This is a genomic window from Oceanobacillus longus (genome assembly GCF_042650085.1).
Lineage (GTDB): Bacteria > Bacillota > Bacilli > Bacillales > Amphibacillaceae > Oceanobacillus > Oceanobacillus longus.
Genome location: NZ_JBHSAO010000010.1, coordinates 1 through 57,671, shown reverse-complemented (window position 1 = coordinate 57,671; position 57,671 = coordinate 1). Strand labels below are relative to the sequence as shown.

Annotated in this window: 56 protein-coding genes, 1 tRNA gene, 2 riboswitches and 2 other annotated features; of the genes, 28 read left to right on the top strand and 29 right to left on the bottom strand. The window is 37.6% G+C overall.

The window, feature by feature from the left end:
* The first annotated feature begins 103 nt into the window (after positions 1–103).
* Positions 104–1,585 (top strand): MDR family MFS transporter, encoded by a 1,482-nt coding sequence (locus ACFOUV_RS13575; protein WP_379497327.1) that lies wholly within the window; start codon positions 104–106, stop codon positions 1,583–1,585.
* Between the two features lie 66 nt (positions 1,586–1,651).
* Here the strand turns inward: ACFOUV_RS13575 and ACFOUV_RS13570 are convergent, their stop codons facing one another.
* The 5 genes from ACFOUV_RS13570 to ACFOUV_RS13550 form a co-directional block, all read right to left on the bottom strand.
* Positions 1,652–2,419, bottom strand: coding sequence for a MerR family transcriptional regulator (locus tag ACFOUV_RS13570; RefSeq protein ID WP_379497326.1), 768 nt, complete (start codon positions 2,417–2,419; stop codon positions 1,652–1,654).
* Between the two features lie 213 nt (positions 2,420–2,632).
* Entirely contained in the window at positions 2,633–3,256 is a 624-nt protein-coding gene (thiE, locus tag ACFOUV_RS13565) for a thiamine phosphate synthase (protein ID WP_379497325.1), read from the bottom strand.
* Positions 3,257–3,280: 24 nt separating this feature from the next.
* Positions 3,281–4,087 carry a bifunctional hydroxymethylpyrimidine kinase/phosphomethylpyrimidine kinase gene (thiD, locus tag ACFOUV_RS13560; RefSeq protein WP_379497324.1) on the bottom strand — a complete coding sequence of 269 codons (807 nt, stop codon included), beginning with the start codon at positions 4,085–4,087 and terminating at the stop codon, positions 3,281–3,283.
* 142 nt (positions 4,088–4,229) lie between these two features.
* Entirely contained in the window at positions 4,230–4,718 is a 489-nt protein-coding gene (gene thiW, locus ACFOUV_RS13555; RefSeq protein WP_379497323.1) for an energy coupling factor transporter S component ThiW, read from the bottom strand.
* A gap of 95 nt (positions 4,719–4,813) precedes the next feature.
* Positions 4,814–4,928: riboswitch (TPP riboswitch) on the bottom strand.
* A 483-nt stretch (positions 4,929–5,411) separates the two neighbouring features.
* Positions 5,412–5,484: transfer RNA gene (locus ACFOUV_RS13550), tRNA-Ala, on the bottom strand.
* Positions 5,485–5,797: 313 nt separating this feature from the next.
* Between ACFOUV_RS13550 and ACFOUV_RS13545 the strand changes: the two genes are divergently transcribed.
* The 3 genes from ACFOUV_RS13545 to panF all read left to right on the top strand — a co-directional run bounded on the left by ACFOUV_RS13545 (position 5,798) and on the right by panF (position 11,409).
* A complete protein-coding gene (locus ACFOUV_RS13545) occupies positions 5,798–9,508 on the top strand; it encodes a 5'-nucleotidase C-terminal domain-containing protein (RefSeq protein WP_379497322.1) in 3,711 nt (1,236 codons plus the stop codon).
* Between the two features lie 177 nt (positions 9,509–9,685).
* Positions 9,686–9,964 (top strand): YhdT family protein, encoded by a 279-nt coding sequence (locus ACFOUV_RS13540; RefSeq protein ID WP_379497321.1) that lies wholly within the window; start codon positions 9,686–9,688, stop codon positions 9,962–9,964.
* 5 nt (positions 9,965–9,969) lie between these two features.
* Positions 9,970–11,409, top strand: coding sequence for a sodium/pantothenate symporter (gene panF, locus ACFOUV_RS13535; protein WP_379497320.1), 1,440 nt, complete (start codon positions 9,970–9,972; stop codon positions 11,407–11,409).
* A 273-nt stretch (positions 11,410–11,682) separates the two neighbouring features.
* Here panF and ACFOUV_RS13530 read toward each other — a convergent pair whose 3' ends face one another.
* From ACFOUV_RS13530 to ACFOUV_RS13500, 7 genes are all read right to left on the bottom strand, one after another.
* Positions 11,683–12,825: a conserved virulence factor C family protein gene (locus ACFOUV_RS13530; protein ID WP_379497319.1), complete on the bottom strand. Its 1,143-nt coding sequence runs from the start codon at positions 12,823–12,825 to the stop codon at positions 11,683–11,685.
* Positions 12,826–12,848: 23 nt separating this feature from the next.
* Complete coding sequence (locus ACFOUV_RS13525; RefSeq protein WP_379497318.1) at positions 12,849–13,373, bottom strand: type 1 glutamine amidotransferase domain-containing protein; 525 nt, start codon at positions 13,371–13,373, stop codon at positions 12,849–12,851.
* A 121-nt stretch (positions 13,374–13,494) separates the two neighbouring features.
* Entirely contained in the window at positions 13,495–13,740 is a 246-nt protein-coding gene (locus tag ACFOUV_RS13520) for a DNA alkylation repair protein (RefSeq protein ID WP_379497317.1), read from the bottom strand.
* Positions 13,741–13,872: 132 nt separating this feature from the next.
* Positions 13,873–14,328, bottom strand: coding sequence for a YueI family protein (locus ACFOUV_RS13515; RefSeq protein ID WP_379497316.1), 456 nt, complete (start codon positions 14,326–14,328; stop codon positions 13,873–13,875).
* Positions 14,329–14,444: 116 nt separating this feature from the next.
* Positions 14,445–14,615 (bottom strand): YfhD family protein, encoded by a 171-nt coding sequence (locus ACFOUV_RS13510; protein WP_379497315.1) that lies wholly within the window; start codon positions 14,613–14,615, stop codon positions 14,445–14,447.
* Positions 14,616–14,698: 83 nt separating this feature from the next.
* Positions 14,699–15,493 (bottom strand): TIGR00266 family protein, encoded by a 795-nt coding sequence (locus ACFOUV_RS13505; protein WP_379497314.1) that lies wholly within the window; start codon positions 15,491–15,493, stop codon positions 14,699–14,701.
* 128 nt (positions 15,494–15,621) lie between these two features.
* Positions 15,622–16,236, bottom strand: coding sequence for a spore coat protein (locus ACFOUV_RS13500; protein ID WP_379497313.1), 615 nt, complete (start codon positions 16,234–16,236; stop codon positions 15,622–15,624).
* A 155-nt stretch (positions 16,237–16,391) separates the two neighbouring features.
* Between ACFOUV_RS13500 and ACFOUV_RS13495 the strand changes: the two genes are divergently transcribed.
* From ACFOUV_RS13495 to ACFOUV_RS13485, 3 genes are all read left to right on the top strand, one after another.
* Complete coding sequence (locus ACFOUV_RS13495) at positions 16,392–16,658, top strand: hypothetical protein (protein WP_379497312.1); 267 nt, start codon at positions 16,392–16,394, stop codon at positions 16,656–16,658.
* A 3-nt stretch (positions 16,659–16,661) separates the two neighbouring features.
* Entirely contained in the window at positions 16,662–18,017 is a 1,356-nt protein-coding gene (locus ACFOUV_RS13490) for a tripartite tricarboxylate transporter permease (protein WP_379497311.1), read from the top strand.
* Positions 18,018–18,673: 656 nt separating this feature from the next.
* A complete protein-coding gene (locus tag ACFOUV_RS13485) occupies positions 18,674–19,621 on the top strand; it encodes an MBL fold metallo-hydrolase (protein ID WP_379497310.1) in 948 nt (315 codons plus the stop codon).
* A gap of 129 nt (positions 19,622–19,750) precedes the next feature.
* Here the strand turns inward: ACFOUV_RS13485 and ACFOUV_RS13480 are convergent, their stop codons facing one another.
* A complete protein-coding gene (locus ACFOUV_RS13480; protein ID WP_379497309.1) occupies positions 19,751–20,512 on the bottom strand; it encodes an exodeoxyribonuclease III in 762 nt (253 codons plus the stop codon).
* Positions 20,513–20,841: 329 nt separating this feature from the next.
* On the opposite strand from ACFOUV_RS13480, the gene ACFOUV_RS13475 reads away from it, so the two are divergent.
* From ACFOUV_RS13475 to ACFOUV_RS13460, 4 genes are read left to right on the top strand one after another with little or no spacing between them, the layout of a single operon-like run.
* Positions 20,842–21,216 (top strand): GntR family transcriptional regulator, encoded by a 375-nt coding sequence (locus ACFOUV_RS13475; protein WP_379497308.1) that lies wholly within the window; start codon positions 20,842–20,844, stop codon positions 21,214–21,216.
* A 12-nt stretch (positions 21,217–21,228) separates the two neighbouring features.
* Entirely contained in the window at positions 21,229–21,918 is a 690-nt protein-coding gene (locus ACFOUV_RS13470; protein WP_379497307.1) for an ABC transporter ATP-binding protein, read from the top strand.
* Positions 21,915–22,748 (top strand): hypothetical protein, encoded by an 834-nt coding sequence (locus ACFOUV_RS13465; RefSeq protein WP_379497306.1) that lies wholly within the window; start codon positions 21,915–21,917, stop codon positions 22,746–22,748. Before ACFOUV_RS13470 ends, ACFOUV_RS13465 begins: the two co-directional genes overlap by 4 nt.
* 14 nt (positions 22,749–22,762) lie before the next feature.
* Positions 22,763–23,989 carry a hypothetical protein gene (locus ACFOUV_RS13460; RefSeq protein WP_379497305.1) on the top strand — a complete coding sequence of 409 codons (1,227 nt, stop codon included), beginning with the start codon at positions 22,763–22,765 and terminating at the stop codon, positions 23,987–23,989.
* A 15-nt stretch (positions 23,990–24,004) separates the two neighbouring features.
* Here the strand turns inward: ACFOUV_RS13460 and ACFOUV_RS13455 are convergent, their stop codons facing one another.
* Positions 24,005–24,340, bottom strand: coding sequence for a thioredoxin family protein (locus ACFOUV_RS13455; RefSeq protein WP_379497304.1), 336 nt, complete (start codon positions 24,338–24,340; stop codon positions 24,005–24,007).
* A gap of 127 nt (positions 24,341–24,467) precedes the next feature.
* Between ACFOUV_RS13455 and ACFOUV_RS13450 the strand changes: the two genes are divergently transcribed.
* Positions 24,468–24,683, top strand: a complete 216-nt coding sequence (locus ACFOUV_RS13450) for a hypothetical protein (RefSeq protein WP_379497303.1) — start codon at positions 24,468–24,470, stop codon at positions 24,681–24,683.
* Positions 24,684–25,000: 317 nt separating this feature from the next.
* On the opposite strand, the gene lipA is transcribed toward ACFOUV_RS13450, so the two are convergent.
* The 9 genes from lipA to trpE form a co-directional block, all read right to left on the bottom strand.
* Entirely contained in the window at positions 25,001–25,945 is a 945-nt protein-coding gene (gene lipA / locus ACFOUV_RS13445; protein ID WP_379497302.1) for a lipoyl synthase, read from the bottom strand.
* Positions 25,917–26,780: a lipoate--protein ligase family protein gene (locus ACFOUV_RS13440; RefSeq protein ID WP_379497301.1), complete on the bottom strand. Its 864-nt coding sequence runs from the start codon at positions 26,778–26,780 to the stop codon at positions 25,917–25,919. The genes lipA and ACFOUV_RS13440 overlap by 29 nt, the downstream gene beginning before the upstream one ends.
* Before the next feature lie 93 nt (positions 26,781–26,873).
* Positions 26,874–26,984, bottom strand: a riboswitch (TPP riboswitch).
* 1,029 nt (positions 26,985–28,013) lie between these two features.
* Positions 28,014–28,805, bottom strand: a complete 792-nt coding sequence (gene trpA, locus ACFOUV_RS13435; protein ID WP_379497300.1) for a tryptophan synthase subunit alpha — start codon at positions 28,803–28,805, stop codon at positions 28,014–28,016.
* The gene (gene trpB / locus ACFOUV_RS13430; protein WP_379497414.1) at positions 28,805–29,989 is read right to left on the bottom strand and encodes a tryptophan synthase subunit beta; all 1,185 of its coding nucleotides are present in this window, start codon (positions 29,987–29,989) and stop codon (positions 28,805–28,807) included. Before trpB ends, trpA begins: the two co-directional genes overlap by 1 nt.
* Positions 29,990–29,997: 8 nt before the next feature.
* Complete coding sequence (locus ACFOUV_RS13425) at positions 29,998–30,618, bottom strand: phosphoribosylanthranilate isomerase (protein ID WP_379497299.1); 621 nt, start codon at positions 30,616–30,618, stop codon at positions 29,998–30,000.
* A complete protein-coding gene (gene trpC / locus ACFOUV_RS13420; RefSeq protein ID WP_379497298.1) occupies positions 30,608–31,405 on the bottom strand; it encodes an indole-3-glycerol phosphate synthase TrpC in 798 nt (265 codons plus the stop codon). Before trpC ends, ACFOUV_RS13425 begins: the two co-directional genes overlap by 11 nt.
* Positions 31,406–32,431 carry an anthranilate phosphoribosyltransferase gene (gene trpD / locus ACFOUV_RS13415; RefSeq protein ID WP_379497297.1) on the bottom strand — a complete coding sequence of 342 codons (1,026 nt, stop codon included), beginning with the start codon at positions 32,429–32,431 and terminating at the stop codon, positions 31,406–31,408.
* Positions 32,415–33,023, bottom strand: a complete 609-nt coding sequence (locus ACFOUV_RS13410; protein ID WP_379497296.1) for an anthranilate synthase component II — start codon at positions 33,021–33,023, stop codon at positions 32,415–32,417. The genes trpD and ACFOUV_RS13410 overlap by 17 nt, the downstream gene beginning before the upstream one ends.
* Complete coding sequence (trpE, locus tag ACFOUV_RS13405) at positions 33,007–34,413, bottom strand: anthranilate synthase component I (RefSeq protein WP_379497295.1); 1,407 nt, start codon at positions 34,411–34,413, stop codon at positions 33,007–33,009. The genes ACFOUV_RS13410 and trpE overlap by 17 nt, the downstream gene beginning before the upstream one ends.
* Positions 34,414–34,483: 70 nt before the next feature.
* Positions 34,484–34,755, bottom strand: a binding site (T-box leader).
* Between the two features lie 307 nt (positions 34,756–35,062).
* Positions 35,063–35,316, bottom strand: a binding site (T-box leader).
* 162 nt (positions 35,317–35,478) lie between these two features.
* Between trpE and ACFOUV_RS13400 the strand changes: the two genes are divergently transcribed.
* Entirely contained in the window at positions 35,479–35,676 is a 198-nt protein-coding gene (locus tag ACFOUV_RS13400; RefSeq protein ID WP_379497294.1) for an SHOCT domain-containing protein, read from the top strand.
* 44 nt (positions 35,677–35,720) lie between these two features.
* On the opposite strand, the gene ACFOUV_RS13395 is transcribed toward ACFOUV_RS13400, so the two are convergent.
* Complete coding sequence (locus tag ACFOUV_RS13395; protein ID WP_379497293.1) at positions 35,721–36,269, bottom strand: nitroreductase family protein; 549 nt, start codon at positions 36,267–36,269, stop codon at positions 35,721–35,723.
* 948 nt (positions 36,270–37,217) lie between these two features.
* Between ACFOUV_RS13395 and ACFOUV_RS13390 the strand changes: the two genes are divergently transcribed.
* From ACFOUV_RS13390 to ACFOUV_RS13380, 3 genes are all read left to right on the top strand, one after another.
* Positions 37,218–37,754, top strand: coding sequence for a metallophosphoesterase (locus ACFOUV_RS13390; protein WP_379497292.1), 537 nt, complete (start codon positions 37,218–37,220; stop codon positions 37,752–37,754).
* A gap of 335 nt (positions 37,755–38,089) precedes the next feature.
* Entirely contained in the window at positions 38,090–38,542 is a 453-nt protein-coding gene (locus tag ACFOUV_RS13385; RefSeq protein WP_379497291.1) for a DUF2269 family protein, read from the top strand.
* Between the two features lie 199 nt (positions 38,543–38,741).
* Positions 38,742–39,281 (top strand): HD domain-containing protein, encoded by a 540-nt coding sequence (locus ACFOUV_RS13380; RefSeq protein ID WP_379497290.1) that lies wholly within the window; start codon positions 38,742–38,744, stop codon positions 39,279–39,281.
* 50 nt (positions 39,282–39,331) lie between these two features.
* On the opposite strand, the gene ACFOUV_RS13375 is transcribed toward ACFOUV_RS13380, so the two are convergent.
* Both ACFOUV_RS13375 and ACFOUV_RS13370 read right to left on the bottom strand, forming a co-directional pair.
* The gene (locus ACFOUV_RS13375; RefSeq protein ID WP_379497289.1) at positions 39,332–39,859 is read right to left on the bottom strand and encodes a hypothetical protein; all 528 of its coding nucleotides are present in this window, start codon (positions 39,857–39,859) and stop codon (positions 39,332–39,334) included.
* Positions 39,860–39,994: 135 nt separating this feature from the next.
* Positions 39,995–41,062: a D-alanyl-D-alanine carboxypeptidase family protein gene (locus ACFOUV_RS13370; RefSeq protein WP_379497288.1), complete on the bottom strand. Its 1,068-nt coding sequence runs from the start codon at positions 41,060–41,062 to the stop codon at positions 39,995–39,997.
* Positions 41,063–41,291: 229 nt separating this feature from the next.
* Between ACFOUV_RS13370 and ACFOUV_RS13365 the strand changes: the two genes are divergently transcribed.
* On the top strand, positions 41,292–42,488 hold the full coding sequence (locus ACFOUV_RS13365) for an MFS transporter (protein WP_379497287.1): 1,197 nt from the start codon (positions 41,292–41,294) through the stop codon (positions 42,486–42,488).
* A 20-nt stretch (positions 42,489–42,508) separates the two neighbouring features.
* Here the strand turns inward: ACFOUV_RS13365 and pepT are convergent, their stop codons facing one another.
* Positions 42,509–43,738, bottom strand: coding sequence for a peptidase T (pepT, locus tag ACFOUV_RS13360; RefSeq protein WP_379497286.1), 1,230 nt, complete (start codon positions 43,736–43,738; stop codon positions 42,509–42,511).
* 683 nt (positions 43,739–44,421) lie between these two features.
* Here pepT and ACFOUV_RS13355 point away from each other — a divergent pair.
* From ACFOUV_RS13355 to ACFOUV_RS13345, 3 genes are read left to right on the top strand one after another with little or no spacing between them, the layout of a single operon-like run.
* Positions 44,422–44,922: a GNAT family N-acetyltransferase gene (locus ACFOUV_RS13355; protein WP_379497285.1), complete on the top strand. Its 501-nt coding sequence runs from the start codon at positions 44,422–44,424 to the stop codon at positions 44,920–44,922.
* A 1-nt stretch (position 44,923) separates the two neighbouring features.
* Positions 44,924–45,766 (top strand): sulfurtransferase, encoded by an 843-nt coding sequence (locus tag ACFOUV_RS13350; protein WP_379497284.1) that lies wholly within the window; start codon positions 44,924–44,926, stop codon positions 45,764–45,766.
* 1 nt (position 45,767) lies between these two features.
* The gene (locus tag ACFOUV_RS13345; protein ID WP_379497283.1) at positions 45,768–46,331 is read left to right on the top strand and encodes a DNA-3-methyladenine glycosylase I; all 564 of its coding nucleotides are present in this window, start codon (positions 45,768–45,770) and stop codon (positions 46,329–46,331) included.
* Positions 46,332–46,387: 56 nt separating this feature from the next.
* On the opposite strand, the gene ACFOUV_RS13340 is transcribed toward ACFOUV_RS13345, so the two are convergent.
* Both ACFOUV_RS13340 and ACFOUV_RS13335 read right to left on the bottom strand, forming a co-directional pair.
* Positions 46,388–48,136 carry a methyl-accepting chemotaxis protein gene (locus tag ACFOUV_RS13340; RefSeq protein WP_379497282.1) on the bottom strand — a complete coding sequence of 583 codons (1,749 nt, stop codon included), beginning with the start codon at positions 48,134–48,136 and terminating at the stop codon, positions 46,388–46,390.
* 206 nt (positions 48,137–48,342) lie between these two features.
* Positions 48,343–48,882, bottom strand: coding sequence for an HD domain-containing protein (locus ACFOUV_RS13335; RefSeq protein ID WP_379497281.1), 540 nt, complete (start codon positions 48,880–48,882; stop codon positions 48,343–48,345).
* A 137-nt stretch (positions 48,883–49,019) separates the two neighbouring features.
* Between ACFOUV_RS13335 and fni the strand changes: the two genes are divergently transcribed.
* From fni to ACFOUV_RS13295, 8 genes are all read left to right on the top strand, one after another.
* Complete coding sequence (gene fni / locus ACFOUV_RS13330) at positions 49,020–50,075, top strand: type 2 isopentenyl-diphosphate Delta-isomerase (RefSeq protein ID WP_379497280.1); 1,056 nt, start codon at positions 49,020–49,022, stop codon at positions 50,073–50,075.
* A 591-nt stretch (positions 50,076–50,666) separates the two neighbouring features.
* Entirely contained in the window at positions 50,667–51,122 is a 456-nt protein-coding gene (locus tag ACFOUV_RS13325; RefSeq protein WP_379497279.1) for a DUF2188 domain-containing protein, read from the top strand.
* A 147-nt stretch (positions 51,123–51,269) separates the two neighbouring features.
* Complete coding sequence (locus tag ACFOUV_RS13320; protein ID WP_379497278.1) at positions 51,270–51,992, top strand: DsbA family oxidoreductase; 723 nt, start codon at positions 51,270–51,272, stop codon at positions 51,990–51,992.
* Positions 51,993–52,282: 290 nt separating this feature from the next.
* On the top strand, positions 52,283–53,236 hold the full coding sequence (locus ACFOUV_RS13315; protein WP_379497277.1) for an ABC transporter permease: 954 nt from the start codon (positions 52,283–52,285) through the stop codon (positions 53,234–53,236).
* The gene (locus ACFOUV_RS13310) at positions 53,226–54,176 is read left to right on the top strand and encodes an iron chelate uptake ABC transporter family permease subunit (RefSeq protein ID WP_379497276.1); all 951 of its coding nucleotides are present in this window, start codon (positions 53,226–53,228) and stop codon (positions 54,174–54,176) included. The genes ACFOUV_RS13315 and ACFOUV_RS13310 overlap by 11 nt, the downstream gene beginning before the upstream one ends.
* On the top strand, positions 54,170–54,925 hold the full coding sequence (locus ACFOUV_RS13305) for an iron ABC transporter ATP-binding protein (RefSeq protein WP_379497275.1): 756 nt from the start codon (positions 54,170–54,172) through the stop codon (positions 54,923–54,925). Before ACFOUV_RS13310 ends, ACFOUV_RS13305 begins: the two co-directional genes overlap by 7 nt.
* Before the next feature lie 355 nt (positions 54,926–55,280).
* The gene (locus tag ACFOUV_RS13300; protein ID WP_379497274.1) at positions 55,281–56,228 is read left to right on the top strand and encodes a siderophore ABC transporter substrate-binding protein; all 948 of its coding nucleotides are present in this window, start codon (positions 55,281–55,283) and stop codon (positions 56,226–56,228) included.
* A 238-nt stretch (positions 56,229–56,466) separates the two neighbouring features.
* Complete coding sequence (locus ACFOUV_RS13295; protein WP_379497273.1) at positions 56,467–57,174, top strand: SurA N-terminal domain-containing protein; 708 nt, start codon at positions 56,467–56,469, stop codon at positions 57,172–57,174.
* Positions 57,175–57,671: the final 497 nt, after the last annotated feature.

The following is a 57,671-nucleotide window of genomic DNA, read 5'->3' as shown; positions in this document are numbered from 1 at the left end:
ACTAACAACATTATAATATAGGATCTATACAATTAACTCTTTGCCTTTTATGAGATGTTGGTATAATTATTTTTTTATCGGTATAGAGAAAGGGGTTTTTTGTATGGATGATAATAATCACCAAAAAAAGTATGAATATCTGATTGATGATCCAAGTGTAAAAGTAATGCCAATTATGCTCTCTCTTATAATTGGTGCTTTTTTTGCCATTTTAAATGAAACTTTACTAAATATTGCTCTAACTACGCTCATGCATGAGTTTAATGTATCGCTTACCACTGTACAATGGATGGCTACAGGATTTATGTTAGTGATGGGAATTGTTATTCCTGCTTCAGCTCTTATACTACAATGGTTCACAACACGACAGCTATTTTTGAGTACAATGGTCATTTTTACCATTGGAACTACGATATGTGCACTTGCACCAACTTTCCCTATTTTATTAACAGGTAGGTTGATACAGGCGATTGGTACAGGGCTTTTAATGCCAATTTTGTTTAATGTATTTTTATTAATATATCCACCACACAGACGTGGGAAAATCATGGGGATAATTGGACTCGTCATTATGTTTGCTCCGGCGATTGGGCCAACTTTATCTGGAGTCATTGTTGAATATTTAGGATGGCGATATTTATTTATAATTGTTATCCCATTTGCATTATTTTCCATCGCATTTGCTTATAACTATTTAGTCAATGTTTCTGAAGTTACGAAGCCAAAAATAGATGTCCTTTCGCTTATTTTATCAACAATCGGGTTTGGTGCCATTGTATATGGCTTTAGTTCGGCAGGAGAAAGTGAAGCAGGGTTCTTGGATCCTAAAGTTTATTCCGTTATTTTGGTAGGATTTATTGCTGTGCTGTTCTTTGCATTAAGGCAGTTGAAGCTTAAAGAACCCCTTATTGATTTAAGGGTATTTCGATACCCAATGTATACGCATGGGGTGATCCTGTTTTTGATTATCATTATGGCGATGTTTGCTTCGGAGATTATTTTACCGATTTATATGCAAGGACCTTTAGCTTTAACGGCTGCTACAGCAGGCTTAGTCCTATTACCGGGTAGTATTTTAAATGGTGCCTTGTCACCGATAATGGGGAGCCTATTTGATAAGTTCGGACCTCGTGTATTAATGGTACCTGCAACCCTTGTATTATGTGCAACTATGTTTATGCTAAGTAGGTTAGACTTAAATACACCGCTATGGGTAATTATTGTTGGGTATATATTATTAATGATCTCTGTTTCTGCAACGATGATGCCTGCGGAGACAAATGGATTAAATCAGCTTCCAAAAGAACTTTATCCACATGGAACGGCAGTTATGACGACATTACAGCCAGTTGCAGGGGCAATAGGTGTTTCGGTCTTTATTAGTATCATGAATGCAAGGCAAAGTAATTTCTTGCAAAATTCAACTGATCCAACAGACATGATGGTAGTAAATGAAGGAATGGTGGCAGGTGTTGAGCTGGTTTACTTTATTGCTTTTGCGATGTCAATTGTTGCTGTAATTATGGCTTTCTTTGTTTATCGTGCTGCACCGATTGAAGCAGAGGAACTGTTAAAGAAAGAATAAAAAAGTAGAATGCAAAATGAACCCCTTTTAGATGTTTGACCTGAAAGGGGGTTCTTTTTTCCTGCTTTATATTTGCTTCCTATCTAAATATATTAATAACGCATCTTGTAAGAATTCTGTGCCACCCTTGATAGCCTTGTCATAGTAAGCAGTGAAACGTTCATCGGAAACATACATTTCTGCGAGACTTGCATGTGCTTCTTTTGAATAATTAGGCCAAGAATACATGAGCCACTGTTTATGTTTTGCAGCAACCTCTTGTGCCAAGTCCGAGGCTGGATTTCCCGTTTTATATGCCTTTTCAAGCAGTAGCATTATTTCTTCCCCTAAGTCATTCATCGCTTTGAAATCTTCTTCAGATAAACCTCTTAACTTTGCATTACTGGTATTAACCGTCTCATCGCCATACGCTTTACGAATTTCTTCTCCGTATTTTTGTTCATTTTCATCGATCAAATTATCTTTGAAACCTGCAAATTTATCTTTATCCTGCATGGGTGTTCCTCCTTTTTTACTTGCAATCGTCCTTTCGACCGTTGCTATTAGTTTGTCAAGGTGGGCGCGTTTTTGCATCAGCTTTTTATAATGATTTTTGAGTGCTTTAGTTTGGTCATAGGTTGGCTCATTCAAAATGTCAGCAATTTCTTCCAAACTTACTTCTAATTCACGGTAGAATAAGATTTGTTGAAGCAGGTCAACTTCTTTCTGTCCGTAAATACGATAACCCGAAGAATTTATCCTTGCTGGCTTAAGTAGTCCGATTTGGTCGTAATACCTGAGTGTGCGGCCGCTCACGCCTGAAATTTTAGCTAATTTATTTACCGTGTATTCCATATGTGCCCCTCCTGACATTTGTTATCATAAACCCTTACGTTGCGTAAAGGTCAATAGGAAATATGAATTCATTTGTGGTGAAATCAAAAAAATTCTTCCTTACACAACTATAATCGAAATAAATAATCAAAAAGGGGGTGAAAGAAATAAAGTTATTTCCACCCCCTATTGAACTTTCATTTCGATTATAATCATAAAGAAAGAAGTTAATGTTTATAAACGTTGTACGGCAAGATTAATATCGTTAGCAGTTGTAATTGCTGTTATAAAGGAAACACCATCTGCACCTGCTTCAATTACAGACAATGCATTTTCAGTATTGATGCCCCCAATCCCGACAATAGGTTGGTCTGGAAACTGCTTTCTTAATGTTGTAATCCATTCAACCCCAACAGGTGCTTTAGCATCCGATTTTGTGTTTGTAGCAAAAATTGGCCCTGCACCGACGTAGTCAACTACCTGTAGAGGACTATTTTCAACTTCGTAGGAATTTGATACAGAAAGCCCAATTATCTTAGTAGGAAACATTTTACGTAATTCTTCTACTGATTGATCTTCTTGTCCAACATGAATTCCGTCTGCATCTAGAGGGGTTACCAAATCAATATCATCATTAACGATAAACGGAATATGATGTTTTCGGCATATATCTCTTAATTGCTTTCCTAATTCTAACTTTGCATTGCCAGTAAGTGATTTGGGTCCCTTTTCGCGAAATTGAAATGCTGTAATTCCAGCTTCAGCTGCTGATTCTAAAATCTCTGTAGGATCATGGGAACAGTTTTGGCTGCCCATAATAAAATATTTACGCAAGCTTTGTTTTATATAGTGTGACATTCATTATCTCCCTTTTAGAAAATTTTAATCGAGTGAAGGTGCACCTCGTGTTGCCCAGTGGTTTGTTGGGCCGCTTCCAGATCCAAGTGAAAAGGAATATTGAATTGCCTTCGTAACGAAATGTTTCGCTTTTTTAACGGCTTCATTTAACGGTAAACCTTGACTCAAATAGGCTGTAATAGCTGCAGAATATGTACAACCTGTTCCGTGTGTATTTTTAGTATTAATTCGTTTAGCGGAAAAGGTATGAAGACTTGAACCATCATATAGGAAATCAATGGCTTCACCTTTCAGATGGCCACCTTTCACAAGTGCAGCTCCGGCACCAAAGTTCTCAACAATATGCTCTGCAGCTTGTTTCATATCGTCAACCGTTTCAATATTTTTACCGGTCAAATATTCAGCTTCCGGGATATTCGGTGTTACTAAAGTAGTTAATGGCAAAAGCTCTCTTCTTAGAAAATCACGTGCTTCCTCTTCAATTAATGGATCTCCACTTGTTGCAACCATAACAGGATCCATAACATATGGAGCGTTTAACTTTGAAATCTTACTAACCACCATTTTCATCATATCTTTATTGGCAATCATACCAGTCTTAAATGCATGAACAGGCATATCCGTTATAACGGAATCCAGTTGCTGTTCAATCATATTAAGTGGCACATGATGGATGTCCTGGACACCAGTAGTATTCTGGGCAACTACGGAAGTTATAACAGACATACCATAGCTTTTTAATTCCTGGAAAGTTTTTAAGTCAGCGTGAATTCCTGCCCCACCACTAGGATCTGTCCCAGCAATGGTAAGGGAACAAGGTATTTGTTTCATCGAGATGACACCACCTTTTTTGATGGCAACTCCTCACATATAAATGCCATTTCCCAAAATCTTAGTTCAAGTTTACAGCTTTTTCGTTCTACATCTGAAGCACCTTTTCTTAAAACATCAGTAAAAGTCATCATATAGCCTCCTAATTAATACGTGCTAAATTTTTGGTTTTAACCCTTGATACGATAAACCAGCCAATGAAAGCACCGGTAATGCTGCTGACAAGAAATCCTGGTAAAAAGGCAAATGCACCAACGGAGGTACCCATTAGAATGCGGGCAAAAGGTACCGCGAAAAGAGATCCGATTACTCCTGAACCGATCGTTTCTCCAATTACTGCCCATCCCTTTTTACCAACTTTTTTATAAATATAACCAGCTAGAAATGCTCCAACCATGCCTCCAGGAAAGGCCAATAAAGTACCTAAACCAAGCATATTCCGAAGTAAACCAATCATAAATGCGATGGCAACTGCAGGACCTGGTCCAAGCATGATAGCTGCCATGACATTGACTGCATGCTGAACAGGATATGCGCGTGCGATTCCTGTTGGAAACCACAATAACTGAGCACCTATCGTTCCAATTGCTACAAAAACTGCCATTGTTGTTAACAAAAGCGTTCGACTCATATTATTCCCCCTCCATTTTTCGTAAAAAACTAAACAAAAAAGCCAGATCCTTTATGGACCTGGCTTGGTAGGCTGAAAATAGATTAGACGATATAACAAACGTCCGACTACTTCCCTCCGCTAGTATTAACCAGATCAGGTCCATAAGAGTCGGAAAGTGTATGCTTTCCTCTCAGCCCACATATTATTTGGGCACCCCTAGTAGTTTCATGCTATATAATTGTGTATACAACTCTAAGCTTACCAAATTATTTAACTTTTGTCATTATTAACTTTAAAACATGGTATAACTCTACCAGGTGGAGTGGAAGGCGAATGATACGATATAGAATATAAGAGTGACTAAATATAGTCTACAATTTGAAATGTTTTCTGGTATAATATATTGGCAATCAATCAAGCCAAGATGGAAAAAATCAAAATCGCTTCGAATTAAAACTAGATGATTTTATTGTTGAAACACGAAGTAACTTTAAACATACACAGAATCAACTGGACACACATGCAAATATTATCAAAAAGGTAAAATAAAAGCGACCACTAGGTTATTCTTCAAATCGTGTGTTCAGCCCCATTTCTTAATCAAGTTTCTGCCACGCAGTCATAACTTCTCAGTAAAAATGTTTTTATTATACTTAAAAAGGTTAGATAGGATGTTTTTACAAGTCCTATCTAACCTTTTTAATTTTAGGATGGAGCATAGGGGGCTCGAACCCCTGACCTCTTGCATGCCATGCAAGCACTCTCCCAGCTGAGCTAATGCCCCGTACACATAATTATGATTATAGCCACTTTTTATCAATTTTTCAAGAAAAATTTTAAAGTAATGTCTCCTTTCTGGTTCTCTCATTTTGTTTTTCTCTTTCGATGGAACTGAAACCAAAAAAATAACTAAGGACTTATTAACCCTTTTTATAAATACATAGTACTAATGGTCTGAATTTACAATATATTTACAAATGTTTACGAATATTTCATAGTAACCCTCTTACTTTTATGCAATATTTAAGAAGGACAGGTGCGGATTTTGTCTTAAAATCTCGCATCTGGAACAAATATTCTAAAAATGGAGGGTATCAATGAAGAGTATAACTTTTAAAAAGACCGTTAGTATGTTTCTTATTTTAGCGCTGGCATTTATGAATTTCACACCTGTATTTTCTATGTCTGCAGCTGCTGAAAGTAATGAAGCGACAGCAGAGGATTTATTTATTTCGGAGTATATTGAAGGTAGTTCTTATAACAAGGCAATAGAAATTTATAATGGTACGGGTAGTGAGGTGGATTTATCAGACTATGGATTAGAGTTATATAGCAATGGTGCGTCTACTGCAAACGAGACAATGGAACTTTCCGGTACACTTGCACATGGTGATGTTCTGACTCTTGCCCATACAAGTGCTACCCAGAAAATTCTTGATCAAGCAGATATCGTAAATGGCTCCGTCATAAATTTTAATGGTGATGATGCACTTGCTTTAACAAATAATGGAGAACCTACGGATATACTAGGTACCATTGGTGAAGATAATGATTATGCTAAAAATGTGACTCTGATAAGAAATTCATCAGTCACAGTACCAACTGAAACGTATGATGAAGGACAGTGGATGGATTATGCTAGTGATACATTTGCATACCTTGGCAGTCATACAATGGATGGCGTGGAACCAACAGATCCACCAGAGGAACCTGGTGAGCCTGGTGAACCAGGAGATGAATATTCCATTGAAGAAGCTCGTAACTTAAGTGATGGAACAGTGGTAACTGTCGAAGGAATCGTAACAGCAGATCATGCTGCAATCAGTAATGGCTCCCAGTTCACAACTTACATACAGGATGATACTGGCGGCATTAATCTATTTGCTTACGAACAAGGTGGGTTACCTGACCTGCAAAAAGGGGATCGGGTTCAAGTTATTGGGGAACTAGATTCCTATAATGGATTAAAAGAGGTTATTCCAACTGAGATTGATGTCCTGGAAACAGGACAAACATTACCAGAAGCACAGCAAATTACCCTTGAAGATCTTCAAAATCCAGAGATTGCAGAGTCCTATGAGGGAGAATTAGTACAGATTAATGGCTATATTAACAATATCCCAGGCAGCCCAGCTGGTGGTGGATATAATGTATCCTTGGTAGATGTAGATTTTAATGGAACGATTTTACGAGTAATGGAGAATGCACTGGATATCTCACAAGTAGAATCTGATATGTGGTATGACATTACCGCTATCGTTAGTCAATATAATGATTATCAGATTATCCCAACAGAACAGGCTGATCTGCAAGTAGCAGAAGAACAACCGGAACCGCCAACCGCCGCAGGACTCTATGAAACTACAGTTGATAGAATAACAGATGGAGACACAATCCGTGTAGAAACGCCTGTTTTCGGTGAGACGAGAGTTCGCTTCCTGAATATGGATACAGCAGAAACGTATGCTGCACATAATGATGACCCAGCTCGAGATGATATAAATGAAAATCAAAAATACTATGGTGATTTGGCAACAAATTATATTGGAGAGCTTCTTCAACCAGGAGATGAAATTTATCTAAAAATCGGAGAAGAGCCAACAGATGATTATGGAAGAATTTTAGCAGAAGTTATTCGTAAAGAAGATGGGCTAAACATCAATCTAGAAATGGTAGAGGAAGGTTATGCATCAACATACTTTCTTGCACCAATTGATGAAGAAGCATATCCTACTTACCAGCAAGCAGTGAAAGAAGCTCAAGATGCTGGATTAGGAATTTGGAATCCGGAAGATCCGTTATTGGAATTGCCGTTTGCATTCCGTGCAAATGATGATCAAAAAGGATTCCTACGTTATGTTGGAAATTCAAACACCATGGAATATGTAGAACCAAATGATTGGGCAGATGTGTCGGTTGAGAAACGAATCTTCTTCTCAAGTGCTGACGAGGCTGAATCGTATGGATATACTCCAGTAGGGGATGAAGGAACTCCAGATGAAAATATACTGGAATTACAGCTACTGAGCATGAATGATTTACATGGGAAAATTGATCAAGAGTATATGCTTGATCCTGATGGAGATGGCATTTCTGATATGTATGGACGCATGGATTATACAGCGAGCGCTATTAAAGAACGTGAACAGGAAAACGAAAATACATTAATCATTCATGCTGGTGACATGATTGGAGGAAGTTCTCCAGTCTCTGGACTTTTGCAGGATGAGCCAACAGTAGAAATTATGGAAGAAATCGGTTTTGATGTAGGAACAGTAGGTAATCATGAATTTGATGAAGGCTTACCAGAATTGTTACGTATGGTAAATGGTGGAGAGCATCCAGAAGGTTTAGGAACAGACGATTATGATGGAATGAACTTCCCGGTAATTTGTGCGAATTGTGTATATGAAGATACTGGTGAAACATTCTTACCACCATATGTTATCGAAGAAGTAGATGGCGTGAATATTGGCTTTATCGGTGTCAATACGATGGAAACAGTCAATATGGTAATGCCTGCTTCCTTGGAGAATGTTGCGTTTACAGATGAAGCAGAAGCAGTCAACGATGCAACTACTGAACTTACAGAGCAAGGTGTGGAAGCAATTATCGTTCTTGCCCATATGCCAGCTTATCAATCTGGCGATGCGGCGACTGGTGCCGCGGCTAATCTTGCCAATAGTGTTGATGATGCAGTAGACGTTATCTTTGCAGCACATAATCATGCAGTAAATGATGCTGTTGTAGATAATAAATTAATTGTTCAAGCTTCTGAATACGGAAAAGCTTTTGCAGATGTGGACCTAGAAATTGATCGAAATACAGGAGACATTTTAAATAAAGAAGCTGAAATCGTATTTGTGAAACAAAGTGATTATACTGCTGATGAAGCAGTTTCTGAAACGTTAAACGATTATTCAGAACAAATTGCACCTATTATAAACAAAGTAGTAGGATATAATGCACAAGATCTGATTGGTGATTATACGAACGATGGTGATCACGGTTTGGGTAACTTAATTGCAGATGGAATGAAAGCAAATATGGATAGTGATTTTGCAATGCAGAATGGAGGGGGAATTAGAGACCACTTACTGGCAGGTGAAGTCACTTGGGGAGAATTGTATAACATTCTCCCGTTTGGAAATACCTTAATGAAGGTTGAAGTAACAGGTGCTGAACTATACCCAATTATTAATGAACAATTATCACCAACTTATGGACCGGATTACAGTATTAGTGGATTGTATTATACGTGGAACCCTGAGTTAAGTGAAGTTGTAGATATTACTTTCCCAGATGGTTCACCAATTGATGATGATGAAACATATACTTTAACCGTTAATAATTATATGGGAACATCCGATGGACCAATTAAAGACCTTGGCCAAAATCCAGTTATGGGACCGGTTGATGTTGATGCAATGGTTGAATTTGTAGAAAGCCTAAACAGTTCAGAATCCAATCCGATTGTTTATGGTTCTGAAGGAAGAATCACAGAAACAGATGAACTACCTGGTGAGCCGGGAGAAGAAGATCCACCAGTAGTAGAAATTGAACCGAAGAAAAATAATGGTACTGCAACAGTTCACACGAAGGTTCTGGAAGATGTTGACCATGGTTCTCACGTATTGATCAATATTTACAATGAGAAAAAACCTAGAAATCTGCTGCTTAATAAAAAACAGGTAGATTTGCTGAAAGAAAAAGAAGTGACCTTAACGGTTACGAATGGAACTAGTTCAGAGACATTTGAAATGATTGATGTTCAAAGTAAAGTGCTGAAGGTTAGTATCGATCAGTAACAAGTAAGGAAATCGAGTTATATAATATTTACTCTAAAGGAAAGAAGGATGCAACCATTGTGGTTGTATCCTTCTTTTTCATATACTTGTTTACATATCTATCTAACTTACATTATATTGGAACTATGTAAAAAATAAATGATTATAATGACAATTGTAGTTTTAGGAGGTATCTAAATGAATAAACCTGTTATCAACCAGGACGATTATCGATTTAAAATAGCAAATAAAGAGGCACTAATTGGTATAGGATTAGTACTTTTTAACTTTGTTTGGTGGTATGCTTTTGCATATGGATTAGGAAGTAAGGACCCTTCAGAATATTCCTATGTTTTCGGTCTCCCGGCATGGTTTTTTTACAGCTGTGTGCTTGGATTTGTTGTAATGGTTATACTCGTATGGATTGTTTTAAAGTTATTTTTTAAAGACTTACCATTAGATGATGAGGAGATTTAGGACTTATGAATTGGCAGGCTATTTTACCGTTATTATTATTTATCATAATAATTTTTGTGGTTGGAATTTGGGCAGGGAAATATGTTAAATCTACAAATTCATTTTTACAGGAATACTTCCTCGGTGGGCGAAGTCTAGGTGGATTTGTCTTGGCAATGACGATGGTAACCACTTATGGGAGTGCCAGTAGTTTCTTAAGTGGTCCTGGTACGGCATATAACCAGGGACTTGCTTGGGTATTACTATCAATGACTCAGCTGTCTACAGGTTATTTTGTGTTAATGATATTAGGAAAAAAATTTGCTATCGTAACTCGCAAGTATAAAGCGGTTACAATCGTAGATTTTTTAAAAGAACGCTATCAATCGAAATGGGTTGTCATTTTATCGGCCATTAGTATTTTAATATTTTTATTCTCAGCTATGTCAGCGCAATGGATTGGTGGAGGGCGTTTAATTCAATCATTAACAGGCTTTCCTTATATTGCGGCATTATTTATTTTTTCGATATCGGTGCTTGTATATGTTGTAATAGGTGGATTCCGTGCGGTAGCATTAACAGATGCACTACAAGGTATCGTTATGTTTTTCGGTACGCTAGTCTTATTAATTGCTGTCATTATCGCTGGTGGTGGCATACCTAACATTATCTCGGATCTTGCGGCCGAGAATCCCAATCTAATCACCCCTTTTGGAGCAAATGGTGATTTGACGCCAAGATATGTTTCATCTTTTTGGGTATTGGTAGGTGTTGGTGTGGTGGCATTACCGCAAATTGCAGTACGTGCCATGTCCTATAAAAATACCAAATCTATGCACCGGGGAATTTTGATAAGTACCATTGTAGTGGGCTTCATTATGCTTAATATGCATTTAATAGGAGTATTTGCAAGACCCGTTATGCCGGGAGTGGAAATAGGTGATACAGTCATGCCACTCGTCGCGCAACAGGTATTGCCGAACTGGCTTGCGGGGATCATATTGGCTGCACCAATGGCAGCAATCATGACCACAGTGAATTCTTTATTATTATTGGTAAGTTCAACAATAGTAAAAGATATTTATTTAAATTACATGGAACCTGATGCAAGGGAAAGCAAAGTAAAGGGAATGAGTATGTGGGTTACAGCAGTAATTGGAATCATCGTCATTGTAATGTCCTTGAACCCTCCAGACTTAATTATTTGGTTAAATCTATTTTCGATGGGTGGACTTGAAGCGGCATTTATTTGGCCGATAGTTATGGGTCTCTATTGGAAAAAGGGTAATAAGTATGGAGCAATTGCATCGATGGTTACAGGTGTTGGAAGCTATATTTTATTCGAATCATTTTACCCACAGCCATTCGGTATGCATTCCGTTGTCACCGCAATTGTATTAGCATTTTTCGCATATGTCGGTTTAAGTCTCGCTACTCGGAAAAATACAGTCGCATTGGTAAAGTAATAACAGATTATCAACTAAATTTAAAAACCTCTTTTTGCATGAAAGAGGTTTTTTAAATAGGCGATTTTGTAATGTATGTTGCTTTATAATTCTCGCAATTGAGATAAACTGCGAAGTAACTGCTTTTCCCGGTCTTTGGAAAACAGCCTTTGAATCAGATGTTACATTAGATTATTTTTGAATTTCTTGTCTGGATGTTTAGACATATATACTATGATTATGTAAAGAAGTGCCAATTTAAAAAAAGAAAGCTGATATGAGTATATACTCAAGTCAGCTCTCGTTCGTAGCCTGTGTCATTTGATGCCAGACAGAACCTTTTGCTTCCTCTCCGCCCTTAATACGTTCCATGGCCAATTTTATTTGCATGCGTACTTCAAATTCAGGATCATCAGCAGCTGCTTCCAGTGATGGAATTGCTGTTTCATCTCCAAGTTCAAATAAAAACATAGCTGCTCGCCAACGTACAATTCGGTTAGAGTCAGCAAGTGATTCAATCATTTCAGGCATCGCCTCTTTAAATCCTAGATCGGAAATACAGTCACCAGCTGTTCGCCTGACGTTTACAGCTTTATCTTTTAATGCCTTATATAGGTAGGGGAGCACTTCCGGTTCTTCAATCATCCCTAAATATGCAGTTGCCAACCTTCTAATTGATGATTTTTCATCTTCTAATGCTTTATCGAGCAAAGGTAGGTCCTCGAAAGTAGGATTAAGACGATCCAGTGCTGCATAACGTACTTTCCAATCAGGATGATCCAACGTTTCCAGATTGAGACTTTTTTTCGTGCTGTTTTTGTTCATTTCGTTTGAATCATTTTCGTCAAAAGCCATTCGAACTAAAGTATCCAGTCGATCTTTATCGAAACTTGCTGAAAGTTCCTCAACTACATCGTTACCGATTTCCTCCAACGTGCCATATCGTGGATGTTGTTCTACCCATTTTCTATCCATAATCACGTTGGGAGAAGAAGGGGAAACTTCCATAACTGCCTCTGTGAATATGTCAGGTAGTCCCAACCGTTTCTCTTCGTTACCGTCTTCTAGTTTGACTTGCATAGGGATTCCACGAAACATTTGTATAAAAACGTTAACTTCTCCAAAGGCATCTTCGGGTAACCGTTTAGTTGCATGGTTAGGTTGTTCTAGTTCTTCTTCTGTACCAATGACATCCCGCACTTTTGGTAAAAGTTCTTCCCACGGTGTCTTTGGGTTTCGCGCCAGAGCAATAAAATCAACAACCCGATATATATTTTTAACGCCTTCAATTTCAAAAAGTTGTTTGACATAGTACGGAGCATTTTCTAAATTATCTTTTTCATTAAAATTGTAGTTCTCACCTGAAGATAATTCTTCATTTACATTTATTTTCATGGAGTGAGGGCTTGGTGTTGGTTCAATGGAAATAATTTTCATCGTGCATGCCTCCTTAGCCTCATTTATTCACTTGCCAACTTGTCAGCAAAAGCTTTCATATAAGGTGGGAGGTCTGGTGGGCGTCTACTAGAAATAATATGCCCATCAACTACAACCGCTTCATCGCTCCATGTAGCACCAGCATTGGTCATATCATCTTTTATGCCAGGTGTGCTGGTTACTTTCTTTCCTTGTAGTATATTTGCAGATATCAGTACCCAGCCTGCATGACAAATTTGTCCGATTGGTTTTTTTGCTTCATCCATGGAACGAATAAATTCAATTACTTCCGGATAACGTCTTAGTTTGTCTGGTGCCCATCCACCGGGTACAAGTATCGCATCATAATCATCTGCCTGTATATCGGTAAAAGCATATGCTGATTCTGCGGGGACACCATATTTCCCAATGTATGTCTTATTTGCTTCTTTACCAATCAAATCGACCTGTGCACCTTCTTCTTGAAGACGTAAAATTGGATACCAAAGCTCCAGATCTTCAAAGTCATTTTCCACTAGCGCGATAACCTTTTTATTTTGCAGGCGCATGCATATCCCTCCATATATTTATAATATATCCAGTGTAACAGAGCAACGAAGAGATTTCGATTATGATGCTGTACATAGTGAGATAATGCATATTCAACTATTGGCGAGAAATTAAATGATGTTATCCATTGTATTCAGCGTACTTAACAAAAGTATTTTCATTTTCAACAAGTCCACAGGAAGCACATTGTATTTTGTACTTGGGCCCTTTATAAGTATGATGGAAAACTTCTACACTTTCGTCTGTATATTCATTCAACATTTCCCCGGTTTGGGCATTCAGCTTCACTGGTTTTGCAACTTGCTCAATAATATTAAACCTGGAACGATTTGTTTTGCAATTCGGACATCGATACGGTTGATTCATTATAAAACACCTCCAAAGCTTATTATTCCAATGAAGATATTTTTTTATTAATTTTAGGCATTAGAAGGGAAAAAAATAACCCATTGCCTTTTTGGGCTCTGGGTAAGGATATTTAATATGTAAATAGGTAAATTAGACACCGAACCATTTTTTAACTTTGCTAAAGATTGACTTTTGGTCATCTGGTTCGGAAACAGCTTCACTTTCTTCGTTTTGTTGCTCTTCTTCGAAAAATATATTCTCCTTCTCAATTGCATAGTCGTAGGTTAGAACAGCCCCAATATCAGTATCTTTTTCGTTATTTGTAATGGTTGTATAATGAATTTTATATTTATTGGCCAACGCTTTTTCTGCTTTTAAAAAACGATAGGGTACATGTCCGTTAATAAGTAATTGTGCCTTCGGGTTCTCCTTAATCGCTTCTTCGAGTTTGTTAATACCAGAATCAGTCATTACTTGACCGATTGTAAGTGCAAGAACAATTCGTTCTCTAAGCGTGCCAAGAAACTTAATTCGTTCATTTTCTTTTGGTAGGCGTGTTCCATATAGTCCATCTGTAAGATAATCATCAACGCTCTTCTTGCTCATGAATATCACCCTTCTTATAGTTAGGTTATTCCTAATGTACAACATTCTATAATTTTATACAATAAACGAATAATGAAAGCGACTCATTCATTGAATGAATCGCATTTCAAGAGAAATTATTTTTTATGCGCTCGTTTATCTGCAGCACGACTTCTAGCTTGAGCTTCTTTGTCATCTGAGTCAGCAAATTCATTGGAAAACTCAACATCGATTCCATCCGACTTTAAATTCTTAGGTGTTTGTGCCAAATAATTATTTTTGTTATTCTTATGGTCGTCTCTTCCCATGTCAATCACCTCGTTTTAGAAAGTGTTACATAGGATAGTATGTGCAACTATCTTCCATTATTGCATGGTAAGTATTACTTTAATTATTTCCTGTCGCCACCCAATATATCGAATAAACCACCGGCCACGCTTCCTTCTCCTTTAGATCCTCCACGCTCGGGTGCCGCTGCAAAAATTCTGCTTGCCAGTCTACTGAATGGGAGTGATTGAATCCATACTGTACCTGGGCCGCGTAATGTGGCGAAGAACAACCCTTCACCGCCAAATAGTGCAGTTTTAATGCCACCGATATATTCAATATTATAATCCACCGTTCCTGTCATTGCTACAAGACAGCCTGTATCCACTTTTAGTGTCTCACCAGGACCTAATACTTTTTTATGGATTGTACCTCCAGCATGTACAAAGGCCATACCGTCGCCTTCTAACTTTTGCATAATGAATCCCTCACCACCAAAGAAACCTGCGCCAACTTTTCTTTGAAATTCAACTCCTACAGCTACACCTTTAGCTGCTGCGAGAAATGCATCTTTTTGACAAATTAGTTTCCCGTCGATTTCACTTAAGTCCATTGGAATTATTTTCCCTGGATATGGAGAAGCAAATGAAACATGTTTTTTGCCCACGCCTTCGTTCGTAAATGTTGTCATAAATAGACTCTCACCAGTAATCACTCTTTTTCCAGCTCCGATTAATTTCCCCATGATCCCACCTTGGCTCTGTGTACCATCTCCAAAAATTGTTTCCATCTGAATTTGGTCGTCCATCATCATTAAGCTTCCAGCCTCAGCGATGACTGTTTCATTTGGGTCAAGTTCAACCTCTACGAATTGCATATCATCACCATGTAGCTTGTAGTCAATCTCATGATTATTCATATTTTTACTTCCCTTCGTCGTTATTAACTAATAGTACGTTATAAGTTCGGTAAAGATTCAAAATTCATAGCGATAACGTGTATAAAAAAGAGCTCTCAAAAAATCTGAGAGCTCTTCTGTGTATTAGGTTAATGTTTCATTGTATTTTGAATTGGTGAGAAGCTATTCATATAAGTTTGCATATCTTCAGGTTTCAATTGAGGTACTTGGTAATACTGATGTTTATTTTGGTATAAAAAGATCTCGTAAGCCATTTCAATGATATGTGGCACGCTATCTGCAAACACTCTTCTTAATACCGGGTTAGTTGCTTCCAAAGCGGTCATCGTAAAGGCTGAAGCACATGACTTTAAATTCCCCATCATAAAACTGGAGATACATTGATCATTTAATTCCGTTGCGGATTGGGCAGGTGATTTTGGCTGTGTTGGCTTCATTCCATAAAGCACATCATTACTTTGTGCCATATTATAGGTTTGTGTTTTTACACTCGGTTCTTGGCCGGTTTTTAATGTCTCGATAATCGTATTATACGTTTGGGACATATATGTTTTGTGTTTTTGAAGCATTGTTTTTAATTCCGGATCCTGGATATGCTGTTCATAAAGCAATGATTGTTCCATGCTACCGATAAGTCCTGAAATTGCTTCATGTGCATCAAACATTTCATGTCCTCCATGACTTTCCATTGCGGACATCTGTGAAGTACCTTGCAGATTTTGGCTTTGTGGTTGGTTATGCAAAATAAAAACCTCCTTTAATTAGTCAAAGATATTTTTTACTAAAGGAGATAAGTTATTCATTATAAAATGATTACCTATTTGTACATTTTGCTCTTCGTATGAAAAAACGGTATAATTTTACCGTTGACAATCAGGCATTTTAAAGGAGACCAGTCATGATGGATGAAAAGGCTGAAAAAGAGAGACGAGATAGGAAGCAAGCTAATAATATTGAAGTTTGGGAAGATGTTGTCGATATAAAGGACTTACTGTTAAGTATTTTCCTTTGTGCAGCGACTGCGATGGGCGGTTATTTAATTGCCCCAGACGACCCACCTAAACCTCTTTTATATGGATTGGTTGGGGTTGTTATTGGTTTTGTAATCAGCAGTCTTATTATTAAGCCAAAACGAACACTTAGATTTGAGGATGAGGAGAAATAGACAATGGACATATCACTAATCATGGAGTTAATAGCAGTATCTATTTTTGGTGCAGTATTATACACCATAATTGGTATAGCACCTGGAACAGATGAAACTGCAGTATTAATGCCTGTTACACTGATTTTAGTATTATCTGGAATGCAGCCTATTTCCGTTTTGGCCTTCTTTATATCGGCCATTGTAGCAAAAAAGCTCACTGATTCCATTCCAGTTGCGATTGCAGGGATTCCAGGAGGCGTTTTATCGGCTCCGATGGTAGAGCATGCAATGGTATTAAAAAATAAAGGCATGCCTGATGTAAGTATTCGTAAGATGGCATCGGGATCTGTAATAGGCACCATTATTGCTGTTCCGCTAAGTTTAATTCTTGCTAATTTACTTATTCCTTTTGGAGATACTATTGCAGGTTATTCCAATCAAATATTTTTCGGTGGTGCAGTATTTCTTGCCCTTATGACAAAGAACAGATGGTTGGCATTACTTTCCATTATACCGTTTGCTTTACTGATTCAAGGACTGCGGCATTTATATTGGGGAGTAGGGGCGGTTCCGGAAGATACGACAGTGTTCACCTCGTTTTTCCTCGGAATTACTGTAGGGCCAATTATTTTGAAACTGCTTGAATTACTAAATAATGAAATCCGCAGTAATTTACCGCGAAAAGAATCAAATGATATTGTATTAAAGAAGCAAAAAAAGGTGAAGGGATTTCCAAATCCTTTTAAAATTTTAGATAAAAAGGAGGCAATCTCTTCTGCATTTGCATCGGTGCTTGGAGTATTCACATTTTTTATGAGTCCGGCGGGTATGACAATATTCCTTGGAGAGGTTTTATCGAGTAGAATTAAGGATCCTATAAAAAGAGCAACAAGAGCAATTTCCAGTATGGATGGTGTTACTAATGCTGCCTATATTTCAGGTATACTAATTCCTTTAATTGCTATTGGTGTCCCATTATCACCAACAGCATTAGGGCCGGGTATGGCTTTATTTAATGCTCCTCCAGTATTTACGGAAGATCATAACCTCCATCATATTTTATCAATGAGCGATTTTGTTATTGCTACAGTTATTGGAGCTGTCATAGCAATTAGCTTGACGTACTTTGTTACCGTTAAATATTCGCAGCAGATTTGTACTTTTGTATTTAAATATATCCCACACGAAGCTTTACTTGGTGTATTTTTAGCTCTTGTTATTATGTTAGCTTATATGGATGCAGGGTTAATCAATATCGGCGGTGTGCTATTAATTGGTTTGGTTGCAGGGGTATTACATAGATGGGGCATTAATTATGGAGTACAATTCATGGTGCTGTATGCAGCGCCATGGATCGTGAGCAATCTTGTTTTTTAACACTAATCCTTTTTAAATTTTGTTGCTTTTAATCATCGCATTTTCTATAAACTCTGAAGTAACTTTATGTGTATTTCCAGGATTTGTGCTTATTCCGCCGTCCGGGTTCGCTCTGGGCGGATGCTTTCCGCGGGCACGGCCTCAGCCCCGAAGAGAAAACCACTCTTCTGGTCTTCGGACACGTGCTGTTCCCGCAGGAGTCACCGCCCGCCTCTCACCCGGACTGGTGAAGTTGTATGATGCTATTTTAGCTACGCTAGTATAGTAATTATTAGCAATCTTCTAACCAGCTCTGGGATATACACGGAGACTTCTGCGGGAGGAAAGGCATAGGTGAGACTCTGAAATGCTTCAGCATGAAGAGGCTCACCAGCCGCCCGCGAAAAGCGCAGTGTATTTCCCAGAGCGATCGCCGAAGTTCCCAATTCTAGTTCGCATTTTATCTCAACTCTACGATGCTTAAAAAGCAATAAACATTACGAAAATATTTTTACTTTTACAAAATTCAGCAAGGAGTTTAGTAGTGACATTCTAAGTTTACCCCAGTTACCTATTTGAACTTATTTTTTTGTGCGAAAGTGGAAGTTGAGTTATTAGAAATTTTCAAATATGATATGATGAACATAATACTATATCAATAACTAGGAGGATGAACAATGCGTGAAAAAGACCCGATTCGATTAGATAATCGAATTTATTTAATCGATGGTTTTGACTTGGATGTATCCAATCGAACCGGTACTTATGTGATAAACGAGGAACATCTAACACTGGTAGAGACCGGTCCCAGTCCCTCTATAAAATATATTAAAGCTGGACTATCAGATCTAGGACATTCATTGGATGAGGTTAGGTATATAATAGTAACTCATATTCATCTGGATCACGCTGGTGGAGCAGGATTGCTAATTAGGGAATGTCCGAACGCAAAAATTATTGTTCATCCAAGAGGAGCAAGGCACTTGGCAGACCCTAAGAATCTAGCAGCAGGTGCCAGAGCCGTATACGGAGAAAGTTTTTCCGAATTATTTGATCCGATTATTCCAGTTTCTGAGGATCGGTTGCTCATAAAAGGGGAAGGGGATACGTTAGAAATAGGACCTGAATGTATATTGGAGTTTTGGGATACACCGGGACATGCGAAGCATCATTTAAGTATCTATGATCCTGTAAGTAATGGAATGTTTACCGGTGATACAGTTGGGGTCCGGTATGAACAATTGCTGCTTGATGGGGTTCAACTATTTTTACCTTCAACATCTCCGAACCATTTTAATCCGAATGATATGGAAGCGTCGATCAATCGGATTCGCGATAAAAAGCTAAACAGGATATATTTTGGTCATTTTAGCATGACAGAAGAAGTGGATGAAGCTTTGAATCAGGTCTCCGGATGGTTGGAAACCTACATGGAAGTGGGAGAACAGGCAGCTATAGAAGGTAGAGGGTACGATACCATTTCGCAGCGACTACTAGAAAAAGTTAGAATACATCTTAGGGAAAAAGGGATAGAAGATGAGCATGAAGTCTATATTCTCATTAACCTTGACTTGCAAGTAGGCGCATTAGGGATTATTGATTATTTTAAAAAATTGAAACAGTAGCTTGAATTACAGTTCGAAAAGAAGCCAGGAGCATCCCTGGCTTCTTGTGTATTAATATTTACTTTGTAAAATTAAGTTCCTAGGAAATCCCGTTTTTATCTTTGACACTTGCATGTTTGATTATTTTTGTTAATTAAGTTGATTCATCTCAAGAACAACTGGACAATGATCACTACCCATAACAAGTGAATGAACTTGTGCTTCTTTTAAGAAAGGTACCAGTCTCTCTGATGCAATAAAATAATCGATTCTCCAACCGACGTTTCTCTCTCGGATTGTTTTCATATAAGACCACCAGGAATAAATATCTTCTTCATCAGGATGAAAATGTCGGAGGGTGTCTACAAATCCTGATTCAAGTAAACGAGTCATTTTCCCCCGTTCCTCTTTAGTAAATCCAGAATTTCCATGATTCGTTTTATCGTTTTTTAAATCGATTTCCTGATGAGCAACATTCAAGTCTCCGCAGTAGATAACAGGCTTAATTTCATCTAATTTTTTTAAATAGCGATACAATTCATCTTCCCAATCAAGTCGGTAATCCAATCGACTTAAGTCTCTTTTTGAGTTAGGAGTATAAACATTAACCAAATAGAATTCTTCATATTCCAGTGTAATAATTCGTCCTTCTTCTTGAAAATCATCCGGTCCTAACCCGTATTTAACCCGAATTGGCTTTTTCTTTGTGAAAACAGCTGTGCCAGAATATCCTTTTCTGACTGCATAATTCCAGTACTGGAGATAACCATCAAGTTCTAAATCTATTTGCCCTTCCTGTAACTTCGATTCCTGTATACAAAAAATATCAGCGTTAACCTCATTAAAATAATCAAGAAATCCTTTTTTTACACATGCTCGAATTCCATTTACATTCCAAGATACCAACTTCATAGATTAATTATTTCCCCTTTTTTCATTTTATTTGTCAATTTTACCACATGAATAGACAAAGTTGCTGATGGCAAGTCCAATCATGCTTGTAACTACAGGAATTAATCTATATCGTATCCGGCCGAGTCGATTTTTGGTGAATATTAATTTCCCGGGAAATATATTGTCGAACAACGATTTAAAAATGTTATTGCATTTTAAGTGTATTAAACGTATAATACATTTGAAGGCGTATTATACGTTTAATACACATTTATATGTGAATAGCGTATTAAGTACATAATACGATAGAATTATACAGCTAAGAATAAATAATAGGAGCGTGTGTCATGAATGTCAGTTTTAATAAGCGGGAGCCTGTTTATGTTCAGGTAGTGAGACATTTCAAAGAACAAATCGCTACTGGGAATGTTGAGCCTGGTCAAGAAATTCCGTCACGTCGTGAATTAGCAAATCAGTTGAAAATTAATCCAAATACTGCACAACGAGCGTACAAAGAAATGGAGGAAGAAGGTTTGATCTATACCGAGGGAAATAGCCCAAGTAAAATCACAAGGGATGAAAAAGTTATAGGCACGGTACGGGAAGAACTTATTATTCAAGCTGTTGATTCGTTTATTACATCCATTCGCCCAATTAATGTACCAATGGATGAACTGGTAGGATTAATCAAAGAAAAATATAAAGAAGATTTTAATGAATAGGGGGTTATAAACATGATAGAAGTAAATAATTTAACGAAAAAATTTGGACGAAAAATAGTGTTGAATGGTGTTAGCTTTACAGCGGAAAAGGGCGAAATCACTTGTCTAATCGGTGTTAATGGAGTTGGGAAAACAACGATTCTAAATGCGATTATGAATCTAACACCTGTAAATAGTGGGAAGATTCTAATTGACGGAGACAAAATTAAAAAAGAAAGCTATGAAAAAATCACTTTTATCCCAGATGCAATAACGATGCCTCCACAAATGACAATTGCACAAGCGATGCAGTTTATGCAGGATTTCTATAACAGTTGGAACCAGCAACGGGCGACCGAATTACTTGGGTTCTTTAAATTAAAGGAAGAGGAAAGGATTTCCAACCTTTCAAAAGGAAACACAGCAAAAGTCAATTTACTTCTTGGATTAGCGCTCGACGTCGACTATCTTCTAATGGATGAGCCGTTCTCCGGAATTGATATTTTTAGTCGGGAACAGATAGCTGATGTATTTACAAGTCATTTAGTAGAAGATCGTGGTGTTATCATTACCACACATGAAATTAATGATATCGAGCACATCATTGATAAAGTAGTTTTACTGGATAATGGAGTTGTTTCGAAGGAGTTTAACGCAGAAGAAGTGCGTGAAAATGAAGGAAAGTCTGTCATTGATGTAATGCGGGAGGTTTATAGAGGATGAAGAGCTATTTCAAACTGGTCAACTTTGAATTGGGCCGTTTTATGAAAGTCTACCTTGTACTTATTGGAATAACGATTATTTCACAAATTGCAGGGGTGATTGTAAAATCAAGAAGCTATCTGGCTGAAGCAAACCAGGCTATTAATATAGATTCCATACCTAAAGAACAATTTCTACAGCAAAGTGGTCAGATGAGTATGGTACCTATCACACAAAGTTTATGGTTTATGGGACCAATCGCACTGTGTATTGCAGCATTAATTTTCTGTAGTTTCTTTATATGGTACCGTGAATGGTTCGGCAAAAATACGTTTATCTATCGTTTGCTAATGCTGCCAAATGCAAGACTTCATGTGTACCTAGCAAAAGCTTCGTCAATATTCCTGATGGTACTCGGGTTGGTTTCAATTCAACTGATTTTATTACCTATAGAAAGTACGATTCTTAAATTTATCGTTCCATTTGATTTCAGAATGGATATGGAAATTAGTGATATCGTTAATAACTTTTCATATTTATTTATTTTAATACCAGATTCTTTTATGCAATTTATTATAAATTATGGAATTGGCTTTATGGCTATATTTATTCTATTTACTGCCATTTTATTTGAAAGAAGTTTTCGTTTAAAGGGAATTTTATTAGGATTTGGATATAGTTTATTGGCTACAGTAGTATTTCTTTTTCCTTTAATATTAGAAATTTTCTTTGGTGTCAATTACTTGTACCCAACTGAATTATTTTTTGTAGAACTTATTTTAGCCATCATTGTTACCGGTGCATCAATATGGATGAGTAATTATCTAATGAATAAGAGAATAACCGTCTAAGGGAGGATGAGAAAATGTTGCGTTATTGGAAATTAATTTCAATTAGTATAATAACTGTTTTAACCATAGGAGCATTTTATATTCAATCTGCTATGGCCAGTAATAATTATCCTGAATTTGTTCTAGATACACAGAGCGGAAATAAAGATGAGATTTCGAATATTACCATTCGTGCAGATTACAGAGAAGGTATAAATGGTGAATATGCCGAAATCACTTCAGAAGGAACGATGTATGCTAGTGAGCAGTCCTTTTTAGACCGCCTTGGAGGAATGTACACCGATGCGGATATGGAGCGACTTCAAAAGAATTATCGAAATTTTATGAGAGGGAAGGATAATATCTGGGCTGTTTTTGAGGATCAAAATATACTAGCTTATGCTGATATCAATGATCATTACATCGTTGATGGACCAAGAGAATTTACATTTGATATCGATATTTTGGAAAAGGATTCGAGTAAGACAAGAAATTTCACAATAAATATTCCTGAAAAGAACAAATACAATTACGTTCAGATTGAGGATGTTCAAGTGTTAAACAATGAAATGATCGTAACAACGGTTAATCATTCTGTAAATGGGAATGAGTGGGGATCAGATGAAATACATGTATATAGGTTCAATATCACAGATGAGAAGTTAGTTACGGATGAAGTTATACAAGTGAATCCAGAGCATGCTAATGTACAATTTGCTCATGTGAATCTAATTCATGACCAATCCGATATCGGATCAGCAGAACATCTCGTTTTCATAAAGGAATATATGAAAGAAGTACAACATGAGGATGGAAGTTATTATCTCGAACCTAATGGTAGTGAGTTAATAGCCTATAATTTGAAAACAAATGAGCTAGAAACTATTCAATTGTCAGAAGAAATACAAGTTTCAAGTGGGTCCATCTATTTAAATGATTCAACACTCTATATTATTGAACTGGCGGATAAAGACATAAAGGTTACATCCTTTAACATGGACAGTAAAGAGATCGAGAAATTAGAAACGATTAATCTTCCCAGTATAAATAGTAGTAACTTGAATGATCACTTTAGTGTGAAAATAAAAGACGGGGAAATGTATTTAGTTGGTTATGAGGTAAATAAGAATACAGAAGCACCATTACTTGTTATCGACTTAGATTCTGGGAAAATAAAATATGAAGGAGTCATAATAACTGAAAATCTGAAAAAGACTCAACTGGAATATATATTAAATATTTATGAAATAGAGTTAAAGTAGGAAACGTGGTCAGTTTTATCTGACCACGTTTTTATATATTTTATCCAGTTTTTCTTCAAATAGATCCATATGGACAATTCGTGCTTCACGTACATATTCTTTACCTTCCACAAACAGTAATAATACAGGTACGGTGAAAATAGAAAAACGTCCAGCTACTTCTTCTACAGCTTCGGCATTGATGTGTCCCAGTTTAATTTCTGGATATTTTCCCATCAACTCCTGAACTTGTGGGAGTAGTCCATGACACACACTGCAATTTGGTCTGGAAATATAGAGAAAGGATAGTTCATTTGCTTTTATAAAAACATCCACTGTTTGAATGGATGATAGTTCTTTAAATTCTCTCATTGTATACCTCCGAATAGTATGTCTTAATCCTAGTATAACAAGAAAGGGGATTCTAATCATAAATGATGTTTATAACTTGATCAGAATGGATAAATGAACTAAAACAAGACAATTGAGGTGAACTCAGGTGAGTAATCAGGATAAACAATCATCAAACAAAGAAAAGACTAAATGGAATGAAGAAGACAGAACGAAGCTTGATGAGTTTGAAAATCAAAAGTTTGCAGATGATATCCCCCTGGAAGATTTAAAGATTGAAATGAAAGATGAAAAGAAGAAAACAAAAACGAAAGATTCCTCACAAAGTGAACGGAAGTTTAAAAAGAAAGAGGATGATCAGTAATTTTAAGATCCTTAAGTGCAACTTGCTTAAGGATTTTTACTGATTTTTGAAAAATGGACGTTTACAGTAGTTAAAGTGACGAGACAAGGCATCTAAGTGATACATATACATAAAGTATAAATCTAGACAATAATAGTCATAGATTTATTCCTACAACCCATGATTACTTGAGAAGTCGATTAACATTGGCTTCTCCTATTTTTGATGAAGAAATAAAAATATGCAGCAAAGAACTATATCCATGCTTTGGCTTGAAAATTATTCCTTTAAAGGTTCCCAAGCAATTGTTGGGGACCTTTAATGTAGGAAAGCCAATATTAAAATTTGAAATTAACTTCTTTATCCTCTTGTGACTCTACACCCTTCATATAGTCAATTCTTTTTTGTGCAGAGGATTGGCTAACCTGCTCATCAGCATGATAGGACGAGCGTACAAGCGGACCAGATTCACAATGAGAAAAACCTTTTTCTAAAGCAATTCTTTTTAACTCTTCAAATTCATCCGGATGGTAGTAACGCTCAACATTTAAATGCTTTTTAGTTGGTTGCAGATATTGCCCAATGGTTATAATATCGACATTATGCGCTAATAAGTCGTCCATCGCTTCGACAATTTCTTCTTTGGTTTCCCCGAGACCCAACATGATACTTGACTTTGTAGGTACATTTGGTGCAATCTCCTTTACGCGCTTAAGAAGCAGGAGAGACCTATCATACTTGGCAATTGCCCGAACACGTTTGGTTAATCGTCTAACCGTCTCAATATTGTGATTAAAGATATCAGGCTCACTGTCCATTAGTGTATGTAAACTTTCATAATCACCTTTCATGTCTGATGGGAGGATTTCAATCGTACATCCGGGGCGTTGTGCCCGAATGGCTCTAACCGTATTGGCAAAAACAGCTGCTCCACCATCAGCTAAGTCATCACGAGCTACCGCTGTTACAACAACATGTTTTAGGCCCATTATTTCAACCGAATCAGCAACCCGTTTCGGTTCACCCCAGTCAAGTTCGTTTGGAAGCCCTGTTTTCACTGCACAAAAACGGCAGCCACGTGTGCAGGTATCTCCTAAGATCATAAAGGTTGCGGTCTTCCGCTCGCTCCAGCATTCATAGATATTTGGGCATTTTGCTTCTTCACAAACTGTATTTAATCTCTTGTCACGCATTAGGTGCTTTAGTTTTTTATAGGAATCATTTGTGTTAATTTTTGTTTTCAACCACTCAGGTTTACGGATGTATTCTGCTTGTTTTGCCAATACTAGCACGCTCCTTGTTTAAGTTCGTATTCCAGTTATCCAATTCATATTTTGTCTTCGCTAAGGCGTTTACTTCATCCCAATCATCTTGTGACAATTCCAAAGGATGAAGATCGATATCTAACCCTTTCTTGAAGCCATTTTCAAAAGCTTCCTTCAAAGTTTCATAACGATGCTTTTTAGTAGTCAGTTGGTCCAGTGTAATCGCCTTCTTAGAAAAGGAATTTCGCTTTCTTTCCCTTACTTTTTCAGAAGGAAATTGGAATAAATCAAATAGCATCGTTGTGTTGATACTAATTGGAAGAGAACCATGCTGTAGCAATACGCCTTTTTTTCTTGTTTGAGCATTTCCGGATAACTTTTTCCCATCTACCACCATTTCGTAAAATGCAGGCTTTTCAAAGCATATTGGTGTTCTTTCTCTATCTGACTGCTTTTCAACAACCGCATACTCTGCCGGAATGCCTAAATTTTTGTACCCTTCCAATACACCTTTTGATAAAACATAGTAAGCTTCCTGCACTGATAAAGGAATGTCGGGATCGTTCTCCGAAATAACTAGACTGTAGGTTAGTTCGTTGTCATGTAGTACAGCACTGCCACCGGTCAAGCGACGGACAAACTGGCAATTATAGTCATGTAGTGCCTTGAAGTCTATCTTATTCTCCACCTTTTGAAAGTATCCAACAGATAAACTTGGTGCCTTCCATCCATAGAATCGTAGTGTTGGTGGAATTTTCCCTTCACTATGCCAATTGATTAAACATTCATCAAATGCCATATTGATTGCTGCATCACTAAAACCGGTATCAATAAAAGCCCATTGTCGATTCAACTTATTCACCTCCAATTCAATTGCAATTATTTCACTAAAAAAGACTGCAGAATTTAGACTGCAGTCTTTTGGTGAAGTGATAATCAATAAATATACACATTGACTGCACATTTCCTACGATAGTATTATCCATTTCAGGTCCAAAGGGTCAACGCTAATTAATATATAGCATCTCTCAGCTTAACAGCTCCCCCAGTGCTTATTTATTAAATTGTTTACTATTAAAGCTTACTTCTAATTGTTGGGAATGTAAAGATAAGTGTGATAATTAACACGAATTGTTAATTACTCAACTTTCGCACCATTAAAATAAGTTCAAACCGTTAACTGGGGCAAACTTAGAATGTTTCTAATAATCCCCTTGCTAAACTTGATTAAAACAAGGCTGTTTTTCGTACTGTTTATAGCCTTTTAATCATCGCAGAGTTGAGATAAAAAGCGAACTAGAATAAGTAACTTCGGCGACCGCTCTGGGGAAATATACTTACGGTTCGCGGGCGGCTGGTGAGCCCTCCTCGTGCTTCTTCTTTAGGGGTCTCACCGATGCCTTTCCTCGAGGCCACTGAAAAACTAGAGAACTAAAATTGAACCCTCCACTTTGGGTATATATAACCTGTTATTTAGGGTTAAAATAACCACTATGATGGTTAAATAACCTGTTAATTTGGGATTAGATTTATTTATTTTTGGATTTCCGGACTATTTCCGGACTTTTTCAGTGGCCTCCTTTCCTCCCGCTGGAGTCTTCGTATATTTCCCCAGAGCTGGTTTTAAGCTTACAAACTGATAACTGCATTAGTGATTTATAAAATTCATATCACCGAGCTTCACCAGTCCGGGTGAGCGGCGGGCGGTGACTCCTGCGGGAAGAGCACGTGTCCGAAGACCAGAAGAGTGGTTTTCTCTTCGGGGCTGAGGCCGTGCCCTAAGGATGCGCATCCGCCCAGAGCGATCCCGGACGGTGGGAAAAGCTGATACTTAAAGAAATAAAACCAACAAGCATTTACTTCGCAGTTCATATAAAATCCGACGATAAAAGAGGGAAATTAACGAAAAGATCCTTGAGTATAGATGTATCCAGACTGCTCAGCGCAAAAAGTTAATCCAAAATCAACTTGAACAGTGTAGCTCCAGTCCTCCTAATTCTATCAAGGGTTATTTATCCATTTCATTCTGCGAAAGTTGAATTAATTACTTAATAGCGTAGCATATTTACATACTCATCGTTTCTAACTAACTACTGAATTCAACTATTATACTTCCTTCAATTAAGTTATGAACTTCGTTTAATCGTCCTTCATGTAAAAGCTGAACAATTTTACTTCCGACGATTACCCCATCACAATGCTTACTAAGTGTATGTGCCTGTTCTGTATTGGATACCCCAAAACCAGCTAATACGGGTACATCACTATATTTCTTTAAATCATCGAGGTAGGAAGTTACATTCGTATCATGTTTTGTCCGGGCGCCTGTCGTTCCATTGACAGCCACTGCATATAGAAATCCTTCTGAACGCTTTGCGAGTTCAACTAAACGCTCTTTTGGACTTGTCATTGCGGCAAGTCTGACAAATGCAATATCATAATCACTTAAAGAGGGGGAAATAATGTGTTCTTCCTCCATTGGCAGGTCAGGTATAATAATACCATCAACCCCCGCATTCGCTGCGTCTTTAGCAAATTTCTCTATCCCATAAACTAAAATGGGATTTAAATAAGTCATGATGACAATTGGAATGGAACGATTTTCTTTCGTAGATTGCAATTTCTCTAATACATTTGTTAAGGTTGTTCCATTTTCTAATGCACGTATGCCAGCCTCTTGAATAGTTGGACCATCTGCAACAGGATCCGAGAAGGGGATACCAAGTTCAATTGCGGATGCCCCGCATTCCTGTATAAAATTTATTCTCTCTTCCAAAATATCGAGTCCGCCATCACCAGCCATAATATATGGAGCAAATATATTTTGATTAGATTTGATTTTTTCCTGTAATGCTTTTTTCAATTTTTCCTTACCCATTATAATTTTCCTCCAATCCGGTCTTTTACTTGTTCTACATCTTTATCACCGCGACCTGAAAGACAAATGACGATTGTCTCATCTGGTGACATTTCAGGAGCGAGCTTCATGGCATATGCCACTGCATGGGAACTCTCTAAGGCAGGGATAATTCCTTCTGTTTTTGATAAATATTGAAATGCATCAAGTGCTTCCTCATCAGTGATTGATGTGTATGTGACACGATTTGTCTCGTGTAAATGACTGTGTTCCGGTCCCACTCCAGGATAGTCCAGACCTGCAGAAATCGAGGAGGCTTCTTCAATTTGACCGTGCTTATCCTGCAAGAGATATGTCATTGTCCCGTGTAATACACCGATATCTCCACCAGATAATGTTGCTGCGTGTTTATTTGTTTCGATGCCTTCACCACCAGCTTCCACTCCAAATAGTGATACATCCTTATCTTCAATAAATGGATAAAACATACCCATTGCATTACTTCCACCACCGACACAGGCAATGACAGCTTCTGGAAGCTTGCCATTCTGTTCCATGATTTGTTTTTTCGTTTCGGAACCAATAACAGATTGCAGATCTCGAACGATTTTTGGGAATGGATGTGGTCCGACAACAGATCCGATAATATAATGTGTGTCCTCCACATGATTGACCCAGTATCGTAATGCTTCGTTGACCGCATCTTTCAATGTGCCACTGCCTTGGGAGACACTTCTAACTTCAGCACCTAGTAGCTCCATTCGGAAGACATTCAATTTTTGCCGGCGAATATCTTCTTCACCCATGAACACGATACACTCAAGCCCTAGTAGCGCACAAACTGTTGCTGTAGCAACGCCATGCTGACCTGCACCTGTTTCTGCAACAACTTTTTTCTTGCCCATCCGAACCGTTAAAAGTGCTTGGCCGATTGTGTTATTGATTTTATGTGCTCCAGTATGATTTAGGTCTTCCCGTTTTAAGTAAACTTGAGCACCGCCAAGATTTTTGGTCATCTGCTCTGCGAAATACAATGGTGTTTCGCGCCCGATATATTGTTTTAAATAATAGTTTAATTCATTAATGAAATCAGGGTCTTTGATAGCTGTTTCATATGCTTCTTCTAGCTCAAGCACTGCAGGCATTAATAATTCTGGAACAAATCTTCCTCCAAAATCCCCATATTTTCCGGTTTTATCTGGCATCGTGTATGTCACTTGACCTCATCCTTTCGTGTTTGTTTAGCATTAGTAATAAATTGTTTGATTTTATTGACATCCTTTTTCCCGTCTGTTTCCACACCACTTGAAACATCGACAGCTATAGGATTTACTTTTTCGATTCCAATTTTTACATTTTCCGGTGTCAATCCCCCTGCGAGAATAACTTTACTGCGATCCAATAGCAGTCTATCAAGCAAATTCCAATCAAATACGGTGCCGTTACCACCGCGGCTTTTTTTGCTAGGTGTATCCAATAAGCAGTAATCACAAGGATATTGTTTCAGAATTTCAAGTACTTCTTTTTCTGCTGGAAAAGCTTTAATAATTCCATAGGGCAATTGCTCCGCTACTTCAGGCGGTTCATCCCCATGTAATTGAATAACATCCAGTCCAACAACCTCAGCTATTTGCATCATGTTTTCGACGGATTCGTTTACAAATACACCGACTTTCTTAACGGATGCAGGGATGGACTTGGATATTGATGCAGCATTAGCCGGTGATATTTTTCTCTTACTATCAGCAAAAACAAATCCGATAAAATCAGCCCCGCTTTCTACTGCTCCATTGGCTGCTTCCTTAGATGTTATCCCACAAATCTTAACGAGCATTTATTTTTTCTCCTTTTGCAGGTAAAGGCATCTGCAACTGCCCGAAGGTTTCTTCCACATTAGCTGATCGCATAAGTGTTTCACCTACAAGGATAGCAGCTGCGCCGACATCAGCTACACGCTTTACATCTTGATTTGTCTTCATTCCACTTTCACTGATTAGAATGGTTTCAGGATTTGTTACCATGCGTGCGAGTTCCTCCGTTATTTTTAAATCCACTTCAAATGTTTTTAAGTTACGATTATTGATTCCGATGATTTCTGGATTCACTTCAAGAGCACGCTTCATTTCCTCTTCATTATGAACTTCAACTAGAATTTCCAATCCCAGTGTGCTTGCATAATTATAGAGCTTCTTAAATTGTTCACCTGATAATGCGGCAACAATAAGCAAAATAATGTTAGCCCCAGCAGCCTTGGCATGATCAATTTGAATGGTGTCGATCATAAAATCTTTACATAAAACAGGGATATTCACCGCTCCTCGGACTGCTTGTAGGTCTTTCATAGAACCATTAAAAAAAGTTTCGTCTGTAAGTACAGAAATCGCTGCCGCGCCAGATTTTTCATATTGCTTTGCTTGTTCAATTGGGTCGACTTCCATATCGATTGCTCCTTTGGAAGGGGAGGACCGTTTGATTTCCGCAATAATATTCATATTGGGAGAAGATGCAACGATACTTTTGAAAGTGGGAACGGATTTTTTGGATCCCTCTAATAATGGAACATTGATTAGTTGAACAATTTCTTTTGCCTTTTCCGTTAAAATCTTATCTAGGATTGTCATTTAATACACCTCGCTTGGAATTTTACTGCTAAAGTCAACAAGACGTTCTAATCTTTCTAATGCTGCACCTGATAGAATACTTTCTCGAGCTAGATTGATTCCATCTTTTATGGTAGCAGCTTTGCCGTTGGTATATATTCCGAGTCCTGCATTTAATAGCACAGTATCAAAATAAGCACCTTGTTTACCTTTTAGAACTGACATTAAGATCTCTGCATTTTCCTTTGAATCGCCACCACGAATCGAATCATTCGAATACACTGGTAAACCAACTTCTTCAGGATGGAGACTTATGGGTGTAAGCTCACCATTTTCAAGAATAATAAGATCGTTAGCGCCTGCAAGGGAAGCCTCATCCATCGAACCAGCACCAGTAACCACAACAGCACGACGTCTGCCCAGCTTTTTCAAGGATGCAGCTATCATCGGAAGCAAATCTTTTCGGTAAACACCGATTAATTGTGTATCAAGTTCAATTGGGTTTGTCAGTGGACCAATGGCATTGAAAATAGTCGGTAAACCTAAATTTTTGCGTACGATAGAAAATGGTTTAAGTGCTTCATGAACATGGGGTGCGAATAGGAAAGCAATCTTATTTTCGATCAACATTTCCTCTACATGTTCTTTAGAAAATGAAAGGGAGACACCTAAATGTTCCAGGACATCGGCACTACCAGTTTTACTTGAAATACTCCGGTTGCCATGCTTTGCTACAGTGATTCCAGCACCGGCCATTACAAATGCAGAGGTTGTGCTAATATTAAAGCTGTTAGATTGATCCCCACCTGTACCACAGTTATCGATTGCATCGGGTATTGGGCTCGTATGGAAAGATGATTTCCCACGAATGACTTCAACAAGACCAGCGATCTCATCTGCTGTTTCTCCTTTTGCTTGTAGAGCTATGAGTAGTGCTGAAATTTCAGATTCTGTCACATCATCCCTAAAGCAATAATTTGTTGCTGCTTTCATTTCTTCCACTGTTAAATTTTCGCCATTAATTACTTTTTTAAGATACTGTTTCATTTGTAGTTATCTCCTTTCGTATTTCAATTAGAAAATTTTTGATTATTTGTTTTCCGGATATGGTGCCAATCGATTCCGGATGAAATTGCAGACCATAAAGTGGATATTTATAATGTTTGACTGCCATAATTTCATTGTCATCAATCGATCTTGCAACAATTTCCAACTCATCAGGGAAATCCTCTTGGTCGATAACGTAAGAATGATAGCGCATGACTTCTGCTGGGCTTTGCAAATATTTGAAAGCCCCACATTCGTTATGGGATACAAGTGAAGTTTTACCATGTTTGATTTGCTTTGCTGGTCGCACCTTACCTCCTAGTGCTTCTCCAATGACCTGATGCCCGAGACATATTCCAAATATCGGAATAGATGTATAGAATTCTTTAACAGTGTCTAAACATATACCTGCTTTGTTCGGTAATCCTGGACCCGGCGAAATAATTATTGCCTCAGGATTCATTTTTTTAATTTCATTTATTGATATTTTGTCATTTCTTACAACTACGACTTCGACATCGACATTCTGTTCAGAAAAATATTGGAAAAGGTTATAGGTGAATGAATCATAATTATCAATTAATAGGATCAAGTTCCTGCACCTCCATTAAAGATCTTGCTTTATTCAATGTTTCTTTATATTCATTTTCTGGTACGGAATCAAAAACAATTCCAGCTCCAGCCTGTAAGTGAGCAATGTTATTTTTTATAACCAATGATCGTATCGTAAGAGCGATATTTAAATCATGATTAAAATTAATATAGCCGATACCACCACCATATGCACCTCGCTTTTTTTCTTCCAGTTTATTTATAATTTGCATCGCTCTGATCTTAGGCGCGCCAGAGACGGTCCCCGCTGGAAGGCAGGTGATCAGTGCATCGATGCCTGAATAATTTTTATGCAATCTCCCTTTAACTTCAGAAACAATATGCATGACATGCTGGTATTTTTCTATTTTCATATAGGTGGGAACAGTAATACTGTTAATCTCGCATACACGCCCTATATCATTTCTGCTTAGGTCAACGAGCATTCGATGTTCGGCAATTTCCTTTTCATCCGAAAGCAGATCATTCATAAGCACCTCATCTTCAGCAGTCGTTCTGCCTCGAGGTCTTGTTCCTGCAATTGGATTTGTAACTATTTCTCTTCCGGTAGTCTGAACTAAACTTTCTGGTGATGCTCCTAGAATCAGATAATCCTCAAAGTCGATATAAAACATATAGGGAGAAGGATTCGCTTTTCTCAACTTTTGATAGAAGGAAAGAGGGAAACTTGGGTGCTCATTTATTTTTGCGGTCATCCGTTGAGATAGTACCACCTGGAAAATATCACCATGTTTTATATGCTCTTTGGCAACTCTAACTTTCTCCTTAAAGCTTTCTTCTGTTGTTTCAGGTTCAAAATGGATGCTTTCAAAATCAATAGTAGTAGAATTTTTATCTTTCAATAGTGATTCTTTTAATTTTTCAATTCTCGCTTCAAGGGCATTCTCGGATTGATTATTTGGATTCACAGCAATAAGATAAATATCGTTGTTTGTGTGATCGAAAACAATCACATCCTTGTAAAACATAAAATGAATATCAGGCATATCCAGTTCATCTGGCAAGGGATTCCCTATGTCTTCAAAAGCTCGAATGGAATCGTATCCGATATAACCAACTGCTCCACCAAAAAAAGGTAACTGTAAATTTATTTCAACCATTGGTAAATGATTTTTAATGTACAAGAGAGCATTTTCTTTTTTAGTTTCCAATCTGTCTGTTTCCATGTTGATAATCGTTGTTTGATTTCCACGACCAATTACTTCTTCATACGGGCTCATACCTAAAAAAGAAAATTTCCCTTTCTGATCATGTTGAAAGGTGCTCTCCAACAAGAATTTTTTCCTTCCTGTTAAATTTTTGAGTACCTGTATAGGGGTTAATTCTCCAGCAGCCATCTTTGTATACTTGAATGAGTGATTGTTCTGCATCTTACTCACCTCTTTTAAGATTTTTTAAGTAAATAAAAAAGTCCTCTATAAACACATATAGCATGTGCTTATAGAGGACGTATGTGACCGCGGTGCCACCTCACTTGAAAAAGAAATCTTTTCATCTTATTCAGATACGGGAATTCAAACTTATGATATGAATCCGATATCCTATCCATATAACGGCGGAAGACCGTGTTTCCGTAATCAAGCCCCAATCCCGCTTTTTAAGGAAACCTCTCGTAAGTCCATTCAACAATTACCCGCGTACTGGAATCCCACCAACACCAGCTCTCTTTAACGCTTCTGAAATTGTCTACTACTCTTACTTAACGATTTTTAATATGAAATTTTGTTCAAAGATAAGAAAGTATATAATTTTGGCAGCAATTAATTCTAACACATAAACAGCCACGTCCAGCTCCAGCGCCCAGGGACTAGCGAGACTTCCTTCACCTCCGTACGATAAAGAAGACTTGCCGACTGGCTTTGCCAGAGGCTTAGTCGCGCTTATACCCTTGCGGTGAAAGTCAACATCGACTCCCTCCGGTCGGCGTGTTTCCTTTATCTCCTACGGCTCAGTCCAGTCCGTAGTCCCTAAACGGGCGCTTGCGCTTTTGTTTTGATAATACAAAAAGGCCCCTCATCCGAAAAGGACGAGGGACCGTGGTACCACCTTTATTAGCTGAAAACAGCTCACTTTAGCAACATTAAGCATCATGCTCAATATTCTCGTCTCGTATAACGATGAGACCTGTTCGCCAAAGCCTACTGCAAATATTAGTGTTGGTTCGGTTTGGAAGCTCAGAAGTCCATTCATCTATTGGAATCACACTGGTTTGCACCAACCACCAGCTCTCTTGCGTGTCCCGATAGAATACTAATCTTCATCATTGCTTAAATTATTTAAGTTATTAAAACTAATATTAAGATAATTGAATATAAATGTCAAGGTATTTTTAAAGGATAATTCAGACAATTTATTGGCTGCAGGAAGCTGTTGGGATAAATAGCTATAGATTAAATATATTCAGAACGGGTAATATAGTTCATGAGGTGATGGGAATGCCTGTAGAGTGGATTGTGAGAATAGTCCTTTCAATTATTATCCTAATCATTCTAATCGTCATTTTGAACAAGTTCCGATCCGGGAAATCACAACCCAACGCGAAAGACTCTTTAACTATCATGAAAGAAAGACTGGAAAGAGGAGAGCTTACAGAAGAGGAATTTAATGAAGCGAAAAGGAGAAGGGGTAAATAAAATTAGCAGCTTTGGAAGGGCCTTCCAAGCTGCTTATCTGTACATTATGCTTTAAATGACGTGAATTTATCTATAGCGGAGATTCTTTCATTCGTAATGGGTTGTTCATCAAAGTATCCAAGATGCAGAAAACCAATTATTTTTTCATTATCCCCAACATGAAGTAATTCTTTGACTTTTGGATCATAAATATGAGGGTTTGTTTTCCAAACAACACCAAGTCCTTCCTCCCAGGCAAGTAGCCAGAAATTTTGGATCATGGATGCAGTTGCGCCATAATTTTCTTCCCACTGTTTTGGAATTTCAGGCTCTTCCATCATAACAACAAGTATGGCGTTCGGCTCAGTTAGATAATCTTCCCGGTTTTTTTGAATATCTACTGGATAGGTAGAAGCTACTCTTTTAGCAAAACCAGCTAACTGTTTTTCACCAACAAAAAGAAATCTCCATGGCTGTCTCAATCCATGGTTAGGTGCCCAAATGGCGTCTTCCAATAATTCGAGAACTTTTTCTTCCGTAACTTCTTTATCGTTATATCCTTTTTTCACCGCGCGCCTTTCACGGATAATTCTTGCTAATTCTGATTTTCCCATAGCTATATACCCCTAAATTAGTATTTAATTGATAATCTTTTTCAGTTAAATTGTATAGGATTAAATTTGGAAATGCAATTACTTATTAGTAACTTAACTTTTGCACCAATAAAATAAGTTCAAACAGTTAGCCGGTCTAAACTTAGAATGTCTTTAATCTTTGCTAACTATGGTAACAACAAGGCTGTTTTTCGTACTGTTTATATTCTCTTAATCATCGCAGAGTTGAGATAAACTACGAACTAGGATAAGTTACTTCGACGACCGCTCTGGGGAAATATACTTCGCTTTCCGCGGGCGGCTGGTGAGCCCTCCTCGTGCTTCGCACTGCGGGGTCTCACCGATGCCTTTCCTCCCGCTGGAGTCTTCGTATATTTCCCCAGAGCTGGTTTTAAGCTTACAAACTAATAACTGCATTAGTGATTTATAAAATTCATATCACCGAGCTTCACCAGTCTGGGTGAGCGGCGGGCGGTGACTCCTGCGGGAACAGCACGTGTCCGAAGACCTGAAGAGTGGTTTTCTCTTTGGGGCTGAGGCCGTGCCCGCGGAAAGCATCCGCCCAGAGCGATCCCGGACGGTGGGAAAAGCAGATACTTAAAGATACCAAACCAACTAGCAGTTACTTAACAGTTTCTGTATAATGCGATGATAAAAACAGGGAAATTAACGAAAAGAGCCTTGCATATAGATGCCATCCAGACTATTCAGCATAATAGTTAATCCGAAGTCAACTTGAGCAGTGTAGCTCCAGTCCTCCTAATTCTACCAAGGCTATTTTATCCATTTCACTCTGCGAACATTGAGTTAGTAAGTGCTTCGAATATATATCTTAATTCCAAAAACAGCTTTACAAGAATTTGTCTCAAGGATAAAATAAGTTCATGATTGTTAGGTGTACTAACCTTAATAATGAATTTAACTATTGAAATAAAAGGGAGTTAACAAATGAGAACGTTTTATACTTGTGATATCCATGGTGATTACAACTCATTTATATCTTTAATTAATCATGTGAACTTCAATCCGGAAAAGGACCGACTAGTTATTGGTGGGGATATGATTAATCGTGGTCCAAAGAGTGCAGAAATGTTGCAATGGGCTAAGAATAATCATGAACAATATACGGATAGGATTCATATCCTGATTGGAAATCATGAGGAAATGATGATTTGGTTTATGAATGAGCTTTCTCCCATGTGGATGGAATTTGGTGGAGATGATACGATAGCAAGCTTCAAGAAAGTTTTTGGAGCAGAGCAGGGTTGGGATCTTGCCGAAGAATATGCTAAATGGTTGGAGGGGCTACCCCTTATTTTTGAGGATGATTATGCCATTTATACGCATGCGGGTGTTCGTATCGGCGTAGACAAAGAAAACCAGCCAAGGGAAATTGTTTGGATAAACCAAAAAGAATTGCTTGAAATTGATGAAACAATTCTGAAGAACCTGGACAGGTGGAAAATATGTATATCGTGGTCATAATCCCTATAACACGGTACATGTAAAAGGCCAATTCATACAATGTGATCTTGGAAATGGAACATTCACGGAAGATGCAGCTGCATTGGCATTAGTGGATGTGCAAAGCAATCGTTACTATCGTTGTTCAAAGGATGGTAATATTACAGAGCATGTAATTGAAGTTTCCTAAAGTGATTTAAGCATTTATAAATTATAATTTTTCAACAAAGGCACAGGAAGTAGGAATTTCTGTGCCTTTTTGATGAAAATAAATCTTCTTATGTGATGAATATCACAACCAAATATTTGAAAAAGTGTATGCTTAGTTGTAGTAATTATTTTAGGAGGGTGCCCCTATGTCACTTTATGAACTACTCGTATTTATTCATATATTTTCTGCAATACTAGGTATGGGTCCGGGATTTGTAATGATTTTAACTGTTAAGAAGGCTACTAATATGACAGAGCTTAGACATGCTTACAAAATACGTCATCGACTTCATATCTTTACAATGGTCGGCGGAACATTATTGCTTCTAACAGGAATTTGGATGGGGATGATTAATCCATATCTTTTGACAAAAGGATGGTATTGGCTGAGCCTTGCATTATTTCTCGGTGCATTGGTTTTTGGACCATTTGTCCTGGCACCTAGATCCAAACCAGTTAAAGCATTATTAACGGAGTATAAAGCTGAAGAAATTCCAGAAATTTATCATATACTATCTAATAAACTTTTCTTCTTTGAACGAATCGAAAACCTTATTTTCCTGATTATCATTGCACTGATGATTCTGAAACCATTTTAATGGACGATAGGAGTGTTTGAACAATTCTAAAAAAGGTAACTATTGTATATAAGTACGATTTATGCTATATTCGTTAAAATTTATATTTGGTTAGATTACTGTCTGAGAACGAGAACCAATATGTTTGATCACCTATTCAGTGGGGATAAAATTCCCTTCGCTGAATACAGAGATAAATTACGGAAAGGAGAATGTTTCTATGAGGAAGGTAACACTGGAACAAGTTTTTACGCATCCTGTTACACAGAAATATTTAAAAAGGTCAGGTATTGCACATGCTATTGCCGTCGCAGAATATGCATATCTTTTTTCCGAACGGTTCGATGTAAATCCAGATCATGCTACGAAGGCTGCGCTGCTTCATGATATTGGGCATTATACATGGTATCGAGACGGAGAGTGGGATTATGAGTTGTACAAAGAGAATGATATTCATGCAATAAAGGGTGCTAGCAGGGCTCATAAATTGCTAATTCGCATTGGAGAAGAACGTCAGGCTGCAAAAGAAATAGCAGTTGCTATTTTGCTTCATACGGACTCTTATTTACCAAAAGGAGAACTGAAATTAAAACCATTGCAGCAGGTTGTATCATTGGCAGATGAAGCAGACGAAGAAAATGGCGGAAATCATCATTATAAACAAATTGAGGAATATGTTGCTCTTGAGCGTATAAAGGCATTGGATAAACAAATTGATTCCGCATTAACTAAGAATGCACGCTTCTCGGAAAATGTATAAAGAGCTACCCCTCTTTTCCCCCCCTTACTCTATCCATTTTTAAGTCGTTCTCATTTCTCGTCTTCCGCCTCACTCGGTACATCCATTTGAGGGTCATTTCGCCTGAAATCACTGCGTCTTCCATAACGGATCATATCATAGACCACTCTCCCATTACTTGGCTGCCCATCGGGGTAATACATTGGGATCGCATCAAAAAGCAAAAAATAAAAGGCGTAAAAAATAAACTGGTTCCAAAATGTTTCATATTCAAGTAAGTCATTTGCCAAAAGTGCGTTAATGCCTAATGCAACAAACAAATTGGCAAGTATAGGGGAGGCGTATATAAATATATGCGCAATTTTAGTATCTCTTTCGAGCGAATCATAATGACACCAACTGTACATGAAATAGAATCTTCTTACTTCGAATATCCAAAATTTGAAGAGATAAGGACCTGAACCGATCGTAATGGTTGCCTCTTTAACTCCAAAGATTTTACCGGCAATTAAATAACCAAATTCTCTAATAATCGATACGATAGGTAAAATAATAAAAATTGACATTGTTAATTTTAAAAAATCCATTAAACCGAACATAGCAGCACCAACTCCTGTAAATGTGAAATCCATAGGAAAAATAATCGGTCTCCTATGTTACATACAGAGAAAATACCCTCTTTTTAATAATTTAATCATAAAAAATCCTGCTCTTTATGAACAGGATTTATCGTTTTATTCTACTGTCTCTAAATATTCTTCCAATGTAATTTCTTGGGACATGATTTCCTTTGCAGCCTTTTCACCTACAAAACGAAGATGCCATGGTTCATATTGATATTTAGTAATCTCTTCTTTTCCTTCTGGGAAGCGTATAATAAAACCGTATTTTGCGGAATTTTCTTCAATCCATTTTCCTTCATCCGTATCCCCAAAGTCAGTAATTAAATCAAAGTTAACTTTAGGACTAGTAATATCCATTGTAAGTCCAGATTGATGCTCACTTTCACCAGGACGTGCGCTGAAAGTATTTGCTGTTTCCTCCCCATGCTCGAGGGAATTGGAAGTAAAGATAGCATCCTGTCTTTCATAAGAACGATACCCAGACTGAGCAAATAGTTCAAGTCCAGCTTCATCAGCTGCAGCAAATAATTTTTCTAGAGATTTTGCAGCTGCTTCTCGCATCTGTTTTTTTGGCAAATCTTCTGTGAAAGGAAAACGGACATTAGGAAATACCAAATCCTCTGGAATATAATCTGCTGGCAGGGCGTGTTCTTTATTGATGAGTGCAAGCTGATCATAAGGGTTTGCAATAACCTCTGTACCAGAGTCTGTAAATGCAGGTTCTACTTTTTGGGGCAATCCCGACCCAGCAGTAATTGGTACGTTATTTTCGATTGCATCTTTTAATACTGTTTTTGTTGACTCATCATAAATCCCTGATGCTAACAATAAATCGCTCTGTAACTGGAAATCAGTTACGGCCCATGCAGTGGCATCATCAAATTCACCATTCACAGTTAACTCATATCCCATATGATTGAATACAGTTTGCAGTTTTATCACTTGATCTCCCTTATCTTTCTTTTGAAGAGAGTCTTCTGGGATAAGGATAGCTTGCTCGTCTTGTTCCGGATCCGGGTTTGGCTCCGACTTATTCCCCTCTTGTTCCGGGGTGGAATTTGAAGGAGCTTCACCTGTTTCATCTATTTGATCAAACGTTTGATCAAATAATGAGCATGCTGACATAGTGCATAATATTGTAACTATTATAAACGAAATAGTTAGTCGCTTCTTAAACATGATACATATCTCCCTTGAGAATCTGCCTTATTGTAAATTATGTTTTATTCAACATATCAGAAGTATAAACGTATCATCATTTTCTCACATATGCCTTTACAAGAACAGTAGCCAGTTAAAATACAATTCATTCGGAAAGGTTGGAAAATTTTAATAGGTTGTGAACTTCGCAGGGTTATGAAAGTCCTTATGTCTTCATATCTTATGTATTGCAGGGGAGGATTAAAGTATGAACATGAATGAAAGGTATCAAACAAGGGGTAGTGATCTAATTCTTACGCTATTACTTTTTTGCTGTGCTTTATTTGTTGTATCCAGTGTTTATGTTACAACACCCTTAACGAGTCAGTTTTCTGAGATATTTCACGTAGAGCCAAGTGTTGCTGCTTGGCCAACCAGCATATTTTCTGTTTTCTACGCAATTGGTTTTCTAATATTTGGACCATTATCAGATCGATTTGGGCGTAAACCTATTATTTTATTCGGATTATGCTGTTTAACAGCAGTTTCCATATCAATTGGATTTATCGATGACTTTCTTCTATTTGTACTGTTGCGTGGATTGCAAGGGCTTGTTGCTGCAACATTTGCTCCCTCAGCATTGGCATATGTCTATGATGTTTTTCCTACAACTAAAATAGCTACCGTTATTGGCTTTATAAGTTTCGGCTTTGTGACTGCAGGAATTTTCGGTCAGGTGGTGGCCGGAATTATTAATCAAACGTTTGATTGGCAGAAAATTTTCTTGATTTTTGGAGGTTTATATTTTAGTTGCGCGATTGCTGTATACTTTTTTCTATACGAAAATCGGACCGAAGCTAAGAGCATGATTATAAAAGATTACTTTTTAACAGTAAAACGAATATTCACAGATAAAAATTTATTAATTTGTTATCTGATTACCATGATGCTGCTTTTAACATTTATTGGCATGTACACAATACTTGGTGCATATTTGAGCAGCTCACCTTTTTATTTATCCGATAAGGAAATCCTCACTATTCGTGCAGTCGGTGTTATTGGAATGATTCTTTCTCTGTTAGCAGGGAGTCTTATCAAGAGGTATGGCCTTTTACTTGTTTTTCGAACGGGGTTGTTCATGAGCGTAGTAGGATTAGTAGCAGTCGGAATGGCAACGAATCTGGTTGTTATCGCGCTGATGAGTATTTTTTATGTAGCAGGTATTTCGATTACATTTCCCGCAATCATGTTGTTAGTCGGGAATTTTGGCGGGAAGGAACGTGCTATGGCAGCATCGTTTTATGCTTTCATTCTATTTATAGGTGCTACTTTAGGTCCTTTACTATCCATATGGCTTATGCATCATGGAAGTTATTTTATCACACTTATTGTTCTGGCTGCTCTCATGGCAATTGGACTGACGGCTTCTTTTTTTATTGATGAAAAGGAAGAAGCCAGATTCTAATATAGAACCTGACTTGTATATTATTCAGCTTCAAACAACTTACAGATCTCTACAATGACATTGGATGCTTTTTCCATATTATTTACAGAGATATATTCGAATTTGCCATGGAAGTTCTCGCCGCCTGTAAAAATATTTGGGGTTGGCAATCCCATATACGATAATTGGGAACCATCTGTTCCTCCGCGAATTGGTTCAACGATAGGGTCAATGTCCAGGTTTTTCATCGCCTGACGGGCAATATCCACGATTCCTTTAACGGGTTCAATTTTTTCACCCATATTGTAATACTGGTCCGACATATTCAATTCAACAGCAGCGTCGCCATAGGTTTCTTTCATTTCCTGAACAAATTTCTGCATGGTAGTTTTTCGTTCCTCGAACTTTTCTCTGTCATGATCACGGATGATGTAATAGACCATTGCGTTTTCCACATCACCGTTAACGGAGATAAGATGATAGAAGCCTTCATAGCCTTCTGTTTGTTCCGGAGATTCATTTTCCGGGAACTTGGTAATGAATGCAGCAGCTAATTTTCCGGCATTTACCATTTTATTTTTTGCGGTACCAGGATGAACGCTATTGCCTTTAAACGTTACTTTTGCTGCAGCCGCATTGAAACTTTCATATTGTAATTCACCAAGCGGACCGCCATCCACTGTATAAGCATAGGTAGCATCAAAACGTTCCACATCAAATTTATGAGGCCCGCGGCCGATTTCTTCATCCGGAGTAAAGGCAACACGAATCCTCCCGTGTTTGATTTCAGGATGCTGAATTAGATGATTCATCGCAGTCATAATTTCTGCTATGCCTGCTTTATTGTCTGCACCTAGCAATGTTGTACCGTCGGTAGTAATAATTGTATGTCCTTTATAGCTTGGAAGCTCAGGGAAATCCTTGGAGGATAGGACAACATTTAATTCTTGGTTCAGTATTAAATCATTTCCGTTAAAGTTTTCCACGATTTGGGGTTTCACATTTTTTCCGGTAAAGTCTGTCGCGGTATCTACGTGTGCAAGAAAACCTATGGTTGGGACTTCTTTATTTGTATTTGAAGGAAGAGTAGCCATTAAGTAGCCATTTTCGTCAAAAACGACATCTTCCATACCAATTTTCTTCAATTCATCGGACAATAAATTTATAAGATCCCATTGTCCTGAAGTTGAAGGTGTCTCTTTGGAATCTTCATTTGATTGTGTATCCAACTGTACGTATGTAGTAAAGCGGTCAATAATTTCTTCTCTCATTATTTTATCGCTCCTTTTCATTTTAATATTATTTTACCATAGTATATAACGGAACTCGAAATAACTGTAAAAAGGATTCTGAATACTTTTGTCGAAATGGTATCATTAGATAAGGCTGTTTTTTTTCTAAACGATTGGGACTGCGTTACTCGTCCCACCGAAAAGAATTGTTGTTATTTCATAAAATCTATAAACTACGACGAAAGATAAACTTCGGCGACCGCTCTGGGAAATACACTGCGCTTTCCGTGGGCGGCTGTTGAGCCTCCTCGCGCTAACGCACTCCGAGTCTCACCGATGCCTTTCCTCCCACTGGAGTCTCCGTGTATTTCCCAGAGCTGGTTAGAAGGTTGCTGACAATAACTACACTTTCGGATAGCTAAAATAGCATAATACAGCTTCACCAGTCCGGGCGAGCGGCGGGCGGTGACTCCTGCGGGAACAAATGTTTTCGGTGGGGCGAGTAATCGCAGTCCCAGCACGTGTCCGAAGACCCCGCAGCGGTGGGTTTTCCGCGAGGAGGCTGAGGCCGTGCCCTAAGGATGCGCATCCGCCCAGAGCGATCCCGGACGGCAATAGAAGCACACGATTTTTGAAAATCAGCTAGTAGTTAGTTCGCATTTTATCTCAACTCTGCAATTTAAAAAAAACAAAGAGCCAAGGAAAAAGACAGGAGTGGGTGAATGATTAGACAAGTTATACTTGAAGATGCAGAAGAGCTTGCTTCACTTGTAGAGCAGGTTGAGACTGAGAGTCCTTACATGCTGTATGAAGCGGGGGAAAGGGAAGTTTCAGCTGAAAAACAATCTGAAATGATCAAAGGGCTTTCTAAATCACATAATTCTACAATTTTTATAGTGGAAAAGGATGAACGGTTGGTCGGTTATCTTTTTGTAATAGGTGGGAATACAAAAAGGAATAAGCATAGTGCTTACATAGTTGCAGGTATCAGAAACGAATATCAGGGGAGAGGCATCGGAACAGCATTGTTTGAGGAGTTGGAACGTTGGGCTTCTAAGCAAAAAGTCCATCGACTGGAATTAACTGTAATTAAAGAAAATCGAGCTGCTGTAAAATTGTATGAGAGATCGGGATTTAGGATAGAAGGTATAAAAAGAAATTCTTTATTCATAAAAGGTAGATTTGTAGATGAATATTATATGAGTAAATTACTGGAGGGATAGGATGACGAATTTAATTAGTGTGAGCAGATTAAAGAGTAGACTGGAAAACCATTTAAACAATACGGTAATTGTAGATGTCCGATTTCAGTTGGATGATCATGATGTAGGGAGAAGAATGTATCTAAAAAATCATTTGCCTGGAGCAGTATATCTAGATCTTCATAAAGATTTGTCCGGCAGGGTAGGAAAACACGGTGGCAGTCACCCACTACCAGATTTTAAACTGTTTGCATCGAAAATTGGAAATATAGGGATTGATAAAAATACAACGGTCGTTATTTACGACCAAGGCAATGAGATGTTTGCTGCAAGATTATGGTGGCTACTGGAGACAATTGGTCATGAAAGAGTGTATATTCTTGAAGGTGGCTATAATCGCTGGGTGGAAGAAGGAAGTGAAGTGACAGAAAAACTTCCTTCGTTGAAAGCTAAGAAGTACCAACCTGTAATTAATAGTAATAGAATCTTAGATATGCACGAAGTTAAGGAGAAAATGAAAACAAATACCGCCTTATTAATTGATTCACGGGCAAGAGAGCGATACTTAGGGGAATGGGAGCCGTTATACAGCAAAGCAGGTCATATTCCGGGCGCTAAAAATTATTTTTGGAAAGATGTGCTCTCGGATGATGGTACATGGAGAAAAGGGGAAGCGTTACAAGACCATTTTGCAAGTTTATCCAAAGACGATGAAATCATTGTTTCGTGTGGTTCTGGTATTTCCGCATGTTCGAATATCCTTGCATTAAAAGCAGCAGGATTTACTAATGTAAAACTATATCCGGGCAGCTTTAGTGATTGGATATCCTTTGATGAAAACGAAATCGATTTAGAGGAGAATTAGAATGGGTAAAGAACGTTGTGATTGGGTTACATCTGATCCTATCTATATAAACTATCATGATGACGAATGGGGCGTCCCTGTTCATGATGATAGAAAATTATTTGAAATGCTTACATTGGAAGGTGCACAGGCGGGATTAAGCTGGATTACGGTATTAAAACGAAGAGGTAATTATAGAGAAGCATTTGAGGATTTTGACGCAGAGGCAATCAGTAGATATGATGAGAAAATAATAGCTGGTTTGCAACAAAACGCGGGTATTATTAGAAATAAAAGTAAAATAAATTCAGTTATTACAAATGCAAGAGCTTTTCTGCAAGTTCAGGAAGAGTTTGGAACCTTTGATCAGTATAGTTGGCAATTTGTTGATGGCTCTCCAATTAAAAATGATTGGGATTCACTTGCGGAAGTTCCTGCAAAAACAAAAAGATCGGAGCAAATGAGTAAGGACATGAAAAAACGTGGTTTTAAGTTTGTTGGACCAACGATTTGCTATGCGTTTATGCAGGCTACAGGTATGGTAAATGACCATACGAAGGAATGTTTTTTATACCATCAAAAATGAAATAATATGTTTTAATTCAGGGCATTTCCTTAAAAGGAAATACCCTGAATGTAGTCTTACAGTTTAAATGTTTTAAGTTGTTCGTTTAATCTCTCTGCAAGCGCTGAAAGTTCTTCTGCGCTATGAGAGACTTCTTCCATCGAACTTGCTGTTTGTTGTGCGGAAGCAGCTGCTTGTTCAACGCCAGCTGCAGATTCTTCTGATACGGAAGCAATTTCTTCTATTAGATGGTTCATGGAATTACTGCTAGTTGCAACGTCTTTAAGATTAGTTGAGATAATCTTGATTTTTGCAGTCATTTCGGTGACTGCATCATTGATTGTATCGAAGCTCTTTCCTGTTGCTTCAATTTGATTGGATCCTTCTTGAACTTCATTGTAGCCAGTGGTCAAAGATTCTACAACATGTCCTGTTTCAGATTGAATGTTGCTAACAATGGAGGTGATTTCACCTACAGAAGAGGCTACTTGGTCAGATAACTTTCTAACCTCGTCCGCAACTACTGCGAATCCTTTGCCATGCTCTCCTGCTCTAGCAGCCTCAATTGCTGCATTCAAAGAGAGGAGATTTGTTTGGCTAGCAATGTCTTTAATAACAGAAACCAGATTAGATATTTCTTTAGACTGGTTATCCAGGCTTTTTACTTTAATTACGGAGTCGGAAACAATGTGATCAATTAATTTCATTTGTTTAACTGACTTTCTCATTAAGTCAGTACCATCTGTAGTAAGCGTAAGAACATTATTCGAAGTATCTGAAATTTCCTGTCCACTTTTCTCGGATTGAACGACGACCTTAACAAATTCATTCATGCTTTCTGACAAGTCTGATGCACTGTTAGCTTGTGTTTCAGCCCCTGACGAAATTTCCTCCATTGTGGATGCAATTTGAGTATTCCTTTCTTTGACCTCATTGGCTGACTGTGTCAGTTCTTTACTACTGCTGGAAACAGCAACACTGGCTGAAGATACATTCTGAATAATCTTCTGTATGTTATTCTTCATGAGGTTGACGGATGAAGCGAGTTGTCCAATTTCATCCTTACCATTATACTCAATGGAGCTAACAAAGAGATTACCGTTTGCCAATTCGGTTGTTATAGTCACCAATTTATTAAGTCCTTTTCTAATACTGCGACTAATTAGTAATGTTAGTACAAACCCAATAATAACAACAAGAACATTTGCTATCACGAGGGTGATTTTGCTTGCATCCATACTATTAGTTGCCGATTGAATGGCTTTTGTTTGTTTCATTTCCGTGATGTCAATTAACTGATTTACCAGTTCAGTATTTTCGTTACGTAAGTCAGAGGAATAGTTCCTTAATGAAGCTGCATATGTGATTAGACCCTCATCAACTGCAGGGACCATCTTGTTGAAAAAAGTATCATTAATACTTTCATCATTTGCTAGGATTTTATTTAGAATTCCCTTTTGTTCATCGGTAGTCAATGTTGGTTCTAAGTTGTTTGATAAAGATTGAAGATCCTCCGTATACGCGTTAAATGAGTCGATATAGTTTGTCCTTTGTGTTAATAAATAGTCGGCAATTAGTACATCTTTCTGCTGTATGGTTGAAGTTAATTGCATCATATCATTAACCCATATGCTTATCTCATCAATGGTCTTTATATCATCATTCGTTTTATTGAATTGAAAAAAAACAACGCTACTGCTTAGTAAGAATAATGCTGCAATGATAGAAATAACAGTTAAATATTTATTGCTTATACGTATATTTTTCCAATTAAGTGATCTTTTCTTGTCTTTGTTGAATCGCTTTTTACCTTTTTTCACGTTCATCTAATCCCCCCAAATTAAAACAGAAATGTCATATGTTATATATCGGAATAATACAGCTAAGTATAAAGTCCTGTTTTAAAATTTGGCTTTTTTAAATGGCAGTGTACCAGGGTGAAATGAATAATAGGTAAAATGAAAACCAGGAACATCAAGTAGCTTCTGGTTTATTAAATAAACGAAAGAAGTAAGTTGAGTGTAAATATTATCTATCCGAAAACACGCTTCACCACTACCTCATACGCTTTGAAATAGGCCGGAATATCTTCGTTACTTAATCCAGCATACATATTCTTAACGATCGAATGGTTATACCATAATTGCTCATTAAACCCCGCATTAAATTTTTTCCAAATAGCATCTCCTTTTTGCTTCAAGTCTTCTTCAAGGCCGATTAGATTATCCAGTTTATCTGCTATAATTAAATATTTAATTTCCTTTTCAGCATTTTTTACAGTGTCAATTGTATGCTGTTTACGCTCTCGCCACGATTTTGATTTGTCCTCTGTATGAGCTGCAACAATATGAGAAATTTTCGGGCCGAATTCTCTTTCGATATCCTCTATCTCTACGGGTGTATCTTCCACTACATCATGCAAATATCCAGCGCAAATTAATTCATCACTAAACCCCGCTGCTTCAAGTCTTTCTGCTACACGTATTGGATGAGTTATATAGGGTGCATCGGAATTCTTCCGAGTTTGTCCTCTATGTGCCTTGGATGCATATTCTTTAGCATTTTCTTTCAATATTTTCCTCTCCTTTATTCTCCGGATAATAACTCAAATATACCATATGAATGTTAAGAGCTCTTTCTTTCATTTTATAGGCTAAACAAGTAAACTATAAAGTAAAGATTATTTTAAAATTAGTGGAGGTACCACCTATGGAAAAAGGAATCAATCAACGGAAAACCGAGCATATTCGTCTTTGTCTAACTGGAAATGTGGAAGGTGTTAATAAGTCTACTGGCCTGGAAGGAATTCATTTTATACATAATGCATTACCGGAAATAAATTTTGCGGATATTACGCTGGAAACAAGCTTTTTAAATAAGAAACTCCAAGCGCCGTTTTTAGTAAGTTCAATGACTGGCGGTTCAGAGCTTGCTACAACGATTAATCAAAACCTTGCTCTAGCTGCTGAGAGAAATGGTTGGGCACTTGCGATTGGATCAACACGAGCCTTTCTGGAAAGTGATAAACATAAAGAGTCTTTCCTTATTCGAGAACAAGCGCCTACCGCTCCTTTAATCGTCAATATTGGTGCAGTGCAATTTAACTATGGCTATGGTCCGGAAGAATGCCAAAGGATTATTGATAAAACTGGTGCGGACTCGATTGTGCTTCATTTAAATAGCTTGCAGGAAGCAGTTCAGGACGGAGGAGACTTAAACTTTGAAAATCTGCTGCCTAAAATTGAACAAGTTTGTAAAACGCTGGATGCGCCAGTTGGTGTCAAAGAGGTTGGATTTGGAATTGATGGTGTAGTTGCAGAAAAGTTATACAATGCTGGAATATCCTATATAGATGTTGCTGGAGCAGGTGGAACTTCCTGGAGTCAGGTGGAAAAACTGCGTTCGCGCGACCCACTAAAAAAAGCGGCTGCAGAAGCATTTAATAGTTGGGGAAATCCTACGAAAGACTGCATTGTATCTGTACGTAGCAATCTTCCAGATGCACCACTTGTTGCAAGTGGTGGAATGAAAACAGGTGTGGATGCAGCAAAAGCCATTACGATTGGAGCCGATATCATCGGTTACGCACGTCAATTGCTGAAGGCGGCTACTGAATCAGAAGAAGCTGTCAAACAAACAATGGATCAAATTGAACTTGAACTGAAGATGACGATGTTTGGTATTGGCGTAAAAAATCTGGAAGAATTAAGAAATACAAATCGTGTCAGTGTCATGGGGCAATCTTTAATGAAAGAAAACAGCTAAGGTCAGTACCAGGGCTTTAGCTGTTTTTCTTTTAGACTGTTTCTAAACGATGAAGGCCACAATTACTCTTCCTACCGAAAGAATTGTTGTTATTTCATAAAATGTTTAAACTCCGAACTAGGATAAGTTACTTCGGCGACCGCTCTGGGAAATATACTTCGCTTTCCACGGGCGGCTGGTGAGCCCCTTCCTGCTAACGCATTTCAGGTTCTCACCTATGCCTCTCTTCCCGTAGGAGTCTCCGTATATTTCCCAGAGCTAGTTAGAAGGTTGCTGACGATTACTACATTAACGGGGGGGGGGGGGTAGCTAAAATAACATCATACAACTTCACCAGTCCGGGTGAGCGGCGGGCGGTGACTCCTGCTTAGAACAGCACGTGTCCGAAGACCTAAAGAGTGGTTTTCTCTTCGGGGCTGAGGCCGTGCCCGCGGAAAGCATCCGCCCAGAGCGAGCCCGGACGGCGGGATAAGCAGTTACGTCGCATTTTATCTCAATTCTGTAATGATTATGTCTGGCTTTTCAATTTAACTATGTTTTGCAGACTGGAACTAGGGTAAAAGTAAAGTAAAAAACAAGGAGAGTAATAAAATGCCGTGGAATTTAAATGATTACCCAACTTCCATGAAAAATCTAAATGAAGTTAAGAAGAAAAAAGCAATTGACATTGCCAATGCTATGGTGGATGAAGGTTATGAAGAAGGACGGGCAATACCGATAGCTATAGAGCAAGCAAAGGAATGGTATGAAAATGCATCAAAAGATGAAATCGATGATTACAGAAAACATGGTAAACCAACACAACGTTCAAAAGAAGGAAAAAAATATGACAGCAATCCTGAACGTATAAAAGAAGCAGAAGAGGTTGTAATACATGAAGATGGTTGGGCTGTAAAGTCAAGTGGTTCCGACCGTGCAACCGAAGTTTTTGATAAGAAAGATGAAGCAATCAAAAGAGCCCGGGAAATAGCTGAAAACAAAGGTACATCATTAACAATTTATAAACAGGATGGATCGGTACAGGATGAACAATCATTTAATAATTAAATCAATATGGTAAAGGCTACTCTATAGTGGGTAGCCTTTTACATGCCTTATTGACAAGCCGTCATTCCTTTTGTTCATATAAGCATATTATTATTAGGGTGACTTTGTCCTATGCTACAATATTTAAAAGAAACGAGGTGTGTTTTTATGAAGATTGAAGTTTGGTCCGATTTTGTATGTCCGTTCTGTTATATTGGAAAACGTAGACTGGAAAATGCTATGGAACAGTTTCCGCATCGTGAAAGTATATCAGTAGAATATAAAAGCTATCAGCTTGACCCGACTGCAAAGCATATACCTGGTAAAGGTTTTTATGAAACATTTTCTGAACTAAAGGGAATGCCTCTTGAACAGGTTAAAACAATGAATCAGCAAGTTGGTCAGCAAGCTGCAAGTGTTGGATTAACATACAATTTTGATGATATGAAATATGCAAATACCTTTGATGCTCATCGAGTAGCCAAATATGCTGAGAGCCAAGGGAAAGGAAAAGAAATTACCGAACGATTTTTATATGCTTATTTTACCGAATCTGAGCTTATGAGCGATAATGATACATTAATCAGACTAGCTGGAGAAGTGGGATTGGATAAAGAAGAGGTTGAAAAAGTAGTGCTTTCCGATAAATACAGAAATCGAGTAAATGAAGATATTGATACTGCCCGTCAAATTGGAGTACAAGGAGTACCATTTTTTGTATTCAATGAAAAATATGCGGTTTCCGGGGCCCAACCTCCGGAAGTATTTTCAGAAGTACTGGAAAAAGTATGGGATGAAGAGAAGGAAAAACCAGTATTGCAGTCACTGAACCCCAAAAAGTCAGAAACTTCCTATTGTACGGATGAAGGTTGCGATGTTGATAACAAATAATTAGTGTATCGCGAAGAAGGATATTCGCGATACGCTTTTTTATGCTTATATAATTATTGGAAAATGTGATTGTTTTTATTGACGGTAACTGTAATTCTGTTATACTGATAATTGTAAGGCTAATTGATAATGAATATCATTCTTATTTAGAGTGATTTAAAGGTAATAATAATTATTAATAACACTATATTAATAGTGTTAAACAATCTTGGGGATACAGGAAAGACGCTGGTCTAGTCTAACTTGCTACTAGAGTGAAACGCAGCGCTTTTTGAAGAGAAGGGCAGTCTATGAAAATAAGGTATTTAATTCTAGCATTAGTGATTTTTTCATTTACATCCGTTTTTATAGGTGTTTCTAATTTATCACCTCTTGACATATTTAATTTAACTGAAGCGCAGCAGCAAGTATTACTTGTGAGTAGAATTCCTAGACTGTTAAGTATTATTATTGCAGGAATGAGCATGAGTATTGTTGGCTTGATTATGCAGCAATTAACGAGAAATAAGTTTGTTTCCCCAACTACTGCAGGTACTTTAGATGCTGCAAGGCTTGGAATTCTTGTTTCCATGATGATTTTCACTGCAGCCAGCCCATTGGAAAAAATGCTTGTATCATTTGCTTTTGCTTTGTTGGGTACATTCATTTTCATGAAAATCCTAGAGAAAATTAAATTCAAGGATGCAATATTTATTCCCTTAATTGGTTTAATGTTTGGGAATATCATCAGTTCCATATCCACATTTTTCGCTTATCAGAATGATCTTATCCAGAATATGTCTTCTTGGATGCAAGGAGATTTCTCCATGATCATGAGCGGAAATTATGAATTAATGTTTGTAAGTGTACCTATCCTGTTTTTAGCATATATTTATGCCAATAAGTTTACGATTGCAGGTATGGGTGAAGATTTTTCGAAAAACCTTGGTCTGAACTACAGGCAAGTAGTAAATCTTGGATTGATCATTAGTGCATTGGTAACTGCATCTGTAGTACTATCAGTTGGAGTTATTCCATTTCTTGGCTTGATTATACCTAACATTGTTACCATCTATCAGGGAGACCATTTAAAGAAGTCATTATTACATACAGCATTGCTAGGTGCGGTATTTGTACTGTTTTGCGATATCATCGGCAGAGTTATCATTTATCCTTATGAAATTCCAATCAGCTTGACCGTTGGGGTTATAGGTAGTGGAATCTTCATCTATCTATTATTAAGGAGAAAAAAATATGGGCTTTAAAAAGAAAACAATTATCCTTGCCGCAATCACATTATTACTAGCATTGTTATATATCTTTTATGATTTAAGCGGAAATATTGACTATATCTTACCAAGAAGAATTATAAAGGTGGTAGCCATTGTCATCACAGGTGGGGCTATCGCGTTTGCAACAGTTGTTTTTATGACAATTACAAATAATAGGATTTTGACACCAAGTGTACTCGGGTTAGATTCCCTTTATATGCTGATTCAAACCTTTATTATTTTTATTTTCGGTGCCAATTCGCTTGTCATGATGGTTAGTGAAATTAATTACCTTATATCAATTGGGGCTATGATCCTATTTTCATTATTTTTATATCGTTTCCTATTCAAAGGTGAAAAGAACAACATCTATTTCCTGCTTCTCATTGGGATGATACTTGGTACATTCTTCGGAAGCTTTACTGATTTCATGCAGGTACTTATTGATCCAAACGAATTCATGGTTGCGCAGGATCAGATGTTTGCCAGTATCAACAATGTAAATACAGATTTGGTTTATCTGTCAATCATCATTATCGTAGCAGTCATGATCTATTTCCTTCGTTTTTATAAATATTTGGATGTCATAGCGCTAGGGAAAGACGAGGCAATAAACCTTGGTGTGCCATATGATTATGTTGTTAAACGGTTATTGATTATCGTTGCAATATTAATCTCTGTATCAACAGCCCTAATCGGTCCAATTACCTTCCTTGGTCTGTTGGTTGTAAATCTGGCTTATGAATTTATGAAGACCTATCGTCATTTTTATATTATACTTAGCTCTATTTTTATAGCTTTGATTGCTTTGCTGGGTGGTCAATTCATTGTAGAAAAAGTATTCACATTTGATACAACAATCAGTGTTATTATTAACTTTATCGGTGGCGTGTACTTTATATATCTTTTGTTAAAGGAGAATAAAAAATGGTAGATTTGAAAAATGTGTTTAAATCATATAATAAAAAGAACGTGATTGAAGATGTCTCCCTTGAAATTACAAAAGGAACAATAACTTCCTTTATCGGTCCAAATGGTGCAGGTAAAAGTACATTAATCTCCATGATTAGCCGTCTAATAGCAAAAGATAATGGTGCCATAACAATCGATGGCCAGGATATTATGCATACTAAAAATAATGAATTAGCTAAGAAAATTTCTATTTTAAAACAATCCAATGCAATCAATCTGAAATTAACAATTCGGGAACTGGTTTCGTTCGGTCGTTTTCCTTATTCTCAGGGTAAATTAAAGAGAGAAGATAATGATAAAATTGATGAAGCAATTGATTATATGGAGCTTCGTGAAATACAAGATAAGTATCTGGATGAATTAAGTGGCGGGCAACGTCAACGCGCACATATTGCAATGGTTATTGCTCAGGATACCGAGTATATTTTACTTGATGAACCATTGAATAATCTTGATATGCGTCATTCCGTACAAATCATGAAGACATTACGTAAGCTTGTAAATGAAATGGGTAAAACCATCCTCCTTGTTATTCATGATATTAACTTTGCATCATGCTATTCCGACCAAATCGTAGCCCTGAAAGATGGAAAGATCGTCAAACAGGGGCGCACATGTGACGTAATCGACAAATGTGTGCTTAAAGATATCTATGATATGGATATTGATATCAAAGAAATTGATAACAGACGTATCTGTGTGTATTTCTAATAACAATGAAATGTGATTGTGTGGATAAAGAATTTATGTTTACCAACAAAATGAGAGCAAAAAAAAAGCCCCGTATAACTGAATAGTCAACTGACCAAACTGTTATAAAGGACCAATAACTTACCTTTAGTTTACCTCATCTAAAAGATTTGGTAAATGATTTTGCTTATAAAATATAAAATCCTGCATGTTTTGAGCGCTCAAAACATGACTGGAAACATAAATAGAACAGCTCATTTGCTGGAAATACTGCTGCTCATTTTGATTGGATATATTAAATTCGAGAGTTCCTGCATAATCATACGACATTTGTTATTTTTAATAATATATTTTAAACAAAAGGGAGTAATCTTATATGAAGAAAACTTGGCTAATACTTATGATGAGTCTATTGGCTCTATTCATTGCTGCTTGTGGCTCAGAGGACGAGGAAACAAATGCAGGGGAAAATACGGAAAGCAAAGAGACAGTCACTGTGTCCCACGAACTTGGAGAGACAGAGGTGCCTAAAAATCCAGAAAACATTGTTGTTTTTGACTTTGGGATCTTGGATACATTGGATCAAATAGGTGTAGATGTTGCGGGAGTACCTCAATCAGGAACAATTCCAGCATATTTGGAAAAATATGCAAGCGAAGATTATGAAAATATTGGAAGTTTAAAAGAACCAGATTTTGAGAAAATTGCAGAAATTAATCCGGATATAATTATTATTTCCGCACGTCAGGCTGCTTTACATGACCAGCTGGAAGAAATTGCGCCGACGATTCATCTAGGTGTAGATACAACTAATTATATGGAATCGTTCAAACAAAATATGGACATTGTCGGAGAAATTTTCGGTGCCCAGGATGAAATTGATGAAGAATTGACTGCAATTGATGAGTCGATTGCTGCTGTTAATGAAAAAGCTACAGAATCAGAAAAAAAGGCACTTATTATTTTAGCTAATGATGATAAGATCAGTGCATACGGTCCAAATTCCCGTTTTGGTCTGATACATGATGTGTTTGGTATACCACCAGTGGATGAATCTATTGAAGCATCAACACATGGGATGAACGTTACATTCGAATATGTTACGGAAAAAAATCCGGACCTATTATATGTAGTAGATAGAACAGCAGCTGTTGGTGGAGATACGTCTGCACAACAACTAGTAGAAAATCAACTAGTCGAAAATACAAAAGCATACGAAAATGATAATATTATTTATTTAAACCCGGATTATTGGTACCTTTCTGGTGGTGGATTAACATCCGTTGCAGAAATGATCAACGAAATCGACGCAAGTTTAAAATAAATAAAAAGCAATCAGCATTTATAATATGCTGATTGCTTTTTTTGCAGCTTTTGCGTTCTATTCAATTTCTAGGGAAATGTTAGTAAATATTCCTTTAATTTGTTAATCAAATGTAAATATGGACCATGAACGCCGTCCTTGCAATCTCTATTGCAAAAATAGAGTAGTTTATATACTTGATATTGAATGTACATATATGGTTGAATGAAGGAAGACTTAATAGAAATGAGGGAAAAGCGTGAAAAAGCTTTTAATGATATTAATAACACTTACTGTAATCATTTCTTTGGCAGCCTGCGGTGATGATGAAACAGAGGAAAGTGAAAATACAGAGGACAATACAACATCTGAACAGGCACAACAGGAATTGGAAATAACGGAAGAGGAAAAGCTTGATGAAGACACATCAGTGGCGGTTGTTAACGGGGAAGAGATTAATGGGGTAGACTATAACCCAATTTACAGTCAAGTGAAAACGACAATGTATCAGTATGGACAAGATGTGAGTGATCATGAGTTGATCAAAAATCAAACGGTAGATATTCTTGTTGAGCAAGCGCTCATTAAACAGGATGCAGAAAAAGAAGGTATCGAAGTTACGGAAGAGGAAGCGCAGGAAGAATTAAATACCATTAAAGAAACGAGTAGTGAAGAGGAATTTACCGCATTACTGGATCAATACAAGATGACGGAAGAAGACTTCCAAAAACAGCTTATGGATGACTTGATTACTATAAAATATGTAGATGAATTTGAGGCGGAAGTTTCTGATGAGGAAATACAGGAATATTATGATCAGCTGAAAGGGCAAAATGAAGAAATTGGTGAATTGGAAGAAGTAGAAGGTCAAATTAAAGAAATACTTGTGAACGAAAAACAAAGTGAACAGTTACGTGCCAAAGTGGAGGAATTGAAAAAAGACGCTGAGGTAGAAACTGTATTATAAAATAAAGCATCGCTTCCTACTGGAGCGATGCTTTTTCATGACTGTTTTTTTATAAGATTGGAACTGCAGTAAATCGTCCCCAAATAAAGAATTGTTGTTTTCTCACAAAGTATATAAATTGCGAAGTAACTGCTTTTCCCGCCGTCCGGGATCGCTGCGGGCGGATGCTTTCCACGGGCACGGCCTCAGCCCCGAAGAGAAAACCACTCTTCTGGTCTTCGGACACGTGCTGTTCCCGCAGGAGTCACCGCCCTTCGCTCACCCGGACTGGTGAGGCTGTATGTTGCAATTTTAGCTACACAAGTAAAGTAATTATTAGCAACCTTCTAGCCAGCTCTGGGAAATATACGAAGACTCCTGCGGGAGGAAAGGCATAGGTGAGACACTGAAATGCGTCAGCATGAAGGGGCTCACCAGCCGCCCGCGAACTTGACCTGACCCCCATAAGTTAGAGTAAAAATAATTTATGGGGGTTAGGTTTATGGCAACGTACAGTA

Coding starts and splice junctions, on each gene's coding strand:
- ACFOUV_RS13470 (WP_379497307.1), top strand. CDS start 21,229: ATGATAGAAGTAAATAATTTAACGAAAAAATTTGGACGAAAAATAGTG.
- ACFOUV_RS13355 (WP_379497285.1), top strand. CDS start 44,422: ATGATTAGACAAGTTATACTTGAAGATGCAGAAGAGCTTGCTTCACTT.
- ACFOUV_RS13310 (WP_379497276.1), top strand. CDS start 53,226: ATGGGCTTTAAAAAGAAAACAATTATCCTTGCCGCAATCACATTATTA.
- ACFOUV_RS13460 (WP_379497305.1), top strand. CDS start 22,763: ATGTTGCGTTATTGGAAATTAATTTCAATTAGTATAATAACTGTTTTA.
- ACFOUV_RS13490 (WP_379497311.1), top strand. CDS start 16,662: ATGGACATATCACTAATCATGGAGTTAATAGCAGTATCTATTTTTGGT.
- panF (WP_379497320.1), top strand. CDS start 9,970: ATGAATTGGCAGGCTATTTTACCGTTATTATTATTTATCATAATAATT.
- ACFOUV_RS13395 (WP_379497293.1), bottom strand. CDS start 36,269: ATGGGAAAATCAGAATTAGCAAGAATTATCCGTGAAAGGCGCGCGGTG.
- ACFOUV_RS13540 (WP_379497321.1), top strand. CDS start 9,686: ATGAATAAACCTGTTATCAACCAGGACGATTATCGATTTAAAATAGCA.
- ACFOUV_RS13530 (WP_379497319.1), bottom strand. CDS start 12,825: ATGAAAATTATTTCCATTGAACCAACACCAAGCCCTCACTCCATGAAA.
- ACFOUV_RS13350 (WP_379497284.1), top strand. CDS start 44,924: ATGACGAATTTAATTAGTGTGAGCAGATTAAAGAGTAGACTGGAAAAC.
- thiE (WP_379497325.1), bottom strand. CDS start 3,256: ATGTCACACTATATAAAACAAAGCTTGCGTAAATATTTTATTATGGGC.
- ACFOUV_RS13545 (WP_379497322.1), top strand. CDS start 5,798: ATGAAGAGTATAACTTTTAAAAAGACCGTTAGTATGTTTCTTATTTTA.
- ACFOUV_RS13320 (WP_379497278.1), top strand. CDS start 51,270: ATGAAGATTGAAGTTTGGTCCGATTTTGTATGTCCGTTCTGTTATATT.
- ACFOUV_RS13575 (WP_379497327.1), top strand. CDS start 104: ATGGATGATAATAATCACCAAAAAAAGTATGAATATCTGATTGATGAT.
- ACFOUV_RS13510 (WP_379497315.1), bottom strand. CDS start 14,615: ATGGGAAGAGACGACCATAAGAATAACAAAAATAATTATTTGGCACAA.
- trpA (WP_379497300.1), bottom strand. CDS start 28,805: ATGGGTAAGGAAAAATTGAAAAAAGCATTACAGGAAAAAATCAAATCT.
- trpB (WP_379497414.1), bottom strand. CDS start 29,989: ATGCCAGATAAAACCGGAAAATATGGGGATTTTGGAGGAAGATTTGTT.
- ACFOUV_RS13525 (WP_379497318.1), bottom strand. CDS start 13,373: ATGCGCCTGCAAAATAAAAAGGTTATCGCGCTAGTGGAAAATGACTTT.
- ACFOUV_RS13300 (WP_379497274.1), top strand. CDS start 55,281: ATGAAGAAAACTTGGCTAATACTTATGATGAGTCTATTGGCTCTATTC.
- ACFOUV_RS13325 (WP_379497279.1), top strand. CDS start 50,667: ATGCCGTGGAATTTAAATGATTACCCAACTTCCATGAAAAATCTAAAT.
- ACFOUV_RS13570 (WP_379497326.1), bottom strand. CDS start 2,419: ATGGAATACACGGTAAATAAATTAGCTAAAATTTCAGGCGTGAGCGGC.
- ACFOUV_RS13390 (WP_379497292.1), top strand. CDS start 37,218: ATGAGAACGTTTTATACTTGTGATATCCATGGTGATTACAACTCATTT.
- ACFOUV_RS13370 (WP_379497288.1), bottom strand. CDS start 41,062: ATGTTTAAGAAGCGACTAACTATTTCGTTTATAATAGTTACAATATTA.
- ACFOUV_RS13400 (WP_379497294.1), top strand. CDS start 35,479: ATGCCTGTAGAGTGGATTGTGAGAATAGTCCTTTCAATTATTATCCTA.
- ACFOUV_RS13385 (WP_379497291.1), top strand. CDS start 38,090: ATGTCACTTTATGAACTACTCGTATTTATTCATATATTTTCTGCAATA.
- ACFOUV_RS13505 (WP_379497314.1), bottom strand. CDS start 15,493: ATGAATAATCATGAGATTGACTACAAGCTACATGGTGATGATATGCAA.
- ACFOUV_RS13495 (WP_379497312.1), top strand. CDS start 16,392: ATGATGGATGAAAAGGCTGAAAAAGAGAGACGAGATAGGAAGCAAGCT.
- ACFOUV_RS13425 (WP_379497299.1), bottom strand. CDS start 30,618: ATGCTCGTTAAGATTTGTGGGATAACATCTAAGGAAGCAGCCAATGGA.
- ACFOUV_RS13455 (WP_379497304.1), bottom strand. CDS start 24,340: ATGAGAGAATTTAAAGAACTATCATCCATTCAAACAGTGGATGTTTTT.
- trpE (WP_379497295.1), bottom strand. CDS start 34,413: ATGCAGAACAATCACTCATTCAAGTATACAAAGATGGCTGCTGGAGAA.
- ACFOUV_RS13340 (WP_379497282.1), bottom strand. CDS start 48,136: ATGAACGTGAAAAAAGGTAAAAAGCGATTCAACAAAGACAAGAAAAGA.
- ACFOUV_RS13365 (WP_379497287.1), top strand. CDS start 41,292: ATGAACATGAATGAAAGGTATCAAACAAGGGGTAGTGATCTAATTCTT.
- ACFOUV_RS13465 (WP_379497306.1), top strand. CDS start 21,915: ATGAAGAGCTATTTCAAACTGGTCAACTTTGAATTGGGCCGTTTTATG.
- ACFOUV_RS13375 (WP_379497289.1), bottom strand. CDS start 39,859: ATGTTCGGTTTAATGGATTTTTTAAAATTAACAATGTCAATTTTTATT.
- ACFOUV_RS13305 (WP_379497275.1), top strand. CDS start 54,170: ATGGTAGATTTGAAAAATGTGTTTAAATCATATAATAAAAAGAACGTG.
- ACFOUV_RS13345 (WP_379497283.1), top strand. CDS start 45,768: ATGGGTAAAGAACGTTGTGATTGGGTTACATCTGATCCTATCTATATA.
- ACFOUV_RS13380 (WP_379497290.1), top strand. CDS start 38,742: ATGAGGAAGGTAACACTGGAACAAGTTTTTACGCATCCTGTTACACAG.
- thiD (WP_379497324.1), bottom strand. CDS start 4,087: ATGAAACAAATACCTTGTTCCCTTACCATTGCTGGGACAGATCCTAGT.
- trpD (WP_379497297.1), bottom strand. CDS start 32,431: ATGAAACAGTATCTTAAAAAAGTAATTAATGGCGAAAATTTAACAGTG.
- ACFOUV_RS13475 (WP_379497308.1), top strand. CDS start 20,842: ATGAATGTCAGTTTTAATAAGCGGGAGCCTGTTTATGTTCAGGTAGTG.
- ACFOUV_RS13315 (WP_379497277.1), top strand. CDS start 52,283: ATGAAAATAAGGTATTTAATTCTAGCATTAGTGATTTTTTCATTTACA.
- ACFOUV_RS13515 (WP_379497316.1), bottom strand. CDS start 14,328: ATGAGCAAGAAGAGCGTTGATGATTATCTTACAGATGGACTATATGGA.
- ACFOUV_RS13480 (WP_379497309.1), bottom strand. CDS start 20,512: ATGAAGTTGGTATCTTGGAATGTAAATGGAATTCGAGCATGTGTAAAA.
- trpC (WP_379497298.1), bottom strand. CDS start 31,405: ATGACAATCCTAGATAAGATTTTAACGGAAAAGGCAAAAGAAATTGTT.
- thiW (WP_379497323.1), bottom strand. CDS start 4,718: ATGAGTCGAACGCTTTTGTTAACAACAATGGCAGTTTTTGTAGCAATT.
- ACFOUV_RS13520 (WP_379497317.1), bottom strand. CDS start 13,740: ATGAATCAACCGTATCGATGTCCGAATTGCAAAACAAATCGTTCCAGG.
- pepT (WP_379497286.1), bottom strand. CDS start 43,738: ATGAGAGAAGAAATTATTGACCGCTTTACTACATACGTACAGTTGGAT.
- fni (WP_379497280.1), top strand. CDS start 49,020: ATGGAAAAAGGAATCAATCAACGGAAAACCGAGCATATTCGTCTTTGT.
- ACFOUV_RS13485 (WP_379497310.1), top strand. CDS start 18,674: ATGCGTGAAAAAGACCCGATTCGATTAGATAATCGAATTTATTTAATC.